The organism is Sorangium sp. So ce363, assembly GCF_051520435.1.
GTDB lineage: Bacteria > Myxococcota_A > Polyangia > Polyangiales > Polyangiaceae > Sorangium > Sorangium cellulosum_B.
The window spans coordinates 4586690-4644360 of sequence record NZ_CP150333.1 but is presented as its reverse complement, the minus strand read 5'-3'; the positions used below and the strand labels follow the sequence as shown (position 1 = coordinate 4644360).

49 protein-coding genes and 1 pseudogene (1 of these 50 cut by a window edge) are annotated in these 57671 nt (G+C 69.7%); 33 read left to right on the top strand and 17 right to left on the bottom strand.

The window, feature by feature from the left end; genetic code table 11:
• Positions 1–759, top strand: the 3' portion of a protein-coding gene (locus tag WMF12_RS17680; RefSeq protein ID WP_437872703.1) for a glutathionylspermidine synthase family protein. It extends 486 nt beyond the left edge of the window; only the last 759 of its 1245 coding nucleotides appear in the window; the start codon falls outside the window, past its left edge; its stop codon occupies positions 757–759.
• A 33-nt stretch (positions 760–792) separates the two neighbouring features.
• Here WMF12_RS17680 and WMF12_RS17675 read toward each other — a convergent pair whose 3' ends face one another.
• Entirely contained in the window at positions 793–1362 is a 570-nt protein-coding gene (locus tag WMF12_RS17675) for a YybH family protein (RefSeq protein WP_437872702.1), read from the bottom strand.
• A gap of 472 nt (positions 1363–1834) precedes the next feature.
• On the opposite strand from WMF12_RS17675, the gene WMF12_RS17670 reads away from it, so the two are divergent.
• Both WMF12_RS17670 and WMF12_RS17665 read left to right on the top strand, forming a co-directional pair.
• A complete protein-coding gene (locus WMF12_RS17670) occupies positions 1835–2209 on the top strand; it encodes a hypothetical protein (protein WP_437872701.1) in 375 nt (124 codons plus the stop codon).
• Between the two features lie 82 nt (positions 2210–2291).
• Entirely contained in the window at positions 2292–3077 is a 786-nt protein-coding gene (locus WMF12_RS17665) for a hypothetical protein (RefSeq protein WP_437872700.1), read from the top strand.
• Here WMF12_RS17665 and WMF12_RS17660 read toward each other — a convergent pair whose 3' ends face one another.
• On the bottom strand, positions 3078–4742 hold the full coding sequence (locus WMF12_RS17660) for an NTP transferase domain-containing protein (RefSeq protein WP_437872699.1): 1665 nt from the start codon (positions 4740–4742) through the stop codon (positions 3078–3080). It abuts the gene before it with no gap.
• Positions 4743–4974: 232 nt separating this feature from the next.
• Between WMF12_RS17660 and WMF12_RS17655 the strand changes: the two genes are divergently transcribed.
• Genes WMF12_RS17655 through WMF12_RS17640 form a run of 4 tightly spaced genes read left to right on the top strand, consistent with a single transcriptional unit; the run spans position 4975 to position 8979 of the window.
• Entirely contained in the window at positions 4975–5436 is a 462-nt protein-coding gene (locus WMF12_RS17655) for a (2Fe-2S)-binding protein (protein ID WP_437746809.1), read from the top strand.
• Positions 5433–7568 carry a molybdopterin cofactor-binding domain-containing protein gene (locus WMF12_RS17650; RefSeq protein WP_437746808.1) on the top strand — a complete coding sequence of 712 codons (2136 nt, stop codon included), beginning with the start codon at positions 5433–5435 and terminating at the stop codon, positions 7566–7568. The genes WMF12_RS17655 and WMF12_RS17650 overlap by 4 nt, the downstream gene beginning before the upstream one ends.
• A 9-nt stretch (positions 7569–7577) precedes the next feature.
• Entirely contained in the window at positions 7578–8171 is a 594-nt protein-coding gene (locus WMF12_RS17645) for a hypothetical protein (protein ID WP_437872698.1), read from the top strand.
• Between the two features lie 52 nt (positions 8172–8223).
• Positions 8224–8979 carry a hypothetical protein gene (locus tag WMF12_RS17640; RefSeq protein ID WP_437872697.1) on the top strand — a complete coding sequence of 252 codons (756 nt, stop codon included), beginning with the start codon at positions 8224–8226 and terminating at the stop codon, positions 8977–8979.
• Positions 8980–9107: 128 nt separating this feature from the next.
• Here WMF12_RS17640 and WMF12_RS17635 read toward each other — a convergent pair whose 3' ends face one another.
• The 3 genes from WMF12_RS17635 to WMF12_RS17625 all read right to left on the bottom strand — a co-directional run bounded on the left by WMF12_RS17635 (position 9108) and on the right by WMF12_RS17625 (position 11864).
• Entirely contained in the window at positions 9108–9848 is a 741-nt protein-coding gene (locus WMF12_RS17635) for a hypothetical protein (RefSeq protein ID WP_437872696.1), read from the bottom strand.
• 87 nt (positions 9849–9935) lie between these two features.
• The gene (locus WMF12_RS17630) at positions 9936–10700 is read right to left on the bottom strand and encodes a zinc-dependent peptidase (RefSeq protein ID WP_437553398.1); all 765 of its coding nucleotides are present in this window, start codon (positions 10698–10700) and stop codon (positions 9936–9938) included.
• A gap of 195 nt (positions 10701–10895) precedes the next feature.
• Positions 10896–11864, bottom strand: a complete 969-nt coding sequence (locus tag WMF12_RS17625) for an aldo/keto reductase (protein WP_437872695.1) — start codon at positions 11862–11864, stop codon at positions 10896–10898.
• 223 nt (positions 11865–12087) lie between these two features.
• On the opposite strand from WMF12_RS17625, the gene WMF12_RS17620 reads away from it, so the two are divergent.
• The 4 genes from WMF12_RS17620 (at position 12088) to WMF12_RS17605 (ending at position 15746) form a co-directional block, all read left to right on the top strand.
• Positions 12088–13128, top strand: a complete 1041-nt coding sequence (locus WMF12_RS17620) for an AraC family transcriptional regulator (RefSeq protein ID WP_437872694.1) — start codon at positions 12088–12090, stop codon at positions 13126–13128.
• Between the two features lie 243 nt (positions 13129–13371).
• Positions 13372–14022, top strand: a complete 651-nt coding sequence (locus WMF12_RS17615) for a DUF47 domain-containing protein (RefSeq protein ID WP_437746802.1) — start codon at positions 13372–13374, stop codon at positions 14020–14022.
• A gap of 10 nt (positions 14023–14032) precedes the next feature.
• Positions 14033–15043: an anion permease gene (locus tag WMF12_RS17610; protein WP_437872693.1), complete on the top strand. Its 1011-nt coding sequence runs from the start codon at positions 14033–14035 to the stop codon at positions 15041–15043.
• 118 nt (positions 15044–15161) lie between these two features.
• Positions 15162–15746: a hypothetical protein gene (locus tag WMF12_RS17605; protein ID WP_437872692.1), complete on the top strand. Its 585-nt coding sequence runs from the start codon at positions 15162–15164 to the stop codon at positions 15744–15746.
• Between the two features lie 16 nt (positions 15747–15762).
• On the opposite strand, the gene WMF12_RS17600 is transcribed toward WMF12_RS17605, so the two are convergent.
• Entirely contained in the window at positions 15763–16716 is a 954-nt protein-coding gene (locus WMF12_RS17600) for a hypothetical protein (RefSeq protein ID WP_437872691.1), read from the bottom strand.
• Between the two features lie 43 nt (positions 16717–16759).
• The gene (locus WMF12_RS17595) at positions 16760–17749 is read right to left on the bottom strand and encodes a cupin domain-containing protein (protein ID WP_437872690.1); all 990 of its coding nucleotides are present in this window, start codon (positions 17747–17749) and stop codon (positions 16760–16762) included.
• Positions 17750–17882: 133 nt separating this feature from the next.
• On the opposite strand from WMF12_RS17595, the gene WMF12_RS17590 reads away from it, so the two are divergent.
• A complete protein-coding gene (locus tag WMF12_RS17590) occupies positions 17883–18422 on the top strand; it encodes a DUF4345 domain-containing protein (protein WP_437872689.1) in 540 nt (179 codons plus the stop codon).
• 92 nt (positions 18423–18514) lie between these two features.
• On the opposite strand, the gene WMF12_RS17585 is transcribed toward WMF12_RS17590, so the two are convergent.
• The gene (locus WMF12_RS17585; RefSeq protein WP_437872688.1) at positions 18515–19645 is read right to left on the bottom strand and encodes a hypothetical protein; all 1131 of its coding nucleotides are present in this window, start codon (positions 19643–19645) and stop codon (positions 18515–18517) included.
• Positions 19646–19940: 295 nt separating this feature from the next.
• Here WMF12_RS17585 and WMF12_RS17580 point away from each other — a divergent pair, with 295 nt between their 5' ends.
• Together WMF12_RS17580 and WMF12_RS17575 are read left to right on the top strand one after the other, a co-directional pair.
• Positions 19941–20441, top strand: coding sequence for a hypothetical protein (locus WMF12_RS17580; RefSeq protein WP_437872687.1), 501 nt, complete (start codon positions 19941–19943; stop codon positions 20439–20441).
• Positions 20442–20551: 110 nt separating this feature from the next.
• Positions 20552–21358, top strand: a complete 807-nt coding sequence (locus tag WMF12_RS17575) for a phytanoyl-CoA dioxygenase family protein (protein WP_437872686.1) — start codon at positions 20552–20554, stop codon at positions 21356–21358.
• 46 nt (positions 21359–21404) lie between these two features.
• Here the strand turns inward: WMF12_RS17575 and WMF12_RS17570 are convergent, their stop codons facing one another.
• The 4 genes from WMF12_RS17570 to WMF12_RS17555 form a co-directional block, all read right to left on the bottom strand.
• Positions 21405–22346, bottom strand: coding sequence for an ABC transporter permease (locus WMF12_RS17570; protein ID WP_437872685.1), 942 nt, complete (start codon positions 22344–22346; stop codon positions 21405–21407).
• Complete coding sequence (locus tag WMF12_RS17565) at positions 22343–23845, bottom strand: sugar ABC transporter ATP-binding protein (RefSeq protein WP_437872684.1); 1503 nt, start codon at positions 23843–23845, stop codon at positions 22343–22345. Before WMF12_RS17565 ends, WMF12_RS17570 begins: the two co-directional genes overlap by 4 nt.
• Before the next feature lie 7 nt (positions 23846–23852).
• Positions 23853–24875 carry an ABC transporter substrate-binding protein gene (locus tag WMF12_RS17560; RefSeq protein ID WP_437872683.1) on the bottom strand — a complete coding sequence of 341 codons (1023 nt, stop codon included), beginning with the start codon at positions 24873–24875 and terminating at the stop codon, positions 23853–23855.
• A 240-nt stretch (positions 24876–25115) separates the two neighbouring features.
• On the bottom strand, positions 25116–27887 hold the full coding sequence (locus tag WMF12_RS17555) for a DUF2961 domain-containing protein (RefSeq protein WP_437872679.1): 2772 nt from the start codon (positions 27885–27887) through the stop codon (positions 25116–25118).
• 121 nt (positions 27888–28008) lie between these two features.
• Between WMF12_RS17555 and WMF12_RS17550 the strand changes: the two genes are divergently transcribed.
• Positions 28009–29442, top strand: coding sequence for an ADP-ribosylglycohydrolase family protein (locus WMF12_RS17550; protein ID WP_437872678.1), 1434 nt, complete (start codon positions 28009–28011; stop codon positions 29440–29442).
• 1158 nt (positions 29443–30600) lie between these two features.
• The gene (locus WMF12_RS17545; RefSeq protein WP_437872677.1) at positions 30601–31812 is read left to right on the top strand and encodes a vWA domain-containing protein; all 1212 of its coding nucleotides are present in this window, start codon (positions 30601–30603) and stop codon (positions 31810–31812) included.
• A 236-nt stretch (positions 31813–32048) separates the two neighbouring features.
• Here the strand turns inward: WMF12_RS17545 and WMF12_RS17540 are convergent, their stop codons facing one another.
• Positions 32049–32876, bottom strand: coding sequence for an endo-1,4-beta-xylanase (locus WMF12_RS17540; protein WP_437746788.1), 828 nt, complete (start codon positions 32874–32876; stop codon positions 32049–32051).
• Between WMF12_RS17540 and WMF12_RS17535 the strand changes: the two genes are divergently transcribed.
• The gene (locus WMF12_RS17535; protein WP_437872676.1) at positions 32839–33303 is read left to right on the top strand and encodes a hypothetical protein; all 465 of its coding nucleotides are present in this window, start codon (positions 32839–32841) and stop codon (positions 33301–33303) included. The two genes, WMF12_RS17540 and WMF12_RS17535, sit on opposite strands and share 38 nt — an antisense overlap.
• Before the next feature lie 304 nt (positions 33304–33607).
• On the opposite strand, the gene WMF12_RS17530 is transcribed toward WMF12_RS17535, so the two are convergent.
• Positions 33608–34660: a LacI family DNA-binding transcriptional regulator gene (locus WMF12_RS17530; RefSeq protein ID WP_437746786.1), complete on the bottom strand. Its 1053-nt coding sequence runs from the start codon at positions 34658–34660 to the stop codon at positions 33608–33610.
• A gap of 930 nt (positions 34661–35590) precedes the next feature.
• Here WMF12_RS17530 and WMF12_RS17525 point away from each other — a divergent pair.
• The 15 genes from WMF12_RS17525 to WMF12_RS17455 all read left to right on the top strand — a co-directional run bounded on the left by WMF12_RS17525 (position 35591) and on the right by WMF12_RS17455 (position 54750).
• Positions 35591–37198, top strand: a complete 1608-nt coding sequence (locus tag WMF12_RS17525) for a DUF1592 domain-containing protein (RefSeq protein ID WP_437872675.1) — start codon at positions 35591–35593, stop codon at positions 37196–37198.
• A complete protein-coding gene (locus WMF12_RS17520) occupies positions 37195–38631 on the top strand; it encodes a DUF1552 domain-containing protein (RefSeq protein ID WP_437872674.1) in 1437 nt (478 codons plus the stop codon). The genes WMF12_RS17525 and WMF12_RS17520 overlap by 4 nt, the downstream gene beginning before the upstream one ends.
• 358 nt (positions 38632–38989) lie before the next feature.
• Complete coding sequence (locus tag WMF12_RS17515; protein WP_437872673.1) at positions 38990–40423, top strand: M64 family metallopeptidase; 1434 nt, start codon at positions 38990–38992, stop codon at positions 40421–40423.
• The gene (locus WMF12_RS17510) at positions 40402–40971 is read left to right on the top strand and encodes a hypothetical protein (RefSeq protein WP_437872672.1); all 570 of its coding nucleotides are present in this window, start codon (positions 40402–40404) and stop codon (positions 40969–40971) included. Before WMF12_RS17515 ends, WMF12_RS17510 begins: the two co-directional genes overlap by 22 nt.
• Before the next feature lie 355 nt (positions 40972–41326).
• Positions 41327–43021, top strand: coding sequence for a ribulokinase (locus tag WMF12_RS17505; RefSeq protein ID WP_437872671.1), 1695 nt, complete (start codon positions 41327–41329; stop codon positions 43019–43021).
• Between the two features lie 11 nt (positions 43022–43032).
• Positions 43033–44538, top strand: a complete 1506-nt coding sequence (gene araA, locus WMF12_RS17500) for an L-arabinose isomerase (RefSeq protein ID WP_437873864.1) — start codon at positions 43033–43035, stop codon at positions 44536–44538.
• 10 nt (positions 44539–44548) lie between these two features.
• Positions 44549–45247 carry an L-ribulose-5-phosphate 4-epimerase gene (locus WMF12_RS17495; RefSeq protein WP_437872670.1) on the top strand — a complete coding sequence of 233 codons (699 nt, stop codon included), beginning with the start codon at positions 44549–44551 and terminating at the stop codon, positions 45245–45247.
• Between the two features lie 83 nt (positions 45248–45330).
• Positions 45331–46302, top strand: coding sequence for an ABC transporter substrate-binding protein (locus tag WMF12_RS17490; RefSeq protein WP_437746779.1), 972 nt, complete (start codon positions 45331–45333; stop codon positions 46300–46302).
• A gap of 46 nt (positions 46303–46348) precedes the next feature.
• Complete coding sequence (locus tag WMF12_RS17485; protein WP_437872669.1) at positions 46349–47872, top strand: sugar ABC transporter ATP-binding protein; 1524 nt, start codon at positions 46349–46351, stop codon at positions 47870–47872.
• On the top strand, positions 47869–48927 hold the full coding sequence (locus WMF12_RS17480; RefSeq protein WP_437872668.1) for an ABC transporter permease: 1059 nt from the start codon (positions 47869–47871) through the stop codon (positions 48925–48927). Before WMF12_RS17485 ends, WMF12_RS17480 begins: the two co-directional genes overlap by 4 nt.
• Positions 48924–49973 carry a galactofuranose ABC transporter, permease protein YjfF gene (gene yjfF / locus WMF12_RS17475; RefSeq protein ID WP_437872667.1) on the top strand — a complete coding sequence of 350 codons (1050 nt, stop codon included), beginning with the start codon at positions 48924–48926 and terminating at the stop codon, positions 49971–49973. Before WMF12_RS17480 ends, yjfF begins: the two co-directional genes overlap by 4 nt.
• A 129-nt stretch (positions 49974–50102) precedes the next feature.
• Positions 50103–52526, top strand: a complete 2424-nt coding sequence (locus WMF12_RS17470) for a family 43 glycosylhydrolase (RefSeq protein ID WP_437872666.1) — start codon at positions 50103–50105, stop codon at positions 52524–52526.
• A 72-nt stretch (positions 52527–52598) separates the two neighbouring features.
• Positions 52599–52778: a hypothetical protein gene (locus WMF12_RS17465; protein WP_437872665.1), complete on the top strand. Its 180-nt coding sequence runs from the start codon at positions 52599–52601 to the stop codon at positions 52776–52778.
• Entirely contained in the window at positions 52778–54031 is a 1254-nt protein-coding gene (locus tag WMF12_RS17460; RefSeq protein WP_437872664.1) for a glycosyl hydrolase 115 family protein, read from the top strand. Before WMF12_RS17465 ends, WMF12_RS17460 begins: the two co-directional genes overlap by 1 nt.
• Positions 54019–54750, top strand: coding sequence for a hypothetical protein (locus WMF12_RS17455; RefSeq protein WP_437872663.1), 732 nt, complete (start codon positions 54019–54021; stop codon positions 54748–54750). The genes WMF12_RS17460 and WMF12_RS17455 overlap by 13 nt, the downstream gene beginning before the upstream one ends.
• 73 nt (positions 54751–54823) lie before the next feature.
• Here WMF12_RS17455 and WMF12_RS17450 read toward each other — a convergent pair whose 3' ends face one another.
• A complete protein-coding gene (locus WMF12_RS17450) occupies positions 54824–54964 on the bottom strand; it encodes a hypothetical protein (protein WP_437872662.1) in 141 nt (46 codons plus the stop codon).
• A 167-nt stretch (positions 54965–55131) separates the two neighbouring features.
• Here WMF12_RS17450 and WMF12_RS17445 point away from each other — a divergent pair, with 167 nt between their 5' ends.
• Complete coding sequence (locus WMF12_RS17445; protein ID WP_437872661.1) at positions 55132–56295, top strand: zinc-binding metallopeptidase family protein; 1164 nt, start codon at positions 55132–55134, stop codon at positions 56293–56295.
• 36 nt (positions 56296–56331) lie between these two features.
• Here the strand turns inward: WMF12_RS17445 and WMF12_RS17440 are convergent, their stop codons facing one another.
• Together WMF12_RS17440 and WMF12_RS17435 are read right to left on the bottom strand one after the other, a co-directional pair.
• A complete protein-coding gene (locus WMF12_RS17440; RefSeq protein ID WP_437746772.1) occupies positions 56332–57150 on the bottom strand; it encodes a hypothetical protein in 819 nt (272 codons plus the stop codon).
• Between the two features lie 85 nt (positions 57151–57235).
• Positions 57236–57532 (bottom strand): annotated as a pseudogene (locus WMF12_RS17435) (SRPBCC family protein); the annotation flags it as partial.
• Positions 57533–57671 lie beyond the last annotated feature (139 nt).

Sequence of the window (57671 nt, the reverse complement as noted above, 5' to 3'; positions counted from 1 at the left end):
GAGGCCGCGACGCGGCGCCTCGGCTTCGTTTATCCGACGGAGTTCACCGAGGACCTCTCGGTCATCCGCCTCTACCAGCGCTGGCTCACGGAGCGCGGGTATTCCGTGCTCCTCGGCTCGCCGTACAACCTCGGCCACGACGATCGCGGCCTGTCGCTCTTCGACGTCCCCTTCTCGGTCCTCTTGCGCCATTACAAGACGGACTGGTGGGGAGAGCGCTCGAGCGTGTGGACCGACGAGCAGATCCCCGACGCCGAGCCGCTCGCCGGCCCGCTCGGCGCCGTGCTGTCCGCCTCGGCCGACGGGCGCGCCGCGATCCTGAACCCGCTCGGCGCCGTGCTGCCGCAGAACAAGCGCTCGATGGCGTTCATGTGGGAGCACCTCCATCGCTTCTCGCCGCACGCGCAGTCGGTGATCCAGCGTCACGTCCCGGTGACGTCGCGGCTGGAGACGGTGCACCCCGAGCTGCTCCTCGCGCAGCGCGAGGAGTGGGTCCTGAAGAGCGATTACGGCGCCGAGGGAGAAGAGGTGATCCTCGGGCGCCACACCCCCGACGAGGTCTGGCGCGCGTCCCTGGCCAAGGCCCGGGAGGGGCGGTGGATCGCGCAGCGGTACTTCTCCGCCCTGGAGAACGCGCGGCGCGAGTCGGTCAACTACGGCATCTACCTTATCGCCGGCGAGGCGTGCGGCATCTACGCGCGCGTCCAGGCCGGGATGACGGACGCCGCCGCGCTGAGCGCGCCGGCGCTTGTGCGGTAAGAGCGTTCGCAGGGCGGACGCGCCCGCGGGCGGCTACTGGGCGGGTCGGGCCGGCGCATTCATGCCGCGCACCGCGCGGAACGCGTCGGCGGTGGCCTGCGTGTTCTGCGTCGTCACGATCTGGAGCCGGTCCCCGTCGCGCCGCGCCACGTGCACCAGGATGCCCTGCATGTCGGGCACGGGCTGGCCATCCGGGGTGACGACGCCCGTCAGCTCCCATGCCCAGCGGACGACCGCAAGTTCCGGCGCGACGAAGCGTGTCTCGACACGCACGCTGGCGAGGCGGCTCTTTGCAAAGACGCTCTTGTGAATGCCGACGTGATTCGCCCGGATCTCCTCCCGCCCATGCCACCACATCCCGAAGATGTTCACGAAATCGGCTTCCTCCGCTTGAAGCGCGGCGAACGCATCCATGTCGTGCCGGTTCCAGGCGTCGTTGAAGGAGGCGACGAGCTGCTCCCCCAGCGCCCGCTGCTCGCGGGCGTCGGGCGCCGCCGCCGCAATGGCCGGCGCTGGCGCCGCCGGCGCAACGGGCTGGGGCGTCGCGGGGGCGCACGCGAGGACCAGGAGCGGCAGCGCGGCCAGGGCGAGGGCTCTATGCATGGGACGCCACTTACTGCGAACCGGCGCGGGACGTCAACCGGCGCGCTCGATCCTGGCTGCGGGTCAACCCGCTGTCCTCGCGGGCGGTAGAGCTGCCTCGATCACGTGGAACAGGCGTTGACCCGCTCGCACCGTCATCGAGGCTCAGCGCTCGGCCGGATCGCCGGTTGCCAGGGCGGCCGCGGATAGGTACGCTTGGGTGTCCGCCGGGCCCGCTCCGCGCACTGCCCGGCGGCGCTGATGAGGCGATGAGCTGCGCTTGCGATCAAAGGTTCCTGAAGGAGCTCGCGTTCACCGCGCCCCGCGATGTCGGCCTGACCGCATGATGTCGATCGCCGGACTGAGCCGACGCGCCTTGCGAGCCCGGTTCCTGGAGTCGAGGACGTCCGCCTTCGTGGACAACCGCCCGGCGCCCTTCGAATCGTTGTCGGTTCGCGCGATGAACTTCGGCCAGCATTGGCGCACCCCGGACGTGCCCCTGATTTCTTACTCCCTGGAGCTCCCCGGCGCCTACTTCGTTGCTTTCCTGGCAGAGCCCGAGCAGCTTCCAGCCCTCATCGAGGACACGAGGCGCTTTCCCGAGCCGACGGAGGCGCTCGACAGGGCGCTGATCGACGCGGACTTCCCGGGCGCCGCAGACGCAGTGAAGCACCCCGTCCTCGCCAGGGAGATCGCGCGCTTCTTCGCGCACGAGGCGCTCCTCCGCTGGCTCGGCGATGGGCCGCCGGAGCTGGAGCCAGGTTTCGTTCTCAATTCGCTCGACAAGGTTGTCCTTGGCCCCACCGGCTTGTTGCTCGAGGGCCAAGGTCGGACGTCCGGTATCACGGTCGCGTACCAGGATGTCTGAGGAGCCCGCCCCAGGTTGACATTCCCACGACCGGGGCGCGACGACCCGGCGACCCGACCCAGGTTGACGGATGAGGAGAGAGATGCATCGATTTGTCTTCAGAACGTGCGGAACCCTGGCCACGATGTGCCTGCTCACGCTCGTGGCTTGCGGTGACGACGAGGCCTCCGACGAGACGTCGACGTCGACGTCGACGTCGGGGAGCGGGGGCGCCGGCGCTTCAGGCTCGGCGGCCTCGACAGGCTCGGGCGGCACGGGCGGGTCAGGTGAGGGAGGCGCGGGCGGCGGCGCGACGGGCTGTCCCGAGCTCGTTGGCCGCGTCCCTATGCCGGAGCTCGGGCCGTGGATGTATGGGCCTCACCCCGGACCGTGCGCCCAGACGGACACGGAGACGGACACGGGACAGGAGATATCGTTCGTTTACGAGTACGATGGCCAGCGTCTCGTCGGAGCGGTCGAGACGCTGGGCAGCGAAACCCACACACACACCTTCGACTACGAGGGCGAGCGCATGGTCCGCATGACCCGGACCGGCGCGGCCGACACCCGTGTCCTCGAAATCGACTACAACGACGACGCGCGGGCGATCACCTATGGTAACGACGACTACTTCGTTCGATACGATCGCGACGACCAGGGGCGCCCCGCTCAGCTGACGTTCGACCGCTTTTCGGATGATCTGCCGACCATCACGACGGAGATCGTCTACGAGGGTTGTCGTCTCCTCCGCCGGGAGCAGGGGGTGAGCCCGCTCGACGGCGCGCCCAGCCCATCGATCCCGGCCTTCACCTACGTCTTCGACGGCGATCTGCTGGTCGAGCGCCTCGGGGACACGCTGCACACCGTTTACGACTACAGCTGCTGGTGATCAGCTCGGCGGGTTCGCCGGCGCGTGGCCGCCGAGCGCGCGCACGTCGTCGGCCGTATCGACGTCGATCGCCCCGCCCGCCCAGTCGATCGCCGCGACGTCCTCGACGCGCAGCAGGCGGCCGGCGCCCTGGTCGCCCTGGAGGCGCGAGAGCGCGTCCCAGCGAGATCGGTCGAACACCGCCGGCGCGCCCGCGACGCCGCTGAACCGCGACGCGGCGATCGGCGCGCCCGCGAGCCAGGCGTCCCGCAGCGCGGTGAGGTGCTCGACCGTGAGCAGGGGCTGGTCCGCGAGCGCGATCAGGAGCGCGTCGGCCTTCGAGGCCTCCGCCCACCGGACCGCGGCGCGGACCGAGGAGGCGATGCCCTCTTCCCAGCCATCGTTCGCGATGTGCGCGACCTCCAGATCGCCGAGAGCGCGCGCGACCGCGCCGGCATTGGCGCCGAGCACGACGCCGACCGGCCCGGAACGCGCCTCGACGCACGTGGCCGCCACGCGCCGGACGAGCGGCGCGCCGTCGAGCTCGACGAGCTGCTTGGGGCGACCGAGGCGACGTGAGCCGCCGGCGGCGAGCACGACCAGCGCCACGCGCGCGTGCAGAGGCCGGGCGCGGGCGCGGAGCTTCCCCCCCTGCGCCCGGCGCGCGACGGCCTGGAGCTCGCCCACGATCGAGAGCGCGATCTGCTCGGGCGTCTCGGCGCCGAGATCGAGGCCGATCGGCGCGTGGATCCGCGGATCGTCGCCGGGGTGGCCGATCTCGGCGAGGAGATCGCGCGTGCGGCGCGCGGGCCCGAGCACGCCGATGTAGCGAGCGCGCGACGCGAGGGCGACGGCGAGCGCGTCGCGATCCGGCGTGACCTGATGGTGCATGATCACGACGTACGGCTCGGCCGCGGCGTCGATGAGCGCGCGGAGGCGATCCGCCGCGCCGCCGGTCGAGACGACGCGATCCGCGGCGCGGAACCGGGACGCCTGGCGGATCGTGGGACCGGCGACCGTGACCCGGAACCCGACCGACGTCGCGAGCGTGACGATGGACACCGCGTCGTGCCCACCCCCGAGCACGAAGAGCTGCGGCGACGGCGCGATCTTCTCGACGAGCACGGAGATCCCCAGCCCGTCGAGCTCCACGACGCCGGCCGGCCCCCGCGCCGCGGCCTCGATCGCGGAGCGCGCGGCCGGATCGGTCACCGGGTGCGCGAGCGCGCACGGCGGACCGAACGCGAGGCGCGCGCCGACCCGGACCGCGCCGGCCGTCGAGCGGATCACCGTGGCCAGCGTGCCGGCGGTCTCCTCCGCGAAGCAGGCGGCGGCGAACGCGAGCGCGTCGTGGGTCGCTCCGGCGGCGACGTGCTCGAGCAGGACATCGACGACGCCGTTGCAGCCGAGCCCCACCCCCCACGTCTCTCCGTCTTCGGTGGTCGAGTCGTAAGTGACCACCACGGCGCCATCGCGGCACCGGTGCTCTCCGCGGAGCATCACGTCGCCCTCGAGGCAGCCGCCGCTCACACACCCGGATACCCAGCGATCGCCGGCGACCAGCATCCGCGCGCCCGGACGCCGGTACGACGACCCCGACACCCGCACGACCGTCGCGAGGAGAAACGGTGACCGCTCTGCCACCAATGTCGCCGCTTCGCGCACGATCCGCTCGAGCTCGTTCATGCGCTCGGCATCATTCACCCTTCGTGACGCGCCCGCCAGGGCGTTCGTCGTCGCTGGCGACGCTGGTGACGCTGGTGACCACCGAATCGCCCTCCTCACCGCTCGGTCGGTCGCGCTCGGGGGTGCGAGCGTGACAGAGCGCCGGCGAGCCGCGGGTCGATGTTGAAGAAATGATAAGAACATGTGCAGTCGCTTGACGGCGCGTCAGCCCAAAAGTATGAGCTGAACGGCCATGAAGCTCGATGTCAACGGCGTTGTTCGTGACGTGGATGCCAGTCCGGAGATGCCCCTGCTCTGGGTGCTCCGTGATCTGCTGGGATTGACCGGCACAAAATACGGCTGTGGCATGGCCCAGTGCGGCGCCTGCACGGTCCACCTCGACGGCAAACCCGCGCGATCGTGCGTCCTGCCGGTGTCCAGCGTCGGGGCGCGCAAGGTGACGACGATCGAGGGCCTGTCGCCCGACGGGTCGCACGCGGTGCAGCAGGCGTGGGCGCAGGCCGACGTCGTCCAGTGCGGCTACTGCCAGTCCGGGCAGATCATGACCGCGGTCGCCTTGCTCGAACAGAAGCCCGATCCGAGCGACGCCGACATCGATGCCGCGCTGTCCGGCAACGTGTGTCGCTGCGGGACGTACGTTCGTGTACGCGAAGCGGTGATTCTCGCGTCGAGGCTCAAGCGAGGTGGCAAGTGACCGTCTCCCGGCGTGACTTCTTGCAAGCGGCCGCGGGCTCGGCGGCCGGGCTCCTGATCAGCTTCTACGTCCCGCAGGGGGTCCGCGCCGCGCCGAAGGCGGCGCAGCCGCCGCCGCTCTCGCCGAACGCGTTCGTCCGCGTCGGCACCGACGAGTCCGTGACCGTGGTGCTCGCGCACTCCGAGATGGGCCAGGGCATCTGGACCGGGCTCGCGATGCTGATCGCCGAGGAGCTCGAGTGCGACTGGTCGAAGGTGCGGTCGGAGCACGCGCCGGCCGCGCCGGTCTACGGCCATCCGGTGTTGCAGTTCCAGATGACCGGGGGGTCGTCGACGACGAACAGCGAGTTCGAGCGGTACCGCACCGTCGGCGCGATGGCGAGAGACATGCTGCTGCGCGCGGCGGCCGCCCGGTGGAAGGTCTCGCCCGCGGCGTGCACCGCCGCGAACGGCGTCGTCACCCACGGCAAGGACAAGCTGACCTATGGCCAGCTCGCCGAGGAGGCGATGAAGCTGGCCCCGCCGGCGAAGGTGAAGCTGAAGGACCCCAAGGACTGGAAGCTGATCGGCACCCTCGTGCGCCGCATCGACACGCCGGAAAAAGTCACGGGCAAGGCGCAGTTCGGGCTCGACGTGCACTTCCCCGGGCTCCGCACCGCCGTGGTGCTGCGCCCGCCGGCGTTCGGCGCCAAGCTCGTCAAGTTCGACCCGGCCGACGCCCTCAAGGTGCCCGGCGTCGAGAAGGTCGTCCCCACCGCAAACGGCGTCGCCGTCGTCGCCGCGCATTTCTGGGCCGCCAAGCTCGGGCGCGACGCGCTCCGCGCCGAGTGGGCGCAGCCCGAGGGAGGCGGGGCCGACAGCGCCAAGCTGCTCGCCGAGTTCCACGCGAAGGCGCGGACGCCCGGCGCCGTCGCCGCCAACGTCGGCAAGGTGGAAGAGGCGCTCGCCGCCGCCAAATCCCGGCTCGAGGCGGAGTACGACGTGCCCTACCTGGCGCACGCGCCGATGGAGCCGCTCAACTGCACGGTCAAGATCGACGGCGATCGCTGCGAGATCTGGACCGGCACGCAGTTCCAGACCGGCGACCAGATGGCCGCGGCGAAGATCCTCGGCACGACGCCCGACAAGGTCCAGATCCACACGACGTTCCTCGGCGGCGGCTTCGGGCGGCGCGCCAGCCCCGTGGCGGATTTCGTCGGGGAGGCCGTGATCGTCGCGAAGGCCGCCGGCGTGCCGGTGAAGGTCGTGTGGACGCGCGAGGACGACATGCGCGGCGGCTTTTACCGCCCCGCCTACGTCCACCGGATCCAGGTCGGCGTCGACGCGCGCGGCCTGCCGTCGGCGTGGGATCACGTGGTCGTGGGCCAGTCGATCGTCGCCGGCACGCCGCTCGAGTCGTTCGTCACGAGGAACGGCGTCGACTCCACCTCGGTGGAAGGGATCGCCGAGTCGCCCTATATCGAGCGGACGCCCGCGCTCCGCGTGTCGCTGCACTCGCCGAGGACGCCGGTCACCGTGCTGTGGTGGCGCTCGGTCGGCAACACCCACACGGCCTTCGCGGTGGAGAGCATGGTGGACGAGCTGGCGCACGCCGCAGGGCAGGATCCGCTCGCGTACCGCCTCGAGCTGCTCAAGGACAAGCCGCGGCATGCGAACGCGCTGAAGGTCGCCGCCGAGAAGGCCGGCTGGGGCACCGCGCCCGCGCCGGGACGGGCGCGGGGGCTCGCGATGCACGAGTCGTTCGGATCCATCATCGCCGAGGTGGCCGAGGTCTCGATCGAGAAGGGGCGCATCCGCGTCCACTCGGTCACCTGCAGCGTCGATTGCGGTACGGCGGTGAACCCGCTCGGCATCGAGGCGCAGATCCAGGGCAGCGTCGCCTTCGGCCTCACGGCCGCGCTCTACGGCAAGATCAACATCGCCGAGGGGAAGGTCCAGGAGAGCAACTTCCACGACTATCCCATGCTCCGGATGTTCGACATGCCGCGCATCGCCGTCCATCTCATCCCGAGCAAGGCCAAGATGGGCGGCATCGGGGAGCCCGCCACCGCGCCGATCGCGCCTGCCGTGGCGAACGCAGTGTTCGCGCTGACCAAGCAGCGGCTGCGCTCCCTTCCGTTTCGCCTCGCCTAGGAACTGACCATGATCCGATCCTCTCTTGTCCTCGCCTCTCTCCTCGCCGCGTGCGGGGGACAGACGCCCGGGGTCTCGCCCGCGCCCTCGCCGTCGCCGGTCAGCCGCGAGACCGCCCTCGCCGCGTTCGAGACCGTGCGCGGCGTCCTCCAGCACCCGCGCTGCCAGAACTGTCACCCCGCCGGCGACGTGCCGCTCCAGGGCGATGAGGGCCGCCTGCACACGCAGTTCGTGCTCCGCGGACCCACGGGCCACGGCATGCCAGGCGCGGAGTGCACGACGTGCCACGGGCCGACCAACCCGCCGAACAGCTTTGGCACGCACGTGCCGCCGGGCGTCTCGAAGGGCTGGCACATGCCGCCGCCCGAGATGCCGATGGTGTTCGTCGGTGTCGCCCCGGGCGCCTTGTGCGAGCAGATCAAGGATCCGAAGCGCAATGGCGGCAAGGACATGGCGGCGTTGCGCGTCCACCTCGAGGATCCCCTCGTGACCTGGGGCTGGAACCCTGGCGCTGGCCGCACGCCCATCCCGACGCCCTACGCCGAGTTCGTCGCTGCATGGGAGACCTGGGCCCGCGCCGGCGCGCCCTGCCCTGGTGGATGATCGACGGTCACGCGCTTCGCCGTCGGGCAGCGCCTGCTCTATGATGCGGCGCATGGGGTCGTGTCCCGCCTCGACATCGGGTCCGTGTCGGAGCGCCGGCGGCGCGTGGCCGGCTCTCCTGCAGCTCCTCCTGCTCGCCGCGCTCGGCGGATGCAGCGTCGAGGAGCGCCGCTTCGTCGACCGGGGCGGTGGCGGCGGCGCTGGCGGAACGGGTGGCGCGGGCGAGACGAGCAGCGACGCCACGTCGACCAGCGACGCCGCGTCGAGCACCGGTTCCGGCGGCAGCTGCACGGGGCCATCGGACTGCCCTGCCCCGCCAGAGCCCTGCCAGGTCCCGGCGTGCGTCGCCGGAAAGTGCGGCACGGCGCCGCTGCCGGAAGGGACCGAGATCGCGCCGAAGACGGGCGACTGCCAGCGCCTCCTCTGCGATGGGCGCGGCGCGCAGGTCGCCGTCGCCGCCGATGAGCCGGAGGATGATCACAACCCATGCACGTCGGACACCTGCGTGGGGACGACGCCCAAGCACACGCCGCAGCCAGGGTCCTGCCCCACGGGACGCTGCGACGACGCGGGCAACTGCGTGCCGACCGAGTGCTCGCGGGACGCCGAGTGCGGCACCTCGACGGAATGCATCCGATTCACCTGCAATGATGGCCTCTGCGCGGCGCAGCCCGCGCCAGCAGGCACCTTGTGCAACTCCCTGCAAGATCAGTGCGACGGCGCCGGCAGGTGCATCGACTGCGTGAACAGCGGCGGGTGCGGCGAATGCTGCACCTGCTCCGCAGCTGGCGTGTGCGTCCCGGCATAAGGCACTCCTGAAGGCCGCGCCCCGGCCCAGGTCAGCGTCGGCGGCGGCGCCTGTCTCGGTCCATCCTCGGCGGCCGCAGGACACGCGACGAGCCATGGCCCTGACGCCCCTGCCGACGAGGGCGGGCGTCAGTCGACGCTGACGCTGGTCACGGCGGTCCAGTCGTTGCGGCCGTCGGCCGAGACGAAGTGGAAGCGGAGCGTGTCCTCGTGGCGAGCGGTCGAGACGACGGCCGCGCAGGCGCCGACGAAGTCGTCCTCGCGGCAGGTGTCGCGGAGATCGCCGCCGTCGTCGAGCACGCCGACGCGGACCGGGGCCGCGTTCTCCCGCAGGTACGGGGCAGCGATGAGCTCGGCCGGGGCCAGCGGTGCGGGGACGGGCGCGTCGAGGTCCCAGAGGCGAAGGTGCTTTGCGTCGGTGAGGTGGGCGTAGAGCCGCTCGACTTCCTTGCCGGCGTCCTCCTCGACGGCGAGGGCGAGAAGCAGGACGCGGTCGTCCTCGCGGGCGCGAGCGCGGGCCTTGAACGAGAGCGGCGCGCGCAGCGTGACGACGGCGGGGAAACGGCCCTCCGGCGGGCGGAAGCGGACCAGGGTGCGTCCCAGCGGACGAGGAGGCGTGAGCCCCGCCGGGCCGCTCGGGTCATGGGGAAAGAGGAGGTACGCGGCGAGGAGGAGGACAGGCTCTGGCGCGCCGCGGAGGAGGCCGTCGTGGCCGGAGGCGAGCTCGAGCGCGGTGATGTCGAGGCGAAGGCGGAACGAGCGCACGCGCCTCGCGGGCGGCGCGGCGACCGCAGGCGACGCGGGAGACGCCGGGCGAGGAGCGGAGGACGCGCCGGCCTTGCGAGACCTGCCTTTGCGCTTTCGGGCCATCGGGGGAGCCGGGAGATACCACGACCGGCGGCGCTCGGGCGATCGGCCCGCGCGCGGCGACGGCGGCGCCGACGGCGGGCGGCGCCGCTACCGGCCGGCCGGGTCCTGGCAGTAGAACGCCTTCAGCTGCTCGTAGAGCTCCGGGTGCTTCGCCCTGAGCTTCCGTGGCTTCTCGAAGAAGGCCTCGGTGACGACGGCGAAGAACTCGGCCGGGTTCGTCGCGCCGTACGGGTCGATGACCGTGCGCTTGAGGCTCGCCTCGTCGCGGAGGAGGCGCTCGTACTCGCGGCCGAGGATGCGCGCCCACGCCGCGTACATCGAGCGCTCGGGCAGCTCGGGCGCGCCGTCGGCGGGGCCTTCCTCCTGGTCGAGCTGGTGCGCGAACTCGTGGAGCACGAGGTTGTGACCGTCGCTCATGTCCGCCGCGCCCGCGAGCACGCCGTCCCACGCGAGCACGACCGACCCCCGCGACCACGACTCTCCGAGCCGCGCGTGATCGCCCTCGACGACGACGCCTCCCTCCCGCACCTCCCGGCCGCGGGCCACGTAGGTGCTCGGGTAAACGAGGACGACCTCGAGCTCAGGGTAGTAGTCGGTCTCGCGGTGCAAGAGGAGGAGGCACGCCTGCGCCGCCACCGTGACCCGGATCTCGTCGGTGATCTCCAGGCCGCCGCACCCCTCGAACGGCTTCTCGTCCAGAAAGACCTGGATATGCCCGAGGAGCTCCTGCTGGTCCTCGGCCGGAAGGCGGCCGAAGCAGGGCACGTTCCGGTCGAGGATCTCGCGCCACGCGGGCGGAAAGGGCTCACGGCGGACGGCGTCGCGCCGCCGCTTCCTGAGAAAGGCCAGCATCGACGACCACCTTACCCGCTCGCGTGGCGCTGTCGGAAGAGCGGTGAGCGGCCCTCGCGGAGCGCCCGTGCCGCAGCAGCGGATCAGCAGCGGATCAGCAGCGGAGCACCACCGGCTGCTGCCATGGCAGCAACGAGGGCCCACGGCGCCGCCCTGAGCAGGCGTGCCGCCTGCGGCGGTTCGTCAGCGCCGGCTCTACGCCTGCGCCGTCGCCTGCGCCGCGCCGACCGGGCGTGCGCCCGACGCGGGCACCGCCTCCGGCGCCGATCCCGCCTGGCTCAAGCGCCGCTTCGCCTCGGTGACGACCTCGCTCGGCAGGGGGCCCTTCCTCGCGAACTCCAGGTTGTCGCGCAGGTGCTTCGGGTTCCGGGTCCCGACGATCGTGGTGCTGAGTCCCGGGTGCGACAGCGTGAAGCGCAGGGTGAACTCGATCCGGGTCAGGCCATCGAGCAGCTCGTCGAGCCTGGCTCGCTCCCACCGGTCCTGCATCGTCGCGCCAGGCAGCATGGTATTCGTGCGCTGCCAGTCGGTGGGCGCGCCGCGCGCCACGCCGCCGCGGATGATGGTCCCGGCGCCGGCCTGGGCGGCCTTGCTGATCACCTCTTCGTGCTCGCGCTGCAGCGCGGAGTACGGGATCTGGAAGGCGTCGAAGACGCCGAGCTCGATCTGCTCGACCAGGTTGGGCAGCGTGCCCGAGACGCCGAGGAAGCGCACCTTCCCCTCGCTCTTGAGCTTCAGCGCCTCTTCCAGGGCGCCGTCCTGCTCGAGCTCCTGCCGGGTGAGGCTCCGGTGAAACTGCACCAGATCGAGGTGGTCCGTCTTCAGCAGGCGCAAGCTGTTCTCGACGCCGTGCCGGATGTTCTGCGCCGTATGCACGTGCTCGCCCTGGGCTCCGCCGACGACGCACCCGCATTTCGAGGCCAGGAAGTACTCGTGCCTGCGGTGCGAGAGGAAGCGCCCGATCCGCTCCTCGCTGCGACCGTAATCGATGGAGGTGTCGATGAAGTTGATCCCGGCGTCCAGCACGTCGTTCAGAATGCGCTCCGCCTCCTGATCCGAGAGCTCAGGGCCCCGCGGAGCGCCTCGCAGCTCCATGGCGCCGAAACCGAGGGTGGTGACGCGGACGCCAGTGCGTCCGAGCAGGCGAGTGGGCAGATCGGTCATGGTCTTCCTCCGAGAGCGAACACGAGCTGGTCGCAACGGCTGGTTGCGCCCCTGAGCGAGGGATATTGGTATTCCGCGTCACACACACGACGCGCGATTCGCGGCTGCGCTGGGCGCCCCCGCAATCTGCACCTGCAGAGTCTGCAAACCGTGAGCCAAGGGCGGGCCAGGCGGAACGCCGCTTGACGCCGCCGCCCCTCGCAGAAACCCTGGCTCCTCCTCCGTGACCCCGCGCCCCGCGACCCAGCCGGCCACGGTCTTCGCGCAGGCGCTCGGCATCGCGGTCGTGACCGCCTCGCAGCGCGACGGCATCGCGCCGGCCGAGGTGTGTGCGCGGGTCGGCGTCGACCCCGCGGTGCTCGGCCGCCCCGACGCGCGGGTGACGCACGACGAGCTCTGCCGCGCGTGGGCCGCGTTCTCGGCTGCGGACGAGTCGTTCGGCCTGCGCGCCGCGGTGCTCGTCGACGCCGCGCCTCAGTCGCTCGTCGAGTACACGTTCGCGAGCGCGGGCGACGTGCGCGGCGCGGTGCGGGCGTTCCTGCGCTTCCAGCGGCTCATCCACGACGCCGCCGCGCACACGTTCGAGGAGGGGCCGGCCCACGTGACGTTCCGCTTCGCGCTCGCGCCCGGCCACACGGCCCCGAGCGCGGTGTGGGACTACCTCGCGGCGACCACCGTCCTGCGCTTCCGGCGCGCCGCGACGCCCCCCCGCGAGCCCACGGTCGTCCGCCTCGTGCGCCCGCCGCCCGCGGACGGCGCGCTCGCGCGCAGCGTCTTCCGCGCGCCCATCCGCTACGGCGAGCCGCGCGCCGAGGTCGAGTACCCGAGGGCGCTCCTCGACGCGCGGATGAGCACCACCGACCCGATGCTCTACGCGCTCCTCGCTCAGCAGCTCGAGCGCGCGCTCGGCCTGCCCGCGGGCGAGCACCGCGTGCTGCCGCGCGCCGAGGAGGACGTGCTCGCGCGCGTGCGGCGCGAGCTGCGCACGGCGATCCCGCAGGGCGAGGCCACGCTCGACCACGTCGCGCGCGCCGTCGGCCAGAGCGCGCGCAGCCTCCAGCGCCGGCTGTCCGAGCGCGGGACGAGCTTCCAGGCGATCGTCGATGACGCGCGGCGCGCGATGGCCGAGGAGCTCCTCGCGGCGCACCGCGCGACCGTGACCGAGGCGGCGTTCGCGGTCGGGTTCACCGACGTCGCCGCGTTCACCCGCGCGTTCAAGCGCTGGAACGGCGTGCCGCCCGGCGCGTGGTCCCGCCGCCGCTGAGTTGCTCCGGCGTGGGCGCGGCGTCGAGCGACCCCCGGCGGCGCAGGCCCCGAACCACCGCGACCGCCGACGTTCCCCTCGAGACGCCCGTGACCACGGACACGAGGGTAAATTTTTCCTACCCCTCTACACAACGCTTCGATAAGACCTTACACAGCCGCGGCGGCGGCTGCCCGGCGCGAAGCGCCCGCATCGAGCGTCACGTGCTCGTGCTAGGATGCGCCCGCCCGCCAAGAAAGGTCCATGATGTGGCTCGATCGGGTCATCAAATCGCTCTTACCTCGTGAAGAGCACTTCTTCGACTTGCTCGAGCGGGGCGCCGACTGCGCGCTGCAGAGCGCCAACGTCCTCTCGGAGTGCTGCAGCGCCCGGAGCGCCAGCGAGAGGCAAGCCCTGGTCTCGCGGATCACCGACGTCGAGCACGCCGCCGACGCGGTGATCCGCGACGTCTACGACGCTCTCAACAAGACGTTTGTCACGCCGCTCGATCGCTCCGACATCTACGCCCTGGCGACCGACCTCGAGAACGTCTCGGATCGCGTCCACTCCACGATGATGCGGGTCGTGGTCCACGCCATGGAGGATCTCCCGCCGGCGAGCCAGGAGCTCGCCGCCAAGATCCTGGAAGGATGTAGCGAGATCAACAGCGCCGTCAAGCTGCTCCGTGGGATGAAGCGGGTGTCGGAGATATACCGGCATTGCAAGGCCATCGCCAAGCTCGAGCACGACGGCGATCAGATATTCCGCTCGGCGATCGTCGAGCTCTTCAACACCGAGAAGGACGCCATCCACCTCATCAAGCACAAGGAGTTCCTCGAGGGGCTCGAGAACACGCTCGACGCCTGCGATGACGTCGCCAACGCGCTGGAGGCGCTGGTGATCAAGAACGCCTGAGGGGCGCGCCATGAACACTCTCCTCGTCACGCTGACCCTCGTGATCGTGGTCGCGCTCGTCTTCGACTACATCAACGGCTTCCACGACACGGCCAACGCCATCGCCACGGTGGTGAGCACCGGAGTCCTCCCCATCCGCACCGCCGTGCTGCTCGCGGCGCTGTTCAACTTCGGGGGCGCGCTCACCGGCACGGCGGTGGCGAGCACCATCGGGAAAGGGCTCATCGTCCCTTCGGCGGTGACCCAGGTGGTGGTGCTCAGCGCTCTCGTCGGCGCGATCTTCTGGAACCTCTTCACCTGGTATTTCGGTATCCCATCGTCGTCGTCTCACGCCCTCGTGGGCGGGCTCGTGGGCGCGGGCGCCGGGCGTGCGGGCACCGCGGCCGTGCAGGGGGCGGGGCTCTTGAAGGTGATCAAGAGCCTGATCATCAGCCCCGTCGTGGGCTTCGCGATCTCCTTCCTCGGGATGATCGCCATCTTCTGGATCGTCCGGCGCACCCGACCGGCGGTGGTCAATCGGCGCTTCCGGATCCTGCAGATGGTCTCCGCGGGCTTCATGGCGCTCTCGCACGGGAGCAACGACGCCCAGAAGACCATGGGCATCATCACCATGGCGCTGGTCGCGTACGGCGCGATCCCCGCGGGCCACGGCGACTTCCATGTGCCGCTCTGGGTGGTCTTCGCCTGCGCGACGGCCATGGCCCTCGGCACGGCGGCGGGCGGGGTGCGGATCATCAAGACCATGGGCACCAAGATCATCGACCTCAAGCCGATTCATGGCTTCGCGGCCGAGACCAGCGCGGCGGCGACCATCTTGACCTCATCGTTCCTGGGGATGCCGGTGTCGACGACACACGTGATCACCGGCTGCATCATGGGCGCGGGCGCGAGCCAGCGGGTGAGCGCGGTGCGCTGGGGCGTGACCACGCGCATCCTCTGGGCGTGGGTGCTCACGATCCCGGTGAGCGCCGTCGTGGCCTGGGCCTGCTATCTCGGGCTCTCGTCGATCCTCGGCGGTTGAGCGTCGACGCGCCGCGCCGCGCCGCCATCGCTGACCGCTGACCGCTGACCGCTGACCGCTGACCGTTGACCGCTGACCGCTGACCGCTGACCGCCGACCGCTTCCCAAGGAGGCCTCCGTGCACCGTCGCCATGCGCTCTGGATCCTGATGCTCTGCCTGGCTCCCCTGCTCGCCGCGTGCGGGCACCCCTGGAAGACCATGCGTGAAGCCGTGCCGAACCCGTTTTACGGCCAGGGGCGCTTCGGGGTCGTCCCGATCGTCTTCTACGGCCTCCAGGTCGGCGACGGCTCCGAGGCCGAGTGGATGGCGGAGAAGGACGCCGAGCAGCAGCAGAGCTGGCAGGAGGACAAGGCGGCGATGAACGAGGAGTTCACGGAGGCGCTGATCGCGACGGCGGCGTCGGAGGGCGTCGCCATCGTCAGGGCGAGGAGCGCAGCCGACGCGCCGTTCTTCCTCCGCGCGAACGTGACGTTCTACGAGCCCGGCATCTTCGCGGTCGTGCTCAACAAGAACACGCGCCTCAAGGCGATGGTGCAGCTCACCGATCCGGCCGGGGGCGTGTTCGACGAGTTCTTGATCGACACCGCGGTGCCAGCCTCGTTGACCAACCCATCGAGCGGAGGGCGCGCGCGGACCGCGGCGAGCCAGCTCGGGAAGCTCGCCGCGAGGTACATCATCCATCGCGTCCAGGGCGAGGACTGAGCGCCGCGGGGCGCGGTCAGCGCGCGATCTGCGCGAGCGTCGCCTCGGCCGACGGCGCGGCGAGCCCCAGCTCCGTGGCTCCGTAGCGCGCGAGCGCCCGGCGGTCTGCCGGCGAGAGCGGCCGCGCGCGGAGCGCCTTCGCCGCCGCGGCGGCGCCCTCACCGCAGGACGCCGGCACGCTCGATCCGTAGCGCAGCGCCCGGTGCGTCCGGATCATCGCGAGCACGTCGAGCGACGCGCCCGCGTAGTGCGCCACCTGATCGAGCAGGAACGTCGCCAGGGGCCGCGGCACGGGCACGCTGTCGAGCGCGTCGGTCAGGCGGAGCTCGTAGACGACACGCTGCTTCGACGGCAGGAACGTGGTCCGGTCGAACGTCGCGTCGCACGATAAGAAGATCTGCGACGTCGGGACCAGCACGCGGACGGACGGGGCCACGTCCCACGCGGCGATCGTGTGGTTCCACGTCGGCCAGAAGAGCCCGACCCCGCGGACGTCGAGCCGGCGCGCGAGCCCGGCGAAGAGCGCCGAGAGCTCGTCGCACTCCGCCGTCGCCGAGGGCCCGGCCGACGACGCGAGCGGAGGGCTCTGCCTCCACGCGGCCCAGATGTGCCAGGCGGTCGGGTTGCGATCGGTGATGCTCCAGCGCAGCCGGAACGGACCGCCGTCGCGCGTCATCTCGAAGAGCGTCCGGACGCGCACGTAGTCGCGGACCCGCCCGGCGCCGCACTCGAGCCCGTGCTCCGCGCAGAAGCGCTCGGCGTCGGGGCGCCGCGCGTCGGCGGCGCACGCGTCGATGCGCTCGCCGAGGCGAGCGGCGAAGTCGCGCATCGGCAGCGCGTCCGGGAGCGCCTGGCTCTCGGTGGCGGCGCAGGTCTCGGCGCGCGCGGGGGCAGCGGGCGCGGTCAGCGCCGCGGCCAGCGCGAGCGCGAGCAGGGGATGCGGTCCGGGGGGCGAGCGGCGGTTCGGCATCCCCCTTCATCGCGCGGCGGCGGCAGAGTGTGACCGGATGCGGTCACGGCCGGGCGCCCGCCATCGGCGCGTGCTCCGCCGTCGCGGCGCCGCGGCGCACGCTGCCCGGCGGCACGCCGAACGCCCGCTTGAACGCCCTGCAGAACGCCGCCTCGGACCCGTAGCCGACGCGCCGCGCGATGTCCGAGAGGGGCTCCGACGTCTGCTGGAGGTGCGCGCGGGCGAGCTGCATCCGCGACTCGGCCAGGTAATGCATCGCGGGCTCGCCGACCAGCTCGGTGAACCGCGCCGCGAACGCCGAGCGGGACATGCGCGCCTCGCGGGCGAGCGACACGAGGCTCCACGGGCGCTCCGGCGAGCGGTGCATCGCGGACAGCGCGCGCCCCACGTGCTCGTCCCGCATGGCGGCGAGCCAGCCGCGGCCCGCTTCGGGCGACGAGCCGAGCCACGACCGGATGGCCTGGACGACGAGGACATCGGCGAGCCGGGTCATGATCGTCTCCCCGCCCGGGCGGAGGGTGAGGGCCTCACGGGAGATGAGGCGCAGGGTGCTGTGGATCCAGCCGGTGTCCTCGTCGTCCCACGCGTCGATGTGCAAGACCCGGGGGAGCTGCGCGACGAGGCGCCGGGCGACGACGTGATCGAAGCGCATCGCGGCGTACGTGACGTGCGTGACCTCGCCGCCTCCGCCGTGGCGCATGATCTCGTATCGTTCGCTGATCTGCTCGACAGGGATCTCGAACAGCGGCGCCGTGCGCGCGCGGGCGCTGCTACGAAAGCGGTGCGGCGTGCCGTGCGGGATCAGCGTGAGGCTTCCCTGCTGGAGGCGCATCGGCGGCGCCCCGTCGACCTCGAGCCAGCAGTGCCCCGCGGTGATCACCTGGAGCGTCATCAGCCCTTCCAGCGAGGGCACGTCGATGCCCCACGGCGCGGAGAGCTCGGCGCGACAGTAGAGGGTGCCCGTCAGCCGCAACAGGTGCAGCGACTCTCCGAGCGGGTCCGGGGCAGGAACGACGCTGCGAGGGCTCGCCACGCGCCACAGCGTGCCCGAGCTTCGACCATACGTCCAGCGATCGTGGACGAACGGCAAACAATGAAAGACTTCCGATGATTGATCGTCCCTTCAGAACGCCGCACGTTGGATGCACCATCCAGCAAGGAGCACCATGCCCAATCGTGCACGCCCCATCCTCGTCATCGGCCCGACAGGTACGACCGGTCGGCGGACCGCGCCCGGCGTCGCGACGATCCCCGTCGCGAGGCGAACAGCGAACCTGCAGGCCCCGCGGCTCGTGACGGCGACGCTGTTCGTCGCCGGCCTGGTGCTCCTCGGGGTCGGCGGCGCGTCGCTCGTCGCGCCCGTCGCCTTCCATGCGAGCAGCGGGATCTCGCTCGGCGAGAGCAGCAGCCTGCTCAGCGAGGCACGGGCCGCAGGTGGCTCCCTCCTGGGCGCCGGCGCGGTGATCCTGCTCGGCGCCTTCGTCTCACGGCTGGCGTTCACCGCGAGCGTGCTCGGCGCGGTGATGTACGTCTCCTACGGCCTCTCACGCCTGCTCAGCATGGCCGTGGACGGGATGCCGGCGCAGGAGCTCGTGCTGGCGACCGCCGTGGAGCTGATTCTCGGCCTCCTGTGTGTCGCGGCGCTCGTCGCGCATCACCGGCACGCAGGCGCCCCGACCCAGGTCGAGGCACCCCGACCAGGTTGACATGACCCGACCCAGGCTGCGGCAGCCTCAACCCGGGTCGGGCCCCCGGCGCCGCTAGGCGGGCGGCGTCCGCCGGGCGCGACCGGCCGCCCTCACTCGATGGTCGACGCCGTGACCATGATCGGGGTGTCATCGTGATTCGAGATCTGCGGATAGGTCGGGTACCACGACCCGCCGATGTTGTTGGTGATCACCGACCGGTCGATGACGATGTTTCCGGAGTGATCGTTGCTCACGAAGAAAATGGCGCTCCCGTGGGCGTTCACCTCGTTTCGCTCGATCCGGGTCCCGCAGAGCGTGAGCGTCATCGTGGTGCCGTCGTTGTAGATGGCCCCGCCGCTGCCGCCGCCCGGCGTCCCGGCCATCGCGGGGTTGCCGCCGTTGCCGAGCGCGCGGTTGTGGGAGAACAGGCTGTTGATGACCGTCCAGGAGACGCCGATGCTGCTGATGCCGCCGCCGTTCGCGCACTCGTTCCCGTAGCCTTCGGCGCCGCCGAAGGTGCTGTTCGCCACGTGGAGCGGCAGGCCGTTGTACTGCATGAACGCCCGGATCCCGGCGCCGCCGATGTCGGGGCCGGTCGGATCACACGTGTTGTTGAAGAAGCGTGAGTTGACGACCTTCAGGCGCCCGCCTTGCGCGAAGATGGCTCCGCCGCCCTCGTCGTCATCGTTCGTCGAGTTGCCCCCAAAGAAGGTGAGGTTCTGGACCGTCAGGCGCGGGTGGTCCTGGTTGTCGCAGTTCGGCGTCGTCCAGACCTGCGCCTCGTCGCAGGTGTTCATGTAGAGGATCCGCCGCTGCCCGCCGCCGCTCAAGGTCACGAGCCCGCCGCCGTCGATCACGATATCGGGGCCAGTATCGTTGAAGATCTTCGCCGTCTCCTCGAGCGTGATGGTGATCGGCTCCGGCCCGCAGTCGAATGTGATGATGCCGCCGGCTGCGACGGCGCTGACGACAGCCTCCGAGGTGCAGCTCTCCGGCGTCCCGTCGCCGATCACCGTCGTCGGTGACGACGTGTCGGCGGCCTGAGCCTCGGCCGGAACAGCGCAGCTCCCCTCCGGGTTGCCTGCCGCGGGGCCATCGCCCTCATGCACCGGAGGCTCCGGGGTCGAGCCGCCCGAGCCCGGGCCGGCTCCCGAGGAGCTCGTCGCTCCGGCGCCACCCGTGCCTGTCCCCACGCCACCCCCATGCTGGTCGTCCCCGCAGGCCACAACCACGGTCGCCATCGACAAGCACAAGATCAGTCCCAGCGATCGCCGCATCACGCCCTCCTCGATCCGAAAGGTTTTGCTCAGCGGCGTGGACACCTCTCGGGCCGCTCGCTCCTCGCGTGGCCAGTCGCCAGCATCATCGCAGAGTACCTCCGTCATGCGGCGGTCCGCTCATCGATCCCACGGCGACCGAAGAGCCCATGGCACACCCGCGACACGGATGTCCCCCGAGATCAGCCACTGCGCCCTGTGAGGTTGGGGGCACACACCAGGCACACACGTTGCACTGAGAGCTCACCGGAGGGACGAGATGCAAACCATGGCGTGGATGGTCGCGGCGCTCCTGGTGGTCGGCTGCGGCGGGGCGGACTTGCCCGAGGGCTGGGAGGATGCGGAGGCGATCGAGGGCCTCACCCAGAGCGAGTGCAAGGCGGGCGCGTACGACGACACGGTGCAGGAGGCGCTTGTGGCGACGCCCGAGCGCGGCGCTGTTCACCTCGAGTACCGCGCCGCGCAGTTCCGATGCGACCAGGAGGTGGAAGGGTTTGTCCGGATCGCCGACAGCAGGGTGGATGTGCTCGTGCAGCCCGTGGACATGGACCCCGGGTCCGTGGCCGGGTGCGACTGCCGCTATGATATCGACATGGCCATCAAGGGCCTGAGCAAGGGGCCTTTGCCGTCGAGCTGTACCGCCGCTGGGACAACATCAACGATCCGAACGATCCGAAGAAGATCGGCTCCACCGAGGTGCAGATCCCCTGAGGGCGGCCGCAAACCGAGGCGGAAGCCGTGGAGCTCCGCCGCACGGTAAGCGATGTGCAGCCCGAGCCCCTGCCCTCGATCCAGGCGCCGAGGCCGCCTGTGCCGGCCCACGACGCCAGGCGAGCCCGACCTGGCCCGCTTGCCCCCTCTGGCGCGGCCATGCAGACTGGTCCGCGCGCCATGTTCGAGCTGAGCGATCAACAGATCGAGCGCTTCATCGCCGATGGATTCGTCCGGATCGACGCCGCGTTCCCGCGGGTCCTCGCCGACGAGGGCCGCGCCATCCTGTGGCGTGACACCGGGATGGATCCGCACGATCCGAAGACCTGGACGAAGCCGGTCGTTCGACTCGGGCTGTACGGCCAGCGGCCGTTCGCCGAGGCGGTGAACACGCCGGTGCTGCGGGCCGCGTTCGATCGGCTGGTCGGCCGCGGGCGCTGGCAACCGCTGAACACGCTGGGCACCTTCCCCGTGCGCTTCCCGTCTCCCGACGATCCAGGGGATGCCGGCTGGCACGTCGACGTGAGCTTCGGCACCGAGAACCCCGACTTCATGTCATGGCGCGTGAACGTCGCGTCGCGCGGCCGCGCGCTGCTCATGCTGTTCCTCTTCTCGGATGTCGGCGAATCCGACGCGCCGACGCGCATCCGGGCGGGGTCCCATCTGGACATCGCGCGGCAGCTCGAGCCGGCAGGCGAGCCGGGGCTGACGTTGCGTGAGCTGGCCGCGAACGGCTTCGCCGAGACGGCCCACCGGCCGCAGGTGCTCGCGACCGGCGAGGCGGGAACGGTCTACCTGTGCCACCCGTTCCTGGTCCACGCAGCGCAGCCGCACCGCGGCACGCGCCCGCGCTTCCTGGCCCAGCCGCCCCTGCTCCCGACCGAACCGTTGCGGCTCGATCGCGAAGACGGCGAGAGCTCACCCGTCGAGCAAGCCATCCGCGCGGCGCTGCGCGGCGATCTGTGAGCATCGGACACGCCTCGACACACCGGCCGCGCGCGTCGAATCACCGTCAACCCGCGGCGGCGCGTGCCCCGCGCGCGCGCCGCGCCCGATCGACCGCGACGGCGATCACGATGATCGCGCCCGTCGCGATCTCCTGCACCCAGCTCGGCAACCCGAGGTGGACGCCGCCGGTCCGGATGACCGTGATGAGCAGCGCCCCGATCACGCTCCCCGCGACGCTCCCCTCGCCGCCCGAGAGCGGCGCGCCGCCGATGACCACCGCCGCGATGACCTCGAGCTCCAGGCCGATCGAGTCGGTCGGATCCCCCACCGTCAGCGTCGAGAACTCCATCACCCCCGCGACGCCGGCGAGGAGGCTCGACAGCGTGTACACGGCGATCTTCACGCGCCCCGTGTCGATGCCGCACAGGCGCGCCGCGGCCTCGTTGCTGCCGACCGCGAACACGTGCCGCCCGAAGCGCGTGAACATGAGCACGGCGAAGACCACGAGCGCCAGCGCCGCCGTCATCCACAGCCCGGGCGCGGTGAGATCGGACGACAGCAGCGCGTCGAGACCGCGCGGATCCGCGTCGATCTTCTGCTCGGACGCGAGCCCCTTCGCGGCGCCGCGCAGCGCGCTCATCGTGCCCAGCGTCACGACGAACGGCACCATCCGCGCCCGCCCCACGAGCGTCCCTACGAGGGCGCCCACGAGGCCCGCCGCCGCCGCGGCGACGAGCGCCGCCGGGAGCGCCGGCACCCCCGCGCGCAGGAGCTTCGCGAGGACGACCGTCGTGAACGCGACGAGCGAGCCCGTGGAGAGGTCGATCCCGCCGGTCGCGATGACGAGCGTCATGCCGACGGCGCAGATGCCGACCACCACCGTCTGCCGCGCCATCGTGAGCAGGTTCTGGCTGCGCAGGAACGTGTCGGGCGTCAGCGCCGCGAAGAGCGCGTAGACGAGCAGCAGCGCGACGAGCGGCCCCACCCACGGCGGACGCTTCTTCACGAGGATGCCTCCAGGAGCAGCGACGCCTCGGTCCACGACGACGCGGGCCGCGGCGGGTCGAGGGTCCCCCGGCGGAGGACCGCGATGCGATCGCAGGTCGTGACGAGCTCGTCGAGCTGGCTCGACACGAGCACGATCGCCTTGCCGGCGCGCGCCAGATCCCGGAGCAGCGCCAGCACCTGCGCCTTGCTCGCCACGTCGATGCCGCGCGTCGGCTCGTCGACGAGGAGCACATCGAAGTCCTCGCGGAGCAGCCGCGCGATCTGGACCTTCTGCTGGTTGCCGCCCGAGAGCTCGCCGGCGCGCTGCTCCGGCCCACGTGCGCGGATCGCGAGCCTCTCGATCCAGCGCGCGCCCTCCGAGAGGACCGATCTCGGCCTGGCGAAGCGCGGGGCGCGCGGCGAGAGCCAGACGTTCTCGGCGAGCGAGCGGCCGAGCATCAACCCTTCCCCGCCGCGATCCTCGCTCAGCAGGCCGATCCCGCGAGGAGCGCGCAATGCGACCGTCCCGCCGCGCCTCGGATCGAGCCCCGCGAGGATGCGGAGGAGCTCCGTCCGCCCCGAGCCCACGAGGCCGGCGATGCCAAGGATCTCCCCCCGGCGCAGCGTCAGCGACGCGCGCTTCGGCCGCTTCACGCCGGAGACGCCCTCGGCCTCGAGCACCACCTCGCCGCCGTCCGGGCGCGCCGCCTCGGGTACGGCGCTCGCGCGCGAGTCATCGAGCGCGCGGCCCAGCATCTCGCGGACGATCTGCGCCGGCTCGATCTCGCGCGGATCGCCCTCTCCCGCGACGCGGCCGTCGCGGAGCACCGTGTAGCGATCGGCGTGCGCGCGCACGTCCGAGAGGAAGTGGGTCACGAGCAGCACCGCGAGGCCGGCGTCTCGCAGGGCGCCGACGCGCTCGAACAGGCGCGCGGCGTCCGACTGGCCCAGGCTCGATGTCGGCTCGTCGAGGACGAGGAGCCGCGCCGCGAGCCGCCCGTCCTCGCGGAGGCCGCCCTGCGCGAGCGCCCGCGCGATCTCGACGAGCTGCTGATCGGCGACGCCGAGCTCCCCGGCCCGCGCGTCGAGCGGCACGCGGCCCGGATCGGCGGTGACGAGCGCGATCGCCGCCCGCGCCACGGCGCGCGCGCGCGAGCGGTCCCGGATCCCGAGCCGCGCGCGCGCGAGCGGCTCGATCCCGAGCACCACGTTGTCGACGACCGTGAGGTGGGCGCAGAGCGTCCGCTCCTGCGGCACCAGGACGACGCCCGCGCGGCGCGCCTCCTCGGCCGACGCCGGCGCGTACCGCGCCCCTCCGAGCAGGATCGCGCCCGCGTCCGCGCGCTCCATGCCGAGCAGGACGCGCGCCAGCGTGCTCTTGCCCGCGCCGTTCTCGCCGAGGAGCGCGTGCACGCTCGCGGGCGCTACCCGCAGCGAGACGTCGCGCAGCACCGGGTTCGGGCCGAACGCCTTCGCGAGGCCGGTCACCTCGAGGAGGGGCGCGCGCTCTCCGCCCACGGGCCGCTCACTCCCCGAGCCACCTGGCGAGGTCGGGTCTCACGATCTCCTGCACCGCCGGGTCGTCGAGGTCCTGCCTCGTGACGACGCGCGAGCCCGTGTCGATGCGCGCCTCGACCTTCTCTCCGTGGAGGTGCGCCACCATCGTCTTGACCGCGACGTACCCCATGTTGAACGGGTTCTGCACGACGAGCGCCTCGATGTCGCCCTCGCGCAGCGCGCCGAGGAGCTTCTCCGACGCGTCGAAGCCGACGAACTTCACCTTCCTCGCGACGTTCGTCTTGCGGAGCGCCTGAAGCATCCCGAACGTCGTCGACTCGTTCGGCGTGAAGACCCCGGCGATGGCCCCTTCCGCCGCCCTCTGCGCGAGCAGCAGGCTCTCGCTCTTGTGGAACGCCGACTCCGTGGTCGCGCCGCCATACTGGTTCTCGCTCGCGACCGTGACGCCGGGCATCGCGCGGACCGCGTCGAGGAACCCCTTCTCGCGGTGCTGCGTGCTCGCCGAGCCCTCCTGGTAACGGAGCACGACGACCTTGCCGTTCTCGCCGATCGCCTTGCCGAGGTGCTCACCGGCGAGCCTCCCGGCCGCCTCGTTGTCGGTCGCGACGAAGCTCACGTGATCGTCGCTGGCGAGATCGGAGTCGAACACGACCACCGGGATCTTCGCCTGCCTCGCCGCCCGCACCGGCGCCCTCAGCGCCGTGGCGTCGAGCGGCGCGAGCACGATGCCGGACACGCCCTGCGCGACGAAGCTCGAGACGACATCGACCTGCGCCTTGAGGTCGTCCTCCCGGAGCGGCCCTTTCCACACGATGTCGACGTCGAGCTCGCGCGAGGCCTTCACCGCGCCTGCGTGCACGCTCTTCCAGAACTCGTGTGTCGTCCCCTTCGGCACGACAGCGATGCGGAGGCGCGCGCCGCCCGTCGCGCCCGCGCCCGCATCCGTCGACGTCGTCGCCGATGACGACGTCTTGGAGCACGCGGCGAGGACGGCAATCGCGAACGCGCACACGACGACATGGACGCTCATGGGCGCGAGAGGATAGTCGACGGATCGCGGCCACGCTCGCGCGGGCGAGCATGTCGTCGGCGGAGTTCCGTCCGACAAGCACCATGGGAGTTCTCGGCTGCACCCGGCGCAGGCGAGCTCATCCCAGCGCGACGCTCGCCTGCAGCTCGTCATTCACCCGGGTCGAACCGGCGAGCGGGCGCGCGTATCGACCCGGGTCGGACGGCGCCGCTCAGTCAGCTCGGCGGCGCCGCCTTCGCCTCAGAGGCCGAAGAGCTCCTGGAGAAACACGCCGCCCTTCCCGGCCCCTGCGTGCGTGAAGAACAGGCGCCCCGCCTCGAAATCGCCCCCCTCCGCGACCCACTCGGCCGCGTGGGCGCGCAGCCGGGCGACGGCGTGCGGCGGGAACGCGAACGGCGAGCGCGAGCGGTAGACGAACGTGGCGTCGTAGTCGACAGGATAGCTGGTGAGCGTCAGGTAAAACCACCCTTTCCGCTCGAACACGAACGGCGACTCGGTATAACCGCTGTTGCGCATCGCCGTCTCCGGCCCGAGCGTGAGCGCCATGGCCGGCGGGCTCCAGTGGAAGAGATCCAGCGACGTGCGGTAGGCGACGCCGCTCAGGGGCGACTCGATCGACGCGCAGCGCGTATAGTACACCACCCACAGATCGCCGAGCCGGGCGAGCATCGGATCGCGGGCGACGCAGATGTCCTCGAAGAGCGTCCCTCCCTCGCGGCTCCAGGTGAAACCGTCGCGCGAGCGCGCGATCCGGAAGCCGGATCGGTCAGGGTCGTGCGTGCCCACATGAAAGATCATGACCAGGCTGCCGTCCCGGTCCCGGACCATGTGCGGGGCCCAGATCCAGCGCTCGTCGGAGAGGGCGCGAATCGAGAAGCGCTCCGGAGCCAGCGTGAGGCTCGGTGAGACGGATTCCATCCAGCTCACCGGCCCAGGTCCAGGCGCGGTGGCGAGGACGAACTCGCGCTCGGCGTCCGGTCGATAAGGCTCGCGGTGAAAGATCCCGGTGAGGATCCAGCGGCCGTCGGCGAGCTGGATCATCGAGTGATCGTTCACATAGAACGGCCCCCCGGGGATGCTCTCCGAGTCGAAGATCTCCACCGCGGGCCCCTGCGTGAGCTGAGGCGCGGGAGGTCCGGAGAAGAACCGCAGCGTGTAACCCCGCTCGCTCCACGGCGCCGGGGAGCCTGTCGCGTCGATCTCGAGGACCGGGCGCTTGCCTGCGCCGCACTGTTCGGGGAGGAGGTCTATCCACAGCGCGTCCTCGGCGAGCGACCGGACGGGGTTCGCCTGCATCTCGTGGAGCACGCCGACCTCCCGCCCGTCGAGCCTCACGCGCGCCGTCTGGGGGGCGTTCGCCGCGGAGTACGCGCGGAGCAGCAACAGGCCGCGCGCATCGGACGGGCACGCGACCTCGATCCGGGTGATCCCGCGGCCCTCGCTGGACCAGGATCGCCGCCGGAGCTCCAGCCGCTCGCCGTCGACGGCCGAATGCACGAGCCGCCGCCGCCCGGCCGCACGGACCTTCTGCTCACCGATAACCTGATGTTCCGGGAATGCGTAAGAGAGGCCCAGCGAGCGCACCCGCAGCGGTGTGTAGGCGCCGGTCGGCCCGGCCTCCATGCCGAAGCGCAGACCGGAGCGGCTCACGATGGGATCGGCCACGTGCAGGCGGTACAGGGAATGGACGAACGTGGCGTTCTTCCATCCATCCTCGGGATCGACGACGAGGAAGCGGAGCAGCCCGCTGAAGGGGTTATGGTGCGCGCCCAGGAAATAGAAGCCTCCGTTGAAATAGTCCTCGGTGCCGGTCCCTATCTGCAGCGGGTGCGACATCCCGTCGGTGCGGATCATCTCGTCGCCCTCGAGGTACGTCCGATCGTTCGGTCGGCCGCCGCTGATCTCCTCGAGAAGCGCGACGAACTGGAGCGGCTCATCGCTCTCGAAGAGGGGCATCGTCGTCTCGCGTCCGGGGGCCATCTGATCGCGGTATTGCGCGATCAGCCGCACGCCTCGGCGGGCGGGCGCGAGGTCGACGGCCGCCTCGACACCCGCGATCTCCTGCCCGGGCGCAACCTCGAGCGAGAGCACCTCGCCTTCGGCCAGCGGGATCGGCAGGCGCGTCGCGAGCCTGCCCGCCCCTGCGGCGTCGGGCGTCCAGGCGGCGTGCAGCGCGCTCCTGAAGGTGGTCCATCCGCCGTCGGCGTCGGTGCCCGAGCTGGCGAGGCCGAAGAAGAACGACGCTGGTATGGGCGGCTGTCCGCCGATCCTCACCGACAGGTCGTTCAAGCTTCCCGCCGGGATGTGAACGTCGACCCCTGATACGGTCGCGGGGCCAGTCGCCAGGACGAGCGGCGCGCTGGCGCTCAGGCTCTCCCGGCGCGGCGGGGCAAGCAGGGTGGCTGTCCAGTCCTCCGTCATGAATCGCGACAGCTCCTCGGGCGTCGGTCCCGACGCGGCCCCGGGGCCCTCGCGGTACGTGATCTGGTAATAGATGGGAACGCCCCGGAAGAGGACCTTGGCCTCGCTCGACCAGGCGAAGGGGACGTAGCTGGTATACGCGCCCGAGCTCGCGTCCACGTCGAGTACGAGAGGTGATCTCCAGGGGCCCCTACCGCCGAAGAAATCGCCGGGCGACCCGCGGAACGCTGTGTGTCCGTCGATCTCGATCCAGATCTCCTGGTCCGGCCTCTCGAGCTCCGCGCGGGGGGCGGTCATCCAGATGCGCGCGATTCTCCCCTCCCCGCGGGCATGGAACAGGACCCGGTGGTCCCCCTCGAGCGCGACCCCCGGGCGATATCCATCATCGTTGCCCCCTGCAGGGTCATGCGTGGTCACGCTCCGTGTCATCCACCCGGGATGAAAGGAGAGGAGATCCTCCAGCACCGGCGTGATCGACGCGGCGCCCGGCGCGATGGCGAGGGACGCGCCGAGGAGATGGCGGGCCGCGCTCGAGACAAGGCGGTCCAGGAGCGCGCGTGCGCCGCGCCCGTCGAGACTTCCGGCGTTCATGATCGAAACCTAATGGCGCGGACAGCGCCAGGGGAGCGGGCTCGGCGAGGCACCACGCTTGCACCGCCGCGAAGCGAGGACATGCGCGACGCACCGATCGCGCACTCGAGGGGGGTAATTCATGCGCACCCGCCGCGATCGACGCCCTGTCGAAGGCTCGCCCAGCGTCGGGCCACGCGCATGCGCGCCAGGCCTCCTGCTCGCGCTCCTCTCTCTATCGCCGCTCGCGGGCGCCGGCGACGCGCCGCGCCGCGCGCTCGCCGCTCCCATGGAGCAACGGGACGCCCCGGGAATGTCCCCGAGGCCGCGGCTCCAGCTCGATCGCGCAGCCTACGCCGAGCGGCTCCGCGCGATGTGGATTGGCGCGTGCATCGCCAACTGGACAGGGCTTCGCACGGAGGGCGTCCGCATCGAGCGCCCCTTCTTCACCGACGCTGACTGGGGAAAGCCCCTGGGGCGCGACGGGGCGCCGATCGACTTCGTCGTCCTCGACCCCTGCCCTGCCGACGATGACACCGACATCGAATATGTCTACCTCCACCTCATGACCGAGGCGGGGACGCTCTTCCTCTCCCCCGAGCGAATCCGGGACGGATGGCGCGCGCACATCAACGACTTCATCTGGGTCTCCAACCGGAGGGCGCGCGATCTCCTCGAGCGCGGCGTGCTGCCCCCCGCGACGAGCGATGCGGCGCTCAATCCGGACGCGCTCCAGATCGACGCCCAGCTCACCACGGAGATCTTCGGCGCCCTCGCGCCCGGCATGCCGGAGCTGGCGCTGCGGATCGCCGACCTCCCCATCCGGACCACCGCGCGCGATCACGCCGCGCACGCCGCGCAGTTCCATGTCCTCCTCTTCTCGCTCGCGGCGACCGTCGATCTGGAGAAGCCGCGGCGACAGGAGATCGTGCGCATCGTCCGTGAGGCCAGGAGCTACCTGCCAGCGGAGTCCAAGGCCGCCGACGTCATCGACTTCGTGCTGTCCGCCTATCTATCGACCAGCGATCGCGCCGAGGATCGCGACGGCTGGGAGCGCGCCCGCGATGCCATTGCGGATCGCTACCAGGAGCGAGCCTTGGCGTATGGCTTCGTCTATCGGGGGTTCACGGAATCCGCGATCAACCTGGCGACCGCGACGCTGGCCCTCCTGTTCGGTGAGGGGAGCTTCCGGCGCACCGTACAGATCGGTACCCTGTCCGGCTGGGACTCCGACAACGGCACGGCGACCATGGGTTCGCTCGTTGCGCTCATCGGCGGGATGGAGGAGCTGCGCCGCGCCTTCCCCGGCGCGCGCCTGTCCGACCGTTATCGTATCCACCGCACGCGCCCCACCCTGCCGGACCGGCTTCCGCGGGATCGCGAGGCCGAGGACACCTTCACGGACGTGGCGAGGAGGATGGCCGCGCTGGTCGACCTCGCCGTGCAGGAGCGAGGCGGCCAGGTCGAGCCGACCCGATGGGTCATTCCGCCTCGCCCCCGCGACGGCACAGGACCCAGCGCGCGCGCCGCACCCGGGTCCGAGCCGCGGCCCCGCGCTCCTCGCTCGGCGAGATGACCTGGCGCTCAAGGCGCCTCGGGCCAACCCGTCGTCGTGAAGCTGCTGTTCACGGTCATGCTGTGGACGTTGCGAATCGTGCCGTCGATACGCCTTGGCCGCGGCGATCAGCTGTTCCCGCGTGCTGCGCTGCTCTTCAGGCAAGACGTTCCATGTCTGGTCCTTCGAGTCGAGGTACCCCTGGGCGTCGAACAGCCAATCGCCATCCCGGGTGATGATGGCCTCGACCTCCGTGATGCCGCCGGACTCGACCTTCAGCCTCAACCCCATGATCACGTCCACCCCGTCTTCCGGGAGCACGACCTCGGACATCGTTCCACATTGCTCGGTGTCGACGAGGTACCGGTGCAGCTTGACCGGTCCAGCGGTCTTCCAGAGGCCCTCTCCGATCGGCACCTCCTCGGTATTCTGCGTGCCCTCCGCAAGGAAGCCCCTTGCCAGCACACGGCGGAATCTTGCCTCGAATCGTCGCGGACGTCGATACGCTGCTCGGGAAAACACTCGAGTTCTCTCCCAGCGCGCCGCAGCGCGACCGGGGCAATTCGACACGTGGATGAATCTTTGGGTGGGGTCGATTTTCCAGAAGGCGACCGGTGCACTCGAGCTGCTCTTGACGACCAACGCGTGCAGCGTCGCTGCACGATGAAGACGTCCACCGCAAGCAGCTCCGGTGACAATTCTGACACCCCGACGAGCGACCTTTGCACGCGGCGCGACACGGACCACCGCGCGGACCGCTCTGCCATGTCCAGGACCGCTGCGTTTGCCCCTCGGATCCCGGCGGCCTCTGCGCAACGAGGGCGCGCAACGCTCCCGCACCGCTGAGCCCGCGCCATGAGGGACGGCGCGGCCTTGCACCCGCGACGCCCGGATGTGAGATTTCACGCCGACGACCATGCCGGTTGCGTGAACGGGGGCGCATTGCGCGATGACGACGGCGACTCGACGCTGCGTCTTTTCGGACCGTATCCCGCGCAAAGATCAGCGTCATCGACTATACTCGTCATCGATCCCGGGGCTCCGGCGAGGCATGCACTGGAAAATTCCGCCTCTGGAGACCTCTCGTTGCTAACTAACTTCGTGCCCGCGGACCGCGCTGGCACGCGTTCCAGTAGGAGTCGGCTCATGAGATTGCCTAGGACAGCCATTGCATTGCCAATGGTGGCTTTGATCGGCGCGGCGTGCGGCGGGGCCAACGATGGCAGCGGGGACAGCGCTGGCTCCCAGAGCAGCACCGGCTCCGGCGCCGGCGCCGGCTCGGGCTCGGGCTCCGGCACCAGCACCAGCACCGGCTACGACGACACCTTCGGCAACGGAAGCGGCGAGGGCTCGAGCGGGAGCTCCGGCACGACCGGAAGCAGCAGCGGAGGCTCGACGGGCGCGGGGGAGGCGTGCGCCACCCAGTCGTCCCAGGCCGGGTTTCAGCAGGTGTACCTCGTGTTCGCGTTCGACGTATCGGCCAGCATGACAGCGAGCGACGTGGAGTGGCGCAGGAAGGATCTCAAGTGGGATCCCGTCGTGGCCGCGACGAAGCAGTTCTTCGTGGATCCCGCGTCCGCCGGGTTCAGGGCGTCGCTCACGTTCTTCCCGGGCGCGGCTCAGACGACTCAGGCGTGCCAGGCCGCCGGCTACTCGACCCCGGATGTCCCGATGACGCCGCTGCCCTCCCCGGCGTTCGGCGAGGCGATCGACGTCATCGAGCCGGAGATCAGCGACAGGCTCTCGTGGCGCACCAGCACGCCGACGGCATTCGCGGTCCAAGGCATCGTCGATTTCATCGAGGCGCAGCGCCAGCAGAACCCCGGGAAATATGCGATCGTGCTCGTGACGGACGGCTATCCGGAAGGGTGCCGGCAAGGCAACACGCTCCCGGACGTCGTGAGCAGCGTCGAGGCCGCGCTCTCCAGCAACATCTCGACCTTCGTGATCGGGGTCGACAGTCCGCAGGGGGAAGGCGCCCCGCCCAGCCTCACCAACCTGCACGAGATCGCCGCTGCGGGCGGCACGGGAGAGGCGTCCATGCTGAACACCGGCGACCCCGCGCAGACGACGGCCGCGTTCAAGACCGCGATCGAGAAGATCCGCGGCGCCGCCGTCTCGTGCACGATCCCGATCCCGCCGCCGCCCGACGGGAGGAGCTTCGACAAGCAAAAGGTCAACGTGACCTACACGAGCGCCACGACCAACATGCCGACGACCCTCACGTATGACCAGGCCTGCGCGGCCGCGGGGACATGGCGCTACGACGACCCTGCGACCCCGACGGCGATCATCCTCTGCGACGATACGTGCGCCGTGGTCCAGGCCGACGTCGAGGTTTCCCTGGGCGTCGACTTCACCTGCGAGGACGTGATCGAAGTGCCCCAGTGATCGACGACGCTCGCTGACCGACACGGGTCTTCGCGAGGAGGCGCCGGCCAGCTGCTCGCCTCCCGATACGCAGCCAGCGAGTGGGTTCACGATCCAAGATCGGGTCGTGAACCCGGCTCAGGCCAGAGAGACTGACGTAGACCTGGAGAGAGCGCGCCGGCATCCGTACGAGATGCGGGCGCGCCCGAGCTCCTTCGGTCGAGGGAGCTCGTCCAGCTCAGCGCGTCGGCTCCGCGTCAACCACCACGGTCCAGGAAGTCCATCAGCCACTGCATCGCCGGCCGCATGGTGCCGTTCTCCTGCTGGAGGCCGGTGCCGTTCCTCCAGGTCTTGCCGACGATGTAACCCCACAGGGTGATCCCCGGGATCTTGGGGTGATTCCAGAACATGGTGAACTGCTCCTCCATGATCTGCTTCTGCCTGTTGTCGTTCGCTTCGCCGATGTCGTACTCGGTGATGTACACGGGCTTGCCCAGCTCGGCGAGCGAGTCGATGTACCCCTTGACCGTGTTGGTGTTGATCTTGAAGGCGTCGTGCGCCTGCGCGCCGAGGGCGTCGACCGGGGCGCCCGCCTCGATCACCTTCTTCGCGATGTCCTTGAAGTGCCTGTGCTCGTTCTCGTACTCGATGTTGTTGTAGTCGTTGAGGATCAGAACGGCGTTCGGGCAGAACTCGCGAGCCCACTTGAAGGAGTTGACGATCCAGTCCCAGCCGCTGGCGCCGTTGCCGCCGAGGCCGGCCGTGTATGAAGGCGTGGTGTGGGGCGGCGGCTCGTTGACGACGTCGATGTACTTCGTGTCCGGGTAGCGCTTGCAGAACTCCTCCATCCAGCTCCGCACGGCCTTCTTCTGCTCATCCGGCGAGAGGCTCCCGACCCAGGAGGGTTGCTGGCTGCCCCACACGAAGACGTGGTGCTTGAAGATGATCTTGTTGTCCTGCGCGTACTTGTAGGTCCTGTCGAGCGAGCTCCAGTTCTTGTTCCCGCGGGAGCTCTCGACGGAGCCCCACTTGCCCTCGTTCTCGGGCGTGATCTGGTTCCAGTACTTCGCGAAGCCGTCGCGCACGGCGCCGCTCGTCGTGATGTTGCCGACGAACTTCCCCTCGGGCTCGGTTCCGCCGGTTCCGGTCGACGCGGTGGTCGACGAGCTGGTCGAAGCGTCCCCGCCGCCGACCCCCGTGGTCGCGCCGCCGGAGGTGGCGCTGGTCGTCGCGGGATCGCCCGAGCTGCTGCTGGTGGCAGGGCCGACGCCGGTCGTCGTGCTGGCGCTGGAGCTGCTGTTCGTGCCGTTGCTGGAGCTCGTGCTGGCGCTGGTGCCGGTGCTCCCCGCCCCGCCCGAGCCGCCCACGCCGTCGTCAACCCCCTCGCCCCCATCGCCACATCCAAAGAGGGTCGCCATTCCGAGCGCGATCCAAGCCGTGCTGCACAGCAATCGAGAAGAACGCTTCTTGTTCATGTTGGACTTCCGCAAGTCGGACGATTGTCGTTGGTGAAGCTGGGAGCGAGAAAGCCGAGGGGCAGCGGCACGAACGGCGGCGCCCACACTCAGCGATGCGCACGCCGTGCAACTCGCGACGGATGATTCCCGCCACACCTGGAAGTGATCACGACACGCGCGCGAAGCCTCCTACATTTCAAGTTCCCAGCTGATAGGAAACGTGCATCGACAGCGCATGTTGCAATCATGAAGCAACTTTGCGATTCAAGCGGCAGCCCAGCTCGGTACCCCTGGCTTGACCGCTCAAGGCCCGGTCCGTGAACACATCACGGAGCCGGTACGGTAGAGCGCGCACGGTCTTACCGGCGCCGGGGGACGGCCGTGCTCTTGCGCACGACGAGCTCGGTCTCGACCACGACCCGCGACCACGAGCGCTGGCCGCTCTCGATCTGCCCGAGCAGGACGTGGAGGCACCGGCGCCCGAGCTCGGAGAAGTCCTGGCGCACCGTGGTGAGCGGCGGCGTGAAGTAGGCCGCCTCCGGGATGTCGTCGAAGCCGACGACGCTGATGTCGCGCGGCGTCTCGCGCCCGTTCTCGTAGAGGAAGCGGAGGAGGCCGAGCGCCATCTGGTCGTTGGCCACGAACACGGCGGTGACGCCCGGCGTGCGCGTCAGCTGCGGGGCGAGCTCGTAGCCGGAGCGCGCGCTCCAGTCCCCCCGCAGGAGCGGCGGGATCTCCGCGCCGGCCGCCTGCAGCGCCGAGCGCCAGCCGTCGATGCGCTGGTCGGCCTCGAGCCAGTCGGTCGGGCCGGCGATGTGCCACACGGTCTTGTGGCCCAGATCGAGCAGGTGGCGGGTCGCGGACACGGCGCCCCCGAGCTGGTCGACCGCGACCACCGGCACCGAGTCGTCCGGACCGCCCTCGACCGCGACCACCGGCACATCGGAGGTGACGTGGCGCAGCGCGTCCACCGCCGACCGCTGCGGGGCGATCACGACGATGCCGTCGGCCCCCTGGTCGCGCAGCCGCTGCACGGCCTCCAGCACCGGCGCGCGGCTGAACGACTTCAAGCTGGCGATGCTCACGCCGTAACCCGCGTCGTGCGCCGCCTCCTCGAGCCCCAGGAGCGTCGACGCCGGACCGTAAAGCGTCGTGTCGAAGCTGACCACGCCGAGCGTCCGCGACCGCCCGGTGACGAGCGCCTGCGCCACCGAGCTGGGCCGGTAGTCGAGCTGGCGGATCGCATCCAGCACCCGCTCCCGCGTGTCGCGGCGCACGTGGGGGCTGTCGTGCAGGACCCGCGAGACCGTCTGATACGAGACGCCAGCGAGCTTGGCCACGTCGACCATGACCGCGGCCCGCCGCCCGCCGCCCCTCTTGACGCGGCGCTCCGGAAGAGATTTGTCAGCCATCGGCGCGGGAGGATAGTCGCGGGCCGGTCGATTGGAACGGAGTTCTTCAATGTGAGCGTTCACAAACTGGTCGGGGTTCTTCATTTCACTCGGCTTTCGCGTCACTGGGCGGGTGCGCGCCGGGGATCGTCGCCATCGGGATCGAGCGCGGCACCGACGCTGGTCGTTCGTCGTCGTAGATGCCATTCCCGGTGGGGCCGCGATCGATCCCGCAGATTTCACGCCGGCTGTCACATCGGGCCTATGCGAACGGCATGCCGACGTCTGCCGGCGGGCGAGGCCACCTAGACCAAGTCCGCAGCCCGGCCTCTCCTCCCCTGAGGTCGGCGCTCCGGAGGAGCGCCGACGGCCCTCCTGCTCAACCGGTTCAGAAATCGTTGAGCGCCAGTCGATTCCAGTTGACACCAGATATGTGAACGTTCACAATCCAGGAAACATCCTTAGGCATTGCGCCGGCTAGGTCGTCGTCGTACGTCTACGCACCGGGGCATTCGTCATTGATGTCAGCGCGGGGAGAGGCGGCGGGTCTGACCTGCTGCTCCGTGCGCTCGCCTCACACGCCATGGCCAACCAGGGTCGGCCCGCGCGGCAGCGGCGGTTCGTGAAGGTGTTACGCGGTGCGGCGCCAGATCATCTAGCGCAGCCCCGGACGTCAGCAAGGCACTTTTTCACACAGCAGGGCGGACTCACAGGAGGGATCGTGTGAAATTATCTTCTTTATTGGCTGCCGCCTTGGGGCGCGCGCCCCGCAAAGCGCCGAGGTGGCTCGATGGCCGAGGTCGCGCAGCAGAAGCGATGAAATCTTCCACTCACGATAGCGGTCCGAACGCCGCGTGTGATCGATGGGAGGTGGAAACATTCACTCACAGCGGGGCGGCCTCCCGGCTGCTGCGAGCGGCCGCATGCACTTCGCTCCTCGTTGCAGGGTGCGTGGGTGATATCGGCGGCAGCTCGAGCTCCTCTGGCTCCTCGGGCGCCGGCGCGAACCCGACGGGCGGCGGCACGAGCTCCTCGGGCGGCGGAGACGCCGTGTGCAACCCGCGGCTCGAACGACGGATCGTGCTGCTCGCCGACCTGCAGTTCATCAACGCCATCCGGGGTCTCCTGGGGGACGAGGCCATCGAGGCGGAGCAGGCGCCGGACGCGCGGACGAAGCCGTTTGCCAAGAAGGGCCTTGTCGTGGGGACCTCCCTTGTGCATACGCGGCTCGCGAGGGCTGCCTACGCGGCCGAGAGCATCTCGGGGCGCTTCGAGCAGGTGACGGGGTGCGCCCCCGACGGAGACGACGCCTGCGCCAAGACGTTCCTGACGAAGTTCGCGCAACGGGCGTTCCGCCGGCCCGTGGACCAGGCGGAGCTCGACAACCTGTGGTCGGTCTATGCGCTCGGGAAGGAGACGAGCTACGAGCGGGGCGTCTCGCTCGCGCTCGAGGCGCTCATCGCGTCCCCCTCGTTCTCCTACCGCACCGAGCTCGGCGGCGACGCGGACGGCGACGTGGTGAAGCTCGCCGCGCACGAGGTCGCGAGCGAGCTCTCGTTCTTCTTGACGGACAGCCTGCCGGACGAGGAGCTCGCCGCCGCCGCCGACTCCGGGGCCCTGAACGATCCGGAGGAGCTGGCGCGCCAGGCCGAGCGCCTCCTCGAGAAACCCGAGACGCGCAGCAGCCTGAACACCACGCTGATCGCGGCGTGGGGGCTCAGCAACCTCTTCGGCACGGTGAAGGATCCAGGGCTCTTCCCCGAGTACACCCCCGCGCTCCAGGCGAGCATGTTCCACGAGACCGAGCTGCTCGTGGACGACCTCCTGTGGAACCGCGGAGCGGACGTGTCGGAGCTGCTCACCACGAGGGAGACGTTCGTGAACGGCGTGCTCGCGAAGGTCTACGGCGTGGAGCACACGGGATCGAGCCCGGAGGAGTTCACCAAGGTCGAGCTGCCGGCCGACGAGCGCGCCGGGATCCTCACGCAGCCCGGCCTGCTCGCGGCGCTGGCCCGGACCGACAACACGAGCGTGGTGGCGCGAGGGCTCTTCGTGCGCGGCGCGCTGCTCTGCCTCGGGAAGATCCCGTCGCCCCCGGAGTCGCTCTCGGACGCGATCAAGGAGCTGCTCGAGGCCGACATGACCGAGCGCGAGCGCGCCGACGCGCGCGCCGCGAACTCCACCTGCGCCGCATGTCACGCCCAGTTCGACGCGTTCGGCCTGCTGCTCGAGAACTACGATCCGGTCGGCCGGTACCGCGACACCCTCGATGGGGAGCCGATCGACGCGCGCGTCAACGTGGGCAACATCGCCGAGGTCGCGGGGAGCTACGCGAGCGCCGTCGAGTTCGCCGAGGCCGTCGCGCAGAACGATGGGTTCGCCGCCTGCATCACGCGGCACCTGCTGACCTACGGCACGGACGATGAGACGCTCGGGACCAGCGACTGTCAGGTCGAGCGCGTGATCGAGGCGCTGCCAGAGGGCCAGCGGACGCTGACCAACGTCGTGAAAGCCATCGTGACGTCGCCCGCGCTGACCGAGCGCGCCAAGGAGGAATGACCGTGGGCTACAACCTTTCTTATGGATGGTCTCGCCGCCGCTTCCTGCAAGGCATCGGCGCCGCCGCGGGTCTCGTCACGGTGCTCAAGGGCCTCGAGTCGGCCGCCGAGGGAGCGGCGCCCCCGAGGCGCCTGTTGATCGTGCAGCGCCCCGTGGGCACCGTGTACGAGAACTACTGGCCGCAAGGGAACGGGACCAACTTCACGCTCTCCCGCATCCTGACCCCGTTCGAGGCCATGAAGGATCGGATGATCGTGATGCGCGACCTGAAGCTGCCGCACGAGGGGTCTGTCGGCGGCGGCCACGAGCGCGGGACGGTGCTGATGTGCACGGGGACGCGGACCAAGCAGCTGTACCCGGGCAACGGCGGCGACGATCCGATGGCCGAGGCGCCGAGCATCGACCAGCTGCTCGTGAAGCAGGCGGCCGAGCTCCAGGGCACGCCCATCGCGTCGCTCCAGGTCTCCTGCGACAACCGGGCCGACACGCCCGAGGTGTCGACCCGCCACATGTCCTATTCCGGCGCGCGCGCGCCGATGAAGCCCTACTACCAGCCGCTCGAGGTGTACAGGCGCGTGTTCGGCACGCTCATGCCGGGCGGCCCGACGGACGGCAACCTGGACGCCCTGGCGCGGGCGCGCCTGGAGAAGAAGAGCGTGCTCGACTTCGCGCTCAAGGACCTGAAGCGCCTTCAGGGCCTCGCGCCGAGCTCGCAGCGAGAGGCGCTGGAGGGGCACGCCGCCGCCATCCGCGAGGTGGAGAAGGAGTTCGACGCCGACCCGAGGGATCCCGCGTCCTGCGGTGTGCCGCAGGAGCCCGAGACGATCGAGGTGAGCGGGCACATCGATCCCTATGGCAGCTCGCACGTCGTGAACGAGCGCGACGACGTGAAGCACGCGCGCATCGGCGCCCTGCACTTCGCCGTGATCAAGGCCGCGTTCCGCTGCGACCTGACGCGCGTGGTCACGTTCCAGTGGTCCCCTGGCACGAACCACGTGAGCTTCGGCGAGCTGTGGCCGCCCAACTCCGCCATCTTCAAGGTGCACCACACCACGAGCCACGATCCCGATACGCCGGACACGCTCGAGTTCCTCACGCGGGTGGAAGAGTTCTACGCCGGCTACGTCGCCGGCTTCCTGAAGGAGCTCGCGGAGACGAAGGACGTGGCTGGCGGGACGCTGCTCGACACCACGCTGGTCCCGTACATCACGGAGGTCGGCACGCGGCACCACAACTGGGACAAGATGGCGTGGGTTCTGTTCGGCGGCGAGGGCACCACGCTGCGCGGCGGGCAGGTGTGGACCAACGGCAACCGCGGCGGCCGCTCCACCAACGATCTGTGGATGGCGATCGCGGGCTCCTTCGGGGTCCCGGATCTCGTGATGGGGGACAACGACCAGCACACCACGGCGATCGAGGGGCTGTTCGGCTGAACGTGGTCCGGCCGTAGCCGTCAACCAAGCCTCGCGCCGCGTCCTCCCACATCCGAACGTTTACGTGAACGTTTACGTGGTCGTGGTCGTGGTCGTGGTCGTCAACGGTCAGCCGTAAACGACCACGACCACGTAAACGACCACGACCACGTAAACGACCACGACCACGTAAACGACCACGACCACGTAAACGACCACGTAAACGTAAACGTTCACGTTGGTGAACGATGGTGGGTGAAGGGGGCGGGTTTCGTGCCCTGCGTGACCGAACGAGCTTGGTTGACGCCTATGGATCCTCGGGGATGGGATACGGTGGAGCTCGGCGTGGACGTCGCCTGCGAAAGGTCGTGAGGTGAACATGATGAAGTCGAGCTTCCACCTGCACCTCTTGAGCCTCATGGCGCTCTGCGCCTGCGGCGAGGCACCGGACAGCCCCGCGGCGACGACCGAGGGCGGCGGCACGTCGGAGGGCAGCACCTCCGCGTCCGGCGGCTCTGCCAGCAGCGGAGCAACAGGCAGCGGAACTCCGGGCGCAGGCGGCGCAGGCGGCGCAGGCGGCGCGGCCCAGACCGGCTCTACCGGCACGGGCGCAGGGGGGAGCTTCGTGCCCGGCGGCACAGGAGGAGGCGACTCCGCTTACGTCCTCGATTGCGGCGCGAACGGCGTGGCCATCGAGAGCGCGGGCCCACCAGAGAACCGCATCAACTACGTCATCGTGGGCGACGGCTACGACGCCACGACCGTGAACACCACGTACCTCGAGCACATCGAGGAGGCGATGGCCAAGCGCTTCAGCAGCCCGATCGGCGAGCCGTACGGCAGATATCGCAAGTTCGTCAACATCTGCGCCGTCAAGCTGGTCAGCCGCTCGAACGGCATCCCTGGAGCGCTCGGCTGCACGGGCGACGACGAGAGCCGCCTCGCAGAGTGCGACACCCGCGCGGCGGATCAGGCGCTCAAGGCGAACCTCCCCGAGGACTTCGAGGTCGACTGGCACGCCATCGTGTTGAACAACGATCGGTGGTGGAACACGGGCTCGGCCTGGATGCTCTGGTCCGGCGGGCATGGGGACGCCGCCGGAGCGGCGCTGCACGAAGGTGGCCACGGCTTCCATCAGCTCGCCGACGAGTATTGCGCCAAGGCGACGGGCTCTGCCTGCGGCGCGAACACGTGCAGCGGCAGCGGCACGGAGTACGTCGAGGTGAACACCACGGGCAACTGCGCGACGACGGCGGGCAAATGGGACAAGTGGCTGGAGTACGACGCCGCCGACGCCACGGGCGTCCAGGGCACGTTCATCGGCAGCCGCTACGTGGATAGCGGACAGTACCGCCCGTCCTCGAACTCGATGATGAACAGCCTGTTCGGAGACAACAAGAACACGAGCTTCAACCCGGTCTCGCGCGAGAAGATGATCATGGACATCTGGATGCGCATCAAGCCGATCGACTCGGCCGATCCGCCTGCAGGGGCCGTCACGGATCCGGCGACGCTCGCGGTCAAGGTGATCGATCCCGACGTCATCAGCGTGGATTGGACGCTCGACGGCGAGGTGATCGCGACGGACGGCGGCCCCGTCTACAACGTCGCCGCGGCGGGCCTCGCTTCGGGCACCCACACCATCGTCGCCAAGGCCTACGACAACGCCGGCGAAGAGCTGGTGCGCTACCGCAGCGGCGAGTGCCTCGACCCTCCTCCCTCGACCAATCCCCGCTACATCGATCCCTGCTGGGGTCGCGACAACTGGCCCCGCTCGCAAGAGACGGTGACGTGGACCGTGACGATTCCATGAGGTCGGCGCGCAGGCGCTGGTCCGTCGCCGCGCTGCTGCTCCTCGGCGCAGCGCTTTACCTCGTGCATCGCTCTCGAGAGCCCGACGCGCGACGGCTGCCTTCCTCTCGGCAAGAGACGTCGCGCGAGGCAACGTCGCGCCGTCGGTCGAACGAACCACCGGCGTCGGCCGGCAGCACCGTGCTCGCCGCGGCGATCGACGACCTGCCCGTCATCGGGCCGAGCCCCGACGACCGCCACGACGGCCCCGCCCACCCCCACCCCATCACGCAGCGCCACGTCGAGATCCAGCATGAGAACGGCCTGATCGGGCTGCTCAACGACGCGATGAGCGCGCGGAACGGCGCGCGCATGCGGGAGCTCGTGCACGAATATCGTCGCACGCATCCCGGCGACCCGAACCATCTCCAGGACGGCTACGAGATCATCGCGGACTGCCTCGACGCGCCGGGCGAGGCGTCGAGAGCGGCGGCGGAGGGCTACTACGCCGAGCATCGCGCCTCGACCGTGAGGCGCTTCGTGCGCAGGATCTGCCTCGAAGGCGGCTGAGCCGCGTCCCCACAGGCGTTCGCCAAGCTCGTTCGGTCACGCTCAGGGCACGAAGCCCCCTCCACCACCATCGGTCACCAACGTGAACGTTCACGTGGTCGTGGTCGTGGTCGTGGTCGTGGTCGTGGTCGTGGTCGTGGTCGTGGTCGTGGTCGTGGTCGTGGTCGTCGCGTGAGCCGGCGGACCATCGCCCCCTCCCAGCCTGACCGCACGAGAGTAGAGTTGCAGCCGGGTTCATCCTCCGGGACGGGAGAAGCGTCGCGATCCGGCAGATTGTGATTGACAGTCACATTGTGAACGTTCACATTGAACTCGGGGCACATCCTTACTGGCTTAGCCCGGCCAACGGGTCGTCATGCGCAAGGGAACATTCGTCATCGGGATCGATTTCGGCACCGACTCCGTTCGGGCGGTCGTCGCGGACGCGCGGAACGGCGAGCTCGCGGGGGCCTCGGTCGCGCCCTACCCGCGCTGGGCGCAGGGCCTCTATTGCGACGCGCGCGCGCACCGGTTCCGCCAGCATCCGCTCGACTACCTGCATGCCATGGAGGCGTCCATCCGCGCGGCCCTGGACCAGGCGGGCAGCGACGTCGCCGCGCACGTGCGCGGGATCGCGGTCGATACGACCGGATCCACGCCGGTCCTGGCCGACGCGAAGGGCAGGCCTCTCTCGCTCAGCCCACGCTTCGAGGAGGACCCGGACGCGATGTTCATCCTCTGGAAGGACCACACCGCGGTGGCCGAGGCGGCGCGGATCAACAGCGTCGCCCGGACCTGGGGCGGCGTGGACTACACGAAGTACGAGGGCGGGGTGTACTCGTCCGAGTGGTTCTGGGCCAAGGTGCTCCACGTCCTCGAGACCAATCCGGCGGTCGCGCGCGCGGCGGTCACCGTCCTGGAGCACTGCGACTGGATCCCCGCCGTCCTGACCGGCGCCGACGACCTCCGGCAGATCAGGCGGAGCCGCTGCGCCGCCGGGCACAAGGCGATGTGGCACCCGGAGTTCGACGGCTATCCTTCGAACGAGTTCCTGGCGAGGCTCCATCCGCGCCTGCCCGCGCTCAAGGCCACCCTCGGCTCGCAGACCTGGACCGCCGACGTGCCCTTCGGGACGATCTCGCCCGGGTGGGCCGTGACGCTCGGTGTCCCGGACGACGTCGTCGTCGCCGTCGGCGCCTTCGATGCGCACGTGGGCGCGGTCGGCGGCAACATCCAGCCGAACCGCCTGCTCAAGGTCATGGGCACGAGCACGTGCGATATGCTCGTCGTCCCGAAGACCGGCGCGCCGGAGGTCCTCGTCGCCGGGATCTGCGGCCAGGTCGACGGCTCGATCCTCCCGGGCGCAATCGGCTACGAAGCGGGGCAGTCCGCCTTCGGTGACGTCTTTGCCTGGTTCAAGCAGCTCCTTAGCTGGCCGCTCCTCGCCATCCTCCCTGCCCTGCCCGGCGCCGGCCACTCGGACCGGAAGACGCTGGCCGACGTGACGCTGGCCGATGCGGCGATCGAGCGGATCATCCCCGAGCTGGAGCGGGCGGCAGCGGAGATCCCGCCGGCGCGGAGCTCCGTGCTGGCGCTCGACTGGCTGAACGGGCGCAGGACCCCGGACGCGGACCAGCGGCTCAGGGGCGCCATCGTCGGCCTCGATCTGGGCACGGACGCGCCGCGGATCTACCGCGCGCTCGTGGAGGGGATCGCCTTCGGATCGCGCGCCATCGTCGAGCGCTTCCGATCCGAGGGGCTCCGCATCGACGGCATCATCGGTGTCGGCGGCGTCGCGCGCAAGAGCCCCCTCACCATGCAGGTCCTCTCGGACGTGCTCGACATGACGGTCGAGGTCCGCGCCGGCGAGCAGCCGGTCGCGCTGGGCGCGGCGATGTTCGCCGCGACCGCCGCCGGCCTTCACGCCACCGTCGAGGACGCGCAGCGCGCGATGTCGCCTGGAACCGAGGCCCGGTATCTGCCGGATCCCACGCGCGCCAGGCTCTATGACGCGCTGTACCGGGATTATGTCGCGCTGGGATCGTTTGTGGAGAGGGAGTTGACGCAATGAGCGGGATCGCCATGCAGGATCTTCGAGAAGGCTTCGAGGTGTGGTTCTTGACCGGCAGTCAGGACCTCTACGGTGAGGAGGCGCTGAAGCAGGTCGCCGAACACGCGCGGGAGATCGCCGCGTCCCTCGACGCCTCGGGCAAGCTCCCGGTCAGGGTCGTCTGGAAGCCGACGCTCAAGAGCTCCGAGGCGATCCTCGCCGTCTGTCGCGAGGCCAACGCGTCGCCGCGGTGCGCCGGCGTGATCACGTGGATGCACACGTTCTCTCCCGCGAAGATGTGGATCGCGGGGCTCAAGCGCCTGGAGAAGCCGATCGCGCACCTGCACACGCAGTACGGCCGCGAGCTGCCCTGGGACAGCATCGATATGGACTTCATGAACCTGAACCAGTCGGCCCACGGGGACCGCGAGTTCGGGTACATCGGCGCTCGCTTGCGCATCGACCGGAGGGTCATCGTCGGCCACTGGACGGACGGCGACGTCCTCGCCAAGCTCGACATCTGGGCGCGCGCCGCCTGCGCCATCCTCGACGGGCGGCGGCTCAAGATCGCGCGCTTCGGCGGCATGAACATGAGAGAGGTGGCCGTCACCGGCGGCGACCGCGTCGAGGCGCAGGTCAGGTTCGGCTGGTCGGTGAACGGCTATGGCGTGGGCGATCTCGTGGGGCGCATCGCCGAGGTCGACGAGCGCGAGGTCGATCGCCTGGTGGCGGAGTACGACGAGGCGTACACCATCGCCCCCGCCCTGAGGAGGGGCGGAGATCGCCACGGCGATCTGCGGTACGCGGCGAGGCAGGAGGCGGCGATGCGCTCCTTCCTGAAGGAGGGCGGCTTCGGCGGCTTCACCACGACCTTCGAGGATCTGCACGGGCTCAAGCAGCTCCCCGGCCTCGCGGTGCAGCGGCTCATGGACGACGGCTACGGCTTCGGGGCGGAGGGCGACTGGAAGTCCTGCGGCCTGGTCCGCGCCCTGAAGATCATGGCGACGGGCCTGCGCGGGGGCGTCTCCTTCATGGAGGACTACACGTATCACCTGGTCCAGGGGCGAGAGCGCGTCCTCGGCGCCCACATGCTGGAGATCTGTCCGTCGATCGCCGCCGGGAGGCCGTCGCTGGAGATCCACCCGCTCTCGATCGGCGGCAAGGGGGACCCGTGCCGGCTCGTCTTCGACGCCGGGGTCGGGCCCGCTGTGAACGTTGCCATGATCGACATGGGCGGCCGCATGCGGATCGTCGCCAACGAGCTCGAGTCGGTGGCGCCCGACAGGGCGATGCCGAAGTTGCCCGTGGCGCGCGCGGTGTGGATCCCGAAGCCTGATTTCAGGCTCGCCTGCGAGGCGTGGATCCTGGCTGGAGGCGCCCATCACTGCGCCCACAGCCGCGCCGTGACCATGGCGCACGTGGAGGACTTCGCCTCCATCGCCGGCGTCGAGCTGGTCCGCATCGGCGAAGGGACCGACATCCGCGCGCTCAAGAACGAGCTCCGCTGGAACGATCTCGCCTACCGGCTGGCGCACTGAGGGCCACGACGTGAGCGCGACCTATCGAGAGCTGCGCGAGCGCGCCTTCACGGCGAACATGGAGATCCCGCGCATGGGGCTCGCGATCTACACGTTCGGCAACGTCTCGGCGTTCGATCGCGACAGGGGCGTCCTGGCGATCAAGCCGAGTGGCGTCCCTTACGATCGGCTGTCGGCCGACGACATGGTCGTGGTCGATCTGGAGGGGAAGGTGGTGGAGGGACACCTCCGCCCCTCCTCGGACACCAGGACGCATATCGTTCTCTACGCGAGCTTCCGCGGGTTGGGTGGCGTGGTGCACACGCACTCGACCTACGCGACTGGTTGGGCGCAGACAGGCACGCCGATCCCGATCTACGGTACGACGCACGCGGATCACCTGGCCGAGGACGTACCCTGCACCGAGGTGATGCGGCCGGACGCCGTGGAGGGCGACTACGAGACGGAGACGGGGAAGCAGATCATCGAGTGCTTCAGGGATCGTAACCCGCTTCACACACCCATGGTGCTGGTGGCGGGACACGGCCCCTTCGCGTGGGGAGAGGACGCCGAGAAGGCGGTGTACAATGCGGCGGTGCTCGAGGAGATCGCGAGGATGGCGTTCATCACCCGCACGATCCACCCGGGCGCCGCGCGCCTGCCCGACGCGCTCGTGCGCAAGCACTTCGACCGGAAGCACGGGAAGAGGGCGTATTACGGGCAGAAGTGACGCCGGACGTCGGGGGACGACGGCGAGGATGAGCGAGGTGCCTCATGGAACGAGGCGATGGACGAGAGGAGACGAGCTGCGCCATGAAGAGGAGAAACTTTGTCACCACGGGGATGGTGGCGCTGGCAGGGCTGGCGCTGATCCTGGTCGGGCAGGGCTGTCAGAAGGAAAATAAGCAGATCACGCTCGGGTTCTCCCAGATCGGCGCGGAGAGCGAGTGGCGGACCGCGAACACGAAGTCGATCGAGGAGTCCGCCAAGGCGGCCGGGATCGATCTCAAGCTCTCCGACGCGCAGCAGAAGCAGGAGAACCAGATCAAGGCCATCCGGTCGTTCATCGCCCAGAAGGTCGACGTCATCGCGTTCTCGCCCGTGGTCGAGACCGGCTGGGAGCCCGTCCTGCGCGAGGCCAAGGAGGCCAAGATCCCCGTCATCCTGACCGATCGCGCGGTGGACACGAAGGACGACACCCTCTGGGTCAGCTTCATGGGGTCGGACTTCGTCGAGGAGGGCCGCCGCGCGGCGAAGTGGCTGGTCGAGAAGACGAAGGACCAGAAGGACCCGATCAACATCGTCGAGCTGCAGGGCACCGTCGGCTCGGCCCCCGCGATCGATCGCAAGAAGGGGTTCGAGGAGATCATCAAGGACAAGCCCCAGTTCAAGATCATCCGCTCGCAGACGGGCGACTTCACGCGCGCCAAGGGCAAGGAGGTCATGGAGGCCTTCCTCAAGGCGGAGGGCAAGAACATCAACGTCCTCTACGCCCACAACGACGACATGGCGATCGGCGCGATCCAGGCCATCGAGGAGGCGGGGCTCCGCCCCGGCAAGGACATCCTCATCATCTCGATCGACGCGGTGAAGGGCGCGTTCGAGGCGATGATGGCGGGCAAGCTCAACGTGACGGTCGAGTGCAGCCCCCTCCTCGGGCCGCAGCTGATGAGCGCTGTGAAGGACCTGATGGCGGGCAAGCAGCTGCCGAAGCGCATCGTCACCGAGGAGGGCGTCTTCCCGATGGAGACGGCCGCCCAGGAGTTCCCGAAGCGCAAGTACTGAGCGCGTAACGGTGGCGCCGCGGAGGCCGCCGGGGAGGACGTGAGCGATGCAGAGCGGAGCCGTGCCCGTGCTCGAGATGAAGCGGATCTCCAAGGGATTTCCTGGCGTACAGGCGCTCTCTTCCGTCGATTTTCGCATGCTGCCCGGGGAGGTGCACACCCTCATGGGGCAGAACGGCGCGGGCAAATCGACGCTGGTCAAGGTCCTGACCGGCGTCCACCCCCCGGATGACGGGCAGATCCTGCTCGAGGGCCGGGAGATCAGGCCCTCGAGCCCGCAGGACGCGCAGGCGCTCGGCATCAGCGCCGTGTTCCAGGAGGTGAACCTCTGCCCCAACCTCTCCGTGGCCGAGAACATCTTCCTCGGGCGCGAGGACGCCGGCGTCTTCGCGATCCGGTGGGGGGAGATGCGCCGGAAGGCGAGCGCCCTGCTCTCGGACCTCAACATCCACGTCGACGTCACCGCGCCGCTCTCGACCTTCTCGATCGCCGTGCAGCAGCTCGTCGCGATCGCCCGCGCGCTCTGCGCCAAGGCGAAGATCCTCGTCCTCGACGAGCCGACCTCGAGCCTGGCCGAGGACGAGGTGAAGACGCTCTTCTCGGTCATCCAGCGGCTCAAGGCGCAGGGGATGGCGATCCTGTTCATCTCGCACTTCCTCGACCAGGTGTTCGAGATCTCCGACCGGATCACGGTGCTGAGGAACGGTCAGCTGGTCAGCGAGACGCCGGCCGCCGAGCTGTCGCGCATGGAGCTCGTCACGCGGATGGTCGGGCGCGAGGTCGCGGAGGACGGCCCGGCCCGGGCCGAGCGCGCGCGGGCGACGATGCCGGCGGGCGGGCAGGCGCCCCTGTTGCGGGCGCGAGGGCTCGGCAAGAAGGGCTCGGTCAGCGATGTCGATCTCGACGTGCAGCGCGGCGAAGCGCTCGGCCTCGCCGGCCTCCTCGGCGCCGGAAAGACGGAGACGGTGCGGCTCTTGTTCGGGCTCGACGGGGCGGACCAGGGATCCATCGAGATCGACGGGGAGCCGGCGCGCATCGGCTCGCCGCTCGACGCGATCGCGCGCGGCCTCGGCTTCTGCCCCGAGGACCGGAAGGTCGAGGGGATCCTCGGCGACCTCTCGCTGCGCGAGAACATCGTCGTCGCCCTCCAGGCCAAGCGCGGCATCTTCCGCAACCTGTCCCGGGACGAGCAGGACGACATCGCCGGCCGCTACATCCAGCGGCTCGGCATCGTGGCCGCCGACGCGGAGGTGCCCATCTCCAAGCTGAGCGGCGGCAACCAGCAGAAGGCGCTCCTGGCTCGCTGGCTGGCGACCGATCCGCGCATGCTCATCCTCGACGAGCCGACCCGCGGCATCGACGTGGCGGCCAAGGGCGAGATCATGGGCAAGGTCATGGAGCTCTGCGATCGGGGCATGGCGGTGGTGCTCGTCTCCTCGGAGATGGCCGAGGCGCTGCGCTACTCGGACCAGGTCGTCGTCCTGCGCGACCGGCGCAAGGTGGCGGAGCTCGCCACGGACAAGACCGACGAGCAGGCGGTCTACCAGATCATCGCGGGAGGTCAGCCGTGAGCGCGGCCGCCGCCTCCCTGCGCCGGCTCGCCAGCGGGAGCACGTTCTGGCCGCTGGCGATGCTCGGCTCCCTCCTGCTGTTCAACCTCGTCAGCAATCCGCAGTTCTTCGCGATCACGGTCAAGGACGGCCACCTCTACGGCAGCGTCATCGACATCCTGAACCGCGCATCGCCGCTCATGATCATCGCCATGGGGCTCACCCTGGTGATCGCCACCCGCGGCATCGACATCTCCGTCGGCGCGGTCGTGGCCATCTCTGGCGCGGTCGCGGCGGTGCTGATCGGCGGCGAGCTCTCGCCGAGCGGCGGGACCGGCATGGCGGACGCGACGCGTGTCCCGCTGCCGATCGTCGTCTGGAGCGCGCTGGGCGTGGCGCTGGCGCTCGGCATGTGGAACGGCACGCTGGTGTCGATCTTCGGCATGCAGCCGATCATCGCGACCCTGATCCTGCTCGTCACGGGGCGAGGCATCGCCCAGCTCATCACGGGCGGCCAGATCATCACCATCTACTACAGCCCGTATCACGTCATCGGGAACGGCTTCCTCCTGGGCATCCCGGTCTCGCTGTTCATCGTGGCGGGCGTGAGCGCCGTCGTCTGGCTCTTGACCCGCAAGACCGCGCTCGGCATGTTCATCGAGGCGATCGGCGTGAACCCGGTCGCCTCGCGGCTGGCCGGGATCCGCGCGCGCACGATCACCTTCGCCTGTTACGCCGTGTGCGGCCTGTGCGCCGGCATCGCCGGGCTCATCGTGAGCTCGAACGTCAAGAGCGCCGACGGGAACAACGCGGGCCTCCTCTTCGAGCTCGACGCCATCCTGGCCGTGGTCCTGGGCGGGACATCGCTCTCCGGGGGCAAGTTCACGCTGGCGGGGAGCGTCATCGGCGCCCTGACCATCCAGACGCTCACCACCACCATCTACTCGGTCGGCGTGCCCCCGGAGGTCAACCTGGTGGTGAAGGCGCTCGTCGTCTTCCTGATCACCATCGTGCAATCGCAGAAGGTCAGGGATCTCATCGCAAAGCAACGGACGAGGAGGGTGGTCACACCATGATCGACACCGCCGCCGTGACCGGACGGAGCGGCACCATCGCCGCGACCGGACGGAGCGGCACCACCGCCGCGACCGGGCGCTCCGTCCGGATCGACCCGAGGCACCTGCCGCTCGCGGTCACCAGCAGCCTGTTCGTGCTCATGTTCGCGGCAGGGTCGTACCTGTTCGACGGGTTCTTCTCGCTGCAGGTGTTCCTCAACTTCTTCATCGACAATGCGTTCCTTTTGATCACCGCCATCGGGATGACCTTCGTCATCCTCTCCGGCGGGATCGACCTCTCGGTCGGCTCGGTCATCGCGCTGACCACGATGGTCTCGGCGTCGCTCGTCGAGAAGCACGGCTTGAGCCCTGCCGTGGTCATCCCGCTCGTGCTGGCCATGGGCTCGGGCATCGGCCTCGTGATGGGGCTCGTCATCCAGTACTTCAAGGTGCAGCCCTTCATCGTCACGCTGGCGGGCATGTTCCTGGCGCGCGGGCTCTGTTACCTCATCAGCATCGACTCCATCACGATCCGCAACGGCTTCTACGTCGACGTCTCGTCGCACCGCATCCCGTTCCTGTTCGACACCTCGATCACCTGGAACGTGGTCATCGCGCTCGCGCTGTTCGCCGCGGCCATCTACATCGCCCACTACACGAGCTTCGGCCGCACGGTCTATGCGATCGGCGGCAGCGAACAATCCGCCCTGCTCATGGGCCTGCCGGTGCCGCGGACCAAGGTGCTCATCTATACCTTGAGCGGGTTCTGCTCGGCGCTGGCGGGCGTCGCCTTCACGTTCTACATGGTGTCCGGCTACGCGCTGCACGCCGGCGGAATGGAGATGGACGCCATCGCCGCCGTCGTCATCGGCGGGACCCTGCTGACCGGCGGCCACGGCACGGTCGTCGGCACCCTCTTCGGCGTGCTCATCTACGGCACCATCCAGACCCTCATCATGTTCGAGGGCACGCTCAGTTCCTGGTGGACCAAGATCGTCATCGGCCTCCTCCTCCTGGTCGCCTGCCTGCTCCAGCGGGTCTTCGAGCGGCGCGCCCGTACGGCGTGACACGACGGGGATGAAGTGCGTTCCGCCAAGGTCCGTGTGGCGCCGATAGGCACTTTCGTGCCCGTTCATTGATCATTTCGGAAGCCCTCGGGAATTCAAGGGTCCACAACAAGGAACTGAGAGGTCATCGTGCGCTCTTATGCAGCAGGGATTGTCACTTTCGTTGGATTGATCGCGATCGGGTGCGGCTCGGACGAGCCCAATCCCAGCCCGGCGGGATCTAGCACCTCGTCCGGACCAACCTCGGGAAGCTCCTCAAGTCAGGGCGGATCCGGAGGTGGAACCGGCGGCGACGGCGGCGACGGCGGCGGCGACGGCGGCTCCGGGGGCACGGGTGGCTCTCCGAACGCCGGCGGCGGTGGGGCGGGCGGCGACGGCGATGCGGCCTTCGAGGTGACGACCTACCAGAACCCCGTTCTGCCCGGTGATCACCCGGACATGAACATCTACCGGGAAGGCGACGACTTCTACCTGGTCGGGTCGAATTTCCACATGATGCCCGCCTTCGAGATCCTGCACTCGACGGATCTCCTCCACTGGGAGCGCATGAACCGGGTGGTCCACTCCACCGCTCCCGCGCTGGAGGCGCAGCTCGGCCCGGGCCAGGGCACCTGGGGCGGCTTCATCGTCAAGGCCGGCGATGTGTACCGGGTCTATTACTCCATCGGGGCCACCCAGCATTTCTCCTCGGCGCCGAGCCTCGAGGGCCCGTGGTCAGAGCCCACCAAGGTCGACATCTTCCCCTACACGCCGCCCGGCAGCGAGACCTCGTACGAACGAGGGACCGGCTCCGACAACTCGGTGTTCGTCGATCCCGACAGCGGCAAGACGTACATGATCATCAAGAACGGCCTGTGCAAATGGGACGCGGATCACCCCAACGACTTCGGCATCAACCTGGTCACGGAGATCGATCCCGACACCGGGATGCTGCTGCCCGAGTCGAGCATCGACATGAGCTTCATCAACTGGGACCAGGAGACCGGCGGCTGCGGCGACTTCACGAATCCTGACTGGAGCAAGTGGGCCGAGGGGCCGACGATGGCCAAGCGCGGCGAGTGGTACTACTACTTCGTCTCGACGCACACGGCCTGCGGCGGCCAGCTGCACGCCTGGGCGTCGAAGAAGCTGGTCGGCAGCACCCCCGAGGACTGGACGTGGCTCGGCTATGTCCTTACCGGCGAGGAGCCGTACGCCGGCGTCCAGCACACCACGTCGCCGATCGCGCTGGAGGACGGCTCGTGGTGGGCCTTTGCCCACTCGTACGACTGCAGCAACGTGGGAACCGACGACACCAAGACCTCGAAGAACGGCGACTGGCAGGGGCTTGGCCGCGAGGGGCTGCTGCTGGAGGTGACCTGGGTCGACCAAGAGGTGAACGGGAAGACGATCCCGGTCCCGCGATACCCGACCAAGAAGGGCGATCTGTCCGCGCCCAAGCTGCCGCAGAGCGGCGTGCCCTTCCTGCTGCCCGTGAACGACGATTTCTCGTCGGCCACGATCAACTCCGCGTGGACCACCTACGGCGCGTCGGAGGACAAGTACTCGGTGGCGGATCGCCCGGGGTGGCTGCGGATCACGCCGGGTGCCGGAGGGACCGCGTGGGTCGTTCAGAAGGACACGCTGCACTCGAGCAGCATGATCGCGAAGGTCGAGTTCACGCCCGCGGCCGACGGGGACGCGGCCGGCATCCGCGTGGGCAACGGCTACTGGCAGGACGAGCAGGTGCTTTCCTGCCCGACGTGGATGAACGACAGCGAGAAGTTCAGGCTCCCCGCCATCATGGACGTCTCGGTGGCGCGGGTCATGGAGGGCGAGGAAGACAGGATTCGCTTCTCCTTCCGGTCGCGCTCGGTGCAGGCCCCGGCCGAGGCGGGGGCTGCGTACACCGAGCTTGCCGAGCCGGTCGTAGTGGGCGCGTCGGTCCCCGCCCCCTCCGGGAAAGCGGTCTGGCTGAAGCTGGTCCGCTCCGAGCACAAGGCTACGGGCTGGTTCAGCACGGATGGAGTCGAATGGACCCAGGTAGGCCCCGAGATCGACGTCTCCACGCTCGACGGGTTCTATGCCATGGCTCACACCTGGATTGGCAACCAGGCCGGCATGTTCGCGACCAATAGCCGTGCCTACTTCGACCTGTTCACCTATCGTGACGGATTCACCCCGATCCCGGCCGCGGAGGCGGACCAGCAGTCCGGCGCCCACGTCGTGTCGAGCACGTCGGCGGGACCGGTGCTCGGTGATCTGGAGAACGGCGATTGGGCCATGTTCGGGAGCGTCGACCTCGGCAGCGGGGGTGTACAGTCGAAGGCGATCGCGCTGGAGGCCTCGAGCGCCGGGGACGGCGGCACCGTGGAGGTCTGGATCGATCCGCTGGCAGGCGGCTCGATGATCGGCACCTGCGCCCTCCCCGGTACCGACGGCTGGGAGAAGTGGACGACGACGACGTGCAACGTGGCGCCCACGTCGGGCACGCACGAGGTCTACTTGAAGGTGAAGGGCGGCCAGGGCGAGCTCGTGCGCCTCGCATCGCTGCGTTTCGTGCCCACCAACTGACCTGCCCGCCACGGGTGGCAAAGCCGCCGGCGGAAGTACGTCGCGTTCGAGCCCAGCCCCGACAGCTTCCCCATGGCCGCGGAGGGCAAGGCCGCGCCGCTCGTCGTGAGCTCGAGCGATCACCCGGGCGTCATCCGGGTTGTGAACGATCTCAAGGCCGATATCGGCCGGGTCACCCAGATCGAACCGCAGGTCTCGCTCGACGAGATCCCGGCCACCTCCCCATCGACAACGGCGGCAACATCGATCTGATGCAGCGGATCGTGAAGACGCAGCGGGAGATCCTGGGCCAGGTCACGGGCAAGGACGTCACCACCATCCCGCAGGTCTGGACGCTCTACAAGGAGGTCCAGGCCTTCTGGGACGACGGCATGCGGGCGCCGGACGACGTGATCATCAACTGGTGCGACGACAACTGGGGCAACATGCGCGAGCTGCCCGATCTGTCCGCGCAGCCGCGGTCCGGCGGGTACGGCCTCTACTACCACTTCGACTACGTGGGCGGCGGCCGGAACTACAAGTGGGTGGACACCAACCTCCTCCCCAACATCCGGGAGCAGCTCCACCTGTCGTACCGCTATGGCGTCGATCGGCTCTGGATGGTGAACGTGGGCGACATGAAGAACGAGGAGCACCCGCTCGAGTTCTTCCTGGACTACGCGTGGAACCCCGAGCGGTGGCCGATCGAGCGGCTCCCCGTGTGGGAGCGGAAGTGGGCGGCGCAGCAGTTCGGGCCGGAGCACGCGGCCGAGATCGCCGAGGTCCTGACCATGTACTCGAGGCTCCAGTCGCGCCGGAAGCCCGAGCTGCTCAACCGGCTCATCACCGTCAGGGCCGGCGCCAACATCGCCCAGGACCCGAACAACGCCATCGTCTATTCCGACGGCAGCCCGTTCAGCCTGACCAATTACAGCGAGGCGGAGCGGGTCGTCGCGGCGTGGCAGGCGCTCGCGGCCGAGGCGGAGCGCCTCAACCAGGAGCTGCCAGAGGAGTTCCGGGACGCCTACTACCAGCTCGTGCTCTATCAGGTGAAGGCCAGCGCCAACCTGTACGAGCTCCGCCTGGCCGGGTTCAAGAGCATCCTCTACGCCGCTCAGGGGCGCGCCGCGACCGGCGACATGGCCGCGGCCGCCGAGGCTCGGCTCGCCGACGACAAGGCGATGTCGCGCTACTACAACGAGACGCTGGCCGGCGGGAAGTGGAAGGGCTTCCAGACGCAGCCCAAGATCGGCTACGGCGGGAACTATCCGGACTCGGGCTGGCAGCAGCCGGAGAGGAACAACACCGTCCTGGAGGACTTCATCTGGCCGTCGCTCAAGCAGATCAACGTGCCGAGCAACGCGAGCATGGGCGTGGCGATCGACGGGTCCGACAAGTACTGGCCCGCAGAGCGGACGGCCGCGGTGCTGCCCGAGTTCAGCCCGTTCCAGACCCACCCGACGCAGTACATCGAGGTCTTCAGCAGGCCTTCGACTACCAGATCGCGGCGTCCGTGCCGTGGGTGAAGATCACGCCGAACAACGGCAAGATCGAGAAGGAGGTGCGCGCCCTCGTGAGCGTCGACTGGAGCGCTGCGCCCGAGGGGACGACGGAGGTGCCCATCACCGTGACGGGCCCGAGCGGCGGCAGCGTGGTCGTGCAAGCCATTGTCAAGAATCCGGCCGTGGACCTCGCAGCGCTCGAAGGGTTCGTGGAGAGCAACGGTTACGTATCCATCGAGGCCGAGCACTTCACCCGCGCCGTGAGCGCCGATCCGATCTCCTGGCAGCTCATCCCGCACATCGGCCGGACGGAATCGGGCATGACGCCCTTCCCGGTCACCGCGGCCAGGCAGACGCCCGGCGGAGAGAGCCCGCGCCTCGAGTACAAGATGAACCTCTTCACGAGCGGGAAGGTGACGGTCTGGGCCTACCTGTCGCCGAGGAACAACGTGCGGCACTCCGACGGCCTGAAGTACGCCGTGTCGATCGACGACGGGCAGCCGCAGATCGTCAACACCACCACCGCGCTCAACGGCATTCCCATGAACAAGTCCTGGGAGAGGAACACGTCCGACAACGTGAACCTCACGTCGACCACGCACACCATCGCTCAGCCGGGCGAGCACGTGCTGAAGTTCTGGATGGTCGACCCGACCGTGGTGGTGCAGAAGCTCGTGGTGGACACGGGCGGGCTCAAGCCGAGCTACCTGGGACCGCCGGAGAGCTACCGCGCGACGCGGTAGGCGCGCGCGGCCCCACCCTTCCCCGCATAGGCGTTCACGAACCTTCACGCCGCGTTCTCCTACCTCCGAACGTTTACGTGGTCGTGGTCGTGAACGTGGTCGTGGTCGTGGTCGTCAACGGCAGGCCGTGAACGACCACGACCACGTTCACGACCACGACCACGTTCACGACCACAGGTTGGGCCCAGTTCAACCTGGGTCGGGCTGACGGCATTCTTGCCACGCTGAGGCACTCCGCGACGTCCGCGACGTTCGAGCACGGCTCGACAGCGCGCTGGGCTGCGCTCGTGTCGCGAGCGTCGAGCCGCAGGCTTGGCATACGGCTTGCGACCCTTGCGATCGCGAGCCGAGGCCGACACGATCGAGGCCGCTCAACCCACCATGACCAATCGCTTCGACAGTCTGATCGCGCGCCTGCGCAGCGCATGGAAGCGGACCAAGCAGCCCACCGCCCCGCGCGCCTACCGCTGCCAGTGCGAAAGGCCGGTGTTCTTCCGCAACAGCGAATGCCTGGCCTGCAAGACGCCGCTCGGCTACGAGCCCGAGCGCGCCCAGGTCCTGCCGCTCAAGGCCGGCCCGTCCGAGGGCACCTGGCAGATCTGGCACGACACGGCGGACGCGCCGCAGCTCTACAGGCGCTGCGGCAACTTCGACCTGGCGTCGGGCTGCAACTGGCTGATCCCGGCGGCGGCGGAGGCGCCCGCGCTCTGCGCCGCGTGCCGGCTCAACCGCACCATTCCAGATCTCTCCGTCGCCGAGCACCAGGCGCACTGGCGCCTGCTCGAGACGGCCAAACGACGGCTCGTGTCGCAGCTCCTGGCGCTGAACCTGCCGGTGAAGTCCAAGATCGGCGAGGATCCGGAGCGCGGCCTCTGCTTCGACTTCCTCGCCTCGCCGCCCGACGGGCCCAGGGTGATGACGGGCCACGCCGACGGCGTGATCACGCTGAACATCGAGGAGGCGGACGACGCCACGCGCGAGCGCACCCGCGCCGCGATGCGCGAGCCCTACCGCACGCTGCTCGGGCATTTCCGGCACGAGGTCGGCCATTATTACTGGGACCTCCTGGTGCGCGACACCGGGTGGCTGGCGCCGTTCCGGGAGCTGTTCGGCGACGAGCAGCAGGACTACGCCGCCGCGCTGAAGGCCAACTACGAGCAGGGGCCGCCGGCCGACTGGCCGCAACGCTTCGTCAGCGCCTACGCCAGCATGCACCCGTGGGAAGACTGGGCCGAGACCTGGGCCCACTATCTCCACATGGTCGACACGGTCGATACGGCGCTCAGCTTCGGCATCGACGCCGACGAGGTGGAGCTCGACGTCGAGCCATGGGGCGCGGACGCGCTGTGGCGTCCGGACGACCGAGGGGCCGAGACCTTCCTGGGCTTCTTGAACGCCTGGGTGGAGCTGACGGCCGTGCTCAACGAGATGTCGCGCAGCATGGGCCAGCATGACTTCTACCCGTTCGTGCTGCCGCGCCCCGCCGTGGCGAAGCTGCAGTTCATCCACCTCGTGGTGAACGGGGCCTCGCCGGCGGCGCGCTAGCCGGCGGAGCACTCACGGCAGGGCGCTCGCCCGCGCCTACCGCCCGTACAGGCGCTGGAGCTGCTTCACGAACTCCGGCTTGAACACGCCGTCCACGCGGATCGAGTACCGGAAGAACGGGTCCGGCTCGACGCCGTGGTAATCCATGTCGTTGAACCAGTAGATGGGCGCGCGGACGACCGTGCGCTCCTCCCCTGCCCTGTCGCAGACATAGAACCGCTTGTCGCCGCGCGGGTCGAACGAGATGGACTGCGCCGCGCCGATCGCGCTCCCCGGCTCGGTATCCCGGTGCGCGGGCGCGTGATCGTTCGCCTCGAGGCCGAAGATCACGCACCGCCCGATCTCGACGAACGGCAGGCCCCGGATGAACTCGACCGTCCGGGGGAACATCGCCTTGGCCTCCGCCGAAAAGTCCTTGCCGGAGCCCGAGTGCTTGTCTTCCCAGCGATCGTTCTCGAGCAGATGATAGCAGACCTTCCAGGGGAAATAGACGCCGTAGCGGTACTTCAGGTACAGCATCTGCGCCCGCGTGAGCGGGTGATCCGTCTCGTCTCCGAACGTGTACTCGCGCCGCCGGTCGGGATCGAAGGCGGACGGGTCGTCGCCGAGCGCAATGAAGTCGCAGAACTCGTCGCGCGAGAAGCCCCCGATGACCTCCCCGTAATCCACGTACGGGTCGTCGTGCACCCAGGGCGCGACCACGCCCATCCATTTCAGGCTGCCGCCGGTGTACGAGGGCTCGACGCGGCAGAGGCCGCGCACGATCTCGCGATCGAGCTCGGGGAAGCACGCCGCGTCGATCAGCGGCGACAGGTCGATGTACGGGCGGCCCCACAGGCCGCAGAGCTTGCTCATGCCGTCCTCGCTCCGAGCGGTACCCGCGCGCGACCATGCCGTCAAACCTGCGGGCGCCTTCCTCCACCAGGGCGTAGGTCGACGGGGCGTGGCCCGGCGCGCGGCTCCCGCGCTGCTGGCGCGCGCAGATGGCGCGGTCCTCCCGGTTCACGGCGTCCCAGGAGGCGCACTCGTGGCCCGGATCGAAGCCTGGCGTGAACGCCGCAGGGTGGAAGTACGTGCCGGCGATCACGAGCGTCCGGTCGGGCGCACGCGTGACCCAGCCGGCGGGCAGGCCACGGTCGCGAACACGTTGCCGATCCACCGCCGCGACGGCATGGACGCGCAGCGCGGGCGGGAGGCCGCGCGCTCGGGCGTGGAGCGCTCGGGACCGAACGCACATCGGGGCCTCCCAGAAGGGATGAGCCGCGGCGCAGACACCGAATTCGACTCTCGCCCGAATTGTTCAATCCACCAACATGAACGTGACGTCTCGCATCGAGGCATAGGCGAGTATGCCTATACATCGAGTCAGCCGGCTT

Bases quoted from the DNA above. Each gene is read 5' to 3' on its own strand.
- WMF12_RS17675 (WP_437872702.1), bottom strand. From the start codon at position 1,362: ATGCATAGAGCCCTCGCCCTGGCCGCGCTGCCGCTCCTGGTCCTCGCG.
- WMF12_RS17665 (WP_437872700.1), top strand. From the start codon at position 2,292: ATGCATCGATTTGTCTTCAGAACGTGCGGAACCCTGGCCACGATGTGC.
- WMF12_RS17660 (WP_437872699.1), bottom strand. From the start codon at position 4,742: ATGAACGAGCTCGAGCGGATCGTGCGCGAAGCGGCGACATTGGTGGCA.
- WMF12_RS17655 (WP_437746809.1), top strand. From the start codon at position 4,975: ATGAAGCTCGATGTCAACGGCGTTGTTCGTGACGTGGATGCCAGTCCG.
- WMF12_RS17645 (WP_437872698.1), top strand. From the start codon at position 7,578: ATGATCCGATCCTCTCTTGTCCTCGCCTCTCTCCTCGCCGCGTGCGGG.
- WMF12_RS17640 (WP_437872697.1), top strand. From the start codon at position 8,224: ATGGGGTCGTGTCCCGCCTCGACATCGGGTCCGTGTCGGAGCGCCGGC.
- WMF12_RS17635 (WP_437872696.1), bottom strand. From the start codon at position 9,848: ATGGCCCGAAAGCGCAAAGGCAGGTCTCGCAAGGCCGGCGCGTCCTCC.
- WMF12_RS17630 (WP_437553398.1), bottom strand. From the start codon at position 10,700: ATGCTGGCCTTTCTCAGGAAGCGGCGGCGCGACGCCGTCCGCCGTGAG.
- WMF12_RS17625 (WP_437872695.1), bottom strand. From the start codon at position 11,864: ATGACCGATCTGCCCACTCGCCTGCTCGGACGCACTGGCGTCCGCGTC.
- WMF12_RS17615 (WP_437746802.1), top strand. From the start codon at position 13,372: ATGATGTGGCTCGATCGGGTCATCAAATCGCTCTTACCTCGTGAAGAG.
- WMF12_RS17610 (WP_437872693.1), top strand. From the start codon at position 14,033: ATGAACACTCTCCTCGTCACGCTGACCCTCGTGATCGTGGTCGCGCTC.
- WMF12_RS17600 (WP_437872691.1), bottom strand. From the start codon at position 16,716: ATGCCGAACCGCCGCTCGCCCCCCGGACCGCATCCCCTGCTCGCGCTC.
- WMF12_RS17590 (WP_437872689.1), top strand. From the start codon at position 17,883: ATGCCCAATCGTGCACGCCCCATCCTCGTCATCGGCCCGACAGGTACG.
- WMF12_RS17585 (WP_437872688.1), bottom strand. From the start codon at position 19,645: ATGGCGACCGTGGTTGTGGCCTGCGGGGACGACCAGCATGGGGGTGGC.
- WMF12_RS17580 (WP_437872687.1), top strand. From the start codon at position 19,941: ATGCAAACCATGGCGTGGATGGTCGCGGCGCTCCTGGTGGTCGGCTGC.
- WMF12_RS17575 (WP_437872686.1), top strand. From the start codon at position 20,552: ATGCAGACTGGTCCGCGCGCCATGTTCGAGCTGAGCGATCAACAGATC.
- WMF12_RS17560 (WP_437872683.1), bottom strand. From the start codon at position 24,875: ATGAGCGTCCATGTCGTCGTGTGCGCGTTCGCGATTGCCGTCCTCGCC.
- WMF12_RS17555 (WP_437872679.1), bottom strand. From the start codon at position 27,887: ATGAACGCCGGAAGTCTCGACGGGCGCGGCGCACGCGCGCTCCTGGAC.
- WMF12_RS17550 (WP_437872678.1), top strand. From the start codon at position 28,009: ATGCGCACCCGCCGCGATCGACGCCCTGTCGAAGGCTCGCCCAGCGTC.
- WMF12_RS17545 (WP_437872677.1), top strand. From the start codon at position 30,601: ATGGTGGCTTTGATCGGCGCGGCGTGCGGCGGGGCCAACGATGGCAGC.
- WMF12_RS17530 (WP_437746786.1), bottom strand. From the start codon at position 34,660: ATGGCTGACAAATCTCTTCCGGAGCGCCGCGTCAAGAGGGGCGGCGGG.
- WMF12_RS17520 (WP_437872674.1), top strand. From the start codon at position 37,195: ATGACCGTGGGCTACAACCTTTCTTATGGATGGTCTCGCCGCCGCTTC.
- WMF12_RS17515 (WP_437872673.1), top strand. From the start codon at position 38,990: ATGATGAAGTCGAGCTTCCACCTGCACCTCTTGAGCCTCATGGCGCTC.
- WMF12_RS17505 (WP_437872671.1), top strand. From the start codon at position 41,327: ATGCGCAAGGGAACATTCGTCATCGGGATCGATTTCGGCACCGACTCC.
- araA (WP_437873864.1), top strand. From the start codon at position 43,033: ATGCAGGATCTTCGAGAAGGCTTCGAGGTGTGGTTCTTGACCGGCAGT.
- WMF12_RS17490 (WP_437746779.1), top strand. From the start codon at position 45,331: ATGAAGAGGAGAAACTTTGTCACCACGGGGATGGTGGCGCTGGCAGGG.
- WMF12_RS17485 (WP_437872669.1), top strand. From the start codon at position 46,349: ATGCAGAGCGGAGCCGTGCCCGTGCTCGAGATGAAGCGGATCTCCAAG.
- yjfF (WP_437872667.1), top strand. From the start codon at position 48,924: ATGATCGACACCGCCGCCGTGACCGGACGGAGCGGCACCATCGCCGCG.
- WMF12_RS17465 (WP_437872665.1), top strand. From the start codon at position 52,599: ATGGCCGCGGAGGGCAAGGCCGCGCCGCTCGTCGTGAGCTCGAGCGAT.
- WMF12_RS17460 (WP_437872664.1), top strand. From the start codon at position 52,778: ATGCAGCGGATCGTGAAGACGCAGCGGGAGATCCTGGGCCAGGTCACG.
- WMF12_RS17450 (WP_437872662.1), bottom strand. From the start codon at position 54,964: ATGCCGTCAGCCCGACCCAGGTTGAACTGGGCCCAACCTGTGGTCGTG.
- WMF12_RS17445 (WP_437872661.1), top strand. From the start codon at position 55,132: ATGACCAATCGCTTCGACAGTCTGATCGCGCGCCTGCGCAGCGCATGG.
- WMF12_RS17440 (WP_437746772.1), bottom strand. From the start codon at position 57,150: ATGAGCAAGCTCTGCGGCCTGTGGGGCCGCCCGTACATCGACCTGTCG.